Genomic DNA, 57,671 nt, shown 5'->3' with positions numbered 1-57,671 from the left:
GGCTAATTTGATGGCGGTGCATTGTTCATCTTCATCGATGTGCTTCATAACAATGAAGTATAACGGCGACAAGGAGACATTGTGCTGATGCATCGCAACGCGCATGGACTGTTTTAGACCATTGATAATGTCAATGAGTGCGTTCTGGATCTTATTTTCATTTGTTTGCATTCAAAGAACCTTGTGTCGAGATTAGCATTGTTTTTATCCATCATATCAAACTCTGTAACGAGGGAACTAACTTCCGGTCCCAATACTTAGTAGTAAAATGTAACGACTGCCGTCATGATGGATAGAGAGTTTTGTTAGGGACTGACCTTGGCAAGGCCCTGTGATACAGAGTCCTGATTCTGGTAAAAACTGGGCGCCATGGTGTTCGCATTCGATTAGGGTGCCGCTTTCGTCGAAGGTGAGGTGGGACGCTTCTGAAAGTGGCTTTGCCCTATGGGGACAAAGATTTTCGTAGGCGTGCAAACCGTTAGATAACCTCAGTATCATGACCCGCATTCCTTGGACATATAGCTCAATGCTTTGTTCCATTGAAAGTGCAGCAATGGATAGTGACTGTTCTTTGGATAGGGGAATCTTGTTTTCCATGGGGATCTTGATTGTAGAGTGTTAATTTAGTGTATCAACACTGAAAAGATAGGGGTATCTCCGGTCTTGTTGATTGCTCCAACTATTGCCCCAATTTATACTCCCTGCCATGACTAAGAAAACTGCACCTACCTCTAAAAAAACTCCCGTTCGACGCTCTAAATCAAGCAAGAAAGGCTCCTCTTCACCTAAAAGAAAGCAACAGCGCTCCTTTCTGCGTCGAGTGTTTAAATGGCTAATCTTACTTGGTCTGATTGGCAGTATCCCCTTTGCCATTTGGGTTTGGTGGCTGGACCGTCAGGTGGTGGCTTTATTTGAAGGCCAAAAGTGGCAAGTGCCGGCCGAAGTCTATAGTGCGCCCACGATTTTGCGAGATGGTGCACCCTGGCGCAAAGAGGATTTAGAGTCCTTGCTAGCGGCCGTGGGCTATCGTTTTGGTCGCAATAGTCAGAAGGTTGGTTGGGCAGCTCGCAGTGCAACGAAGGTCAGTGCCCATCTACGTCCTTACACGGATCATACTGGCTATCATTCAGAAGCGCGTCGCATCTTTGCATTTGAAGGCGGCAGACTTCAAATTACAGATTTAACCGGAAAGCGTCATGCCACAGCGGTATTGGAGCCACAGAAAATTGGCTATTTATACAATGGCAACACGGAAAGTCGCGATATCCTAACCTATGAGCAAATTCCGAAAAATTTGATTGAGATCTTAACGGCCACTGAGGATAGGGAGTTCTTTAATCATATTGGTATTTCTTTTACCGGTATTGCGCGGGCTGCGTTTGTTAACTTGTCCTCTGGGGCGCGTCGTCAAGGGGGATCCACTCTTACCCAGCAGTTGGTTAAAAATATGTATTTGTCGTCAGAACGGACCTACACCCGTAAACTGACGGAAGTCATCATGTCGTTATCTTTGGAATATCATTACAGCAAAGAAGAGATAATTACCGCTTATGTGAACGAGGTGTATTTGGCTCAGGAGGGGAGCAGTGCTCTCCATGGTTTTGCCGCGGCGAGTCAGTACTTTTTTTCACGCCCGCTTAATGAGCTAAATATTGATGAACTGGCGTTATTGGTGGGAATGGTGAAGGGGCCATCCCTTTACAACCCCCGTCGTAATCCTGAGCGTGCTAAGGAACGACGTAATGTGGTGCTTGATATTCTGGTGGACCAGAATCGACTGACTCGAGAGAATGCCAATGTCCTTCAGAAACAACCATTACGTCTGGCGACCAAAGGAAAACGCCGCTCCATTTTTGGTGACTACCTTGACTTAGTGTCGATGCAGCTTGAGCGGGATTTTGATCCCACTCGGTTAGCAACAGAAAACCTCAGAATCTACACGGGCCTTGATGTGCGAGCGCAAAAAGCGGCCATAGATGCCATGCATAGTCAGGTGGACGCTCTGGCTCGGGCAGATAAATCCCTTAAAGATTTACAGGGCGCCATGGTGGTGACCGACAGACGTACGGGACAAGTGCGGGCTATTGTTGGTTCTTCTGATGAATACTACAGCGGTTTTAACCGCACACTGGCTGCTGTTAGGCCAATAGGGTCCTTGGTGAAGCCTGCTATTTACTTAGCGGCTATTTCTTCAGGCCGTTATACCTGGTGGGACAGAGTACAAGACGAACCGCAGCAATTTAAGATCGGCAATCAAGTGTGGGCACCACAGAACTATAGTCGCACCACCCATGGGGAAGTGCCCTTGTATGTGGCTATGTCGAAGTCCTATAACCTGGCCACTATCGATCTTGCAAATCAGTTAGGCTTTGATCGTATAGGTGATACCCTGCGACAGCTCGGTGTGAAGCGTCCGTTTACCATGTATCCCTCTGTTGCCTTAGGTTCCCTTGAGCTATCTCCTTTTGAAGTGGCGCGCTTGTACCAGCCAGTCGCTTCTGTCGGAGCAAGCAGTGAGTTAGGTGTAGTGCTATCTGTGATGGACCAAGGTGGTAAGGTGTTGAAGCGTTTTGATCGTAAAACGGATGTGCCCTTTACCGAAGAAGCCTTGGGTGTCACCTTGGCTGGCATGACAAAAGTGCCAGAAATTGGTACGGCAAGGGCAGCCCAAGCGACCTTTCCAGCTATGCGCTTTGCAGCCAAAACCGGTACGACAAATGATCAGAGGGATAGCTGGTTCCTAGCTATTAGCGATGACTATTTATCGACCGTTTGGTTGGGTATGGATGACAACACTCCGATGAAGATAACGGGGAGCTCAGGCGCACAGAAAGTATGGATAGATTTTACTAAGCGTTTGCCCCAGGGCTCATTGTCTAGAGAGTTACCAGAGGGCGCTCGATATTTCCAAGTGAGCCAAGATGAATTTGAGTTAGCGGCGGAGCGCTGCGATGACAAGGTGGAATTGCCCTTTGTCTTGGGCACTGAGCCTCGTTCATCGACTTCATGCTTGTGGCCATTTTAACTAGTGGACAAAGTCACTCAAATGTTTGTAATTAGTTGTTATTTATGGCTTTATAAGTGTAAGTAAGCTTTAGTCGACTCAAATGGATGAGAGTTCTGGGCAATGTATGTTCCATCTAACATCCTAAAAAATGATTTATGATACGTCGAAAAGCAACCGCACCTAGAATTACGAAAAATCTCATTGGTTTAACAACTTTGTTGCTCATGTCTATGGGTGGCAAGGCCTTCGCTCAACCCTCTGAATGCATGTCGCTAACCGCCACAGGTAATCCTGAATACCCGCCATTCTTGTGGCAGAGTGAGTCAGGACATCATCTAGAGGGGGCGGTTTCTCATCTGCTACAACGACTTTCTGAAAAAATACATGTACCGATAAGCATGAAGTATGTGGGGCCTTGGTCTAGATCCCAGCAAGAAGTGCGCAGTGGTCGAGTCGATTTAATGGCGGGGGCCTTTTACACCTCCGAACGGGCGGATTACATGGAGTACTTTTCGCCAGCTATGCTGTTTACTAAGAGTGTGGTGTGGCAGGCTAATGATCATAAGTTTCCCTACCATCAGCGGGAGGATTTAGTGGGTCGTTGGGGCGTCACTGTGATCAACAACAGCTTTGGTCAAACATTTGATGAGTACGCCCGAGATAATCTTAATTTGTTAAAAGTCGCCAGTCTCGATCAAGCGTTTAATATGTTAATTGCTGGTCGGGCTGACTATGTTCTCTATGAGCGAGGTCCAGGAGCCGCTTATGCGGACCATCTAGGTCTTGCTGAAAAGGTTGTGGCAATGGAGCCTGCCATCAGTAGTGAAGGACTGTTTTTAGCTATTTCCAAACAGTCCCCATGTAACACGGAAGCCTTTAAAACCATTCTTGCAACCGCTTTATCCGAACTGGTGGAAGATGGCGCACCACAGCAAGCCATGTTAAATGGCATGATGGACTGGGCTAATACTAAGCGTTAGATGAGAGGAGAGACTCTGCAATTCTCTATGATTGCAGAGTCTATGATTTAAGCGTTGCTCAAGAGCTTCTTGTAAAGGGAGATCCACTCTCCTGTTACTCGCTTCCAACTATGATCTTGTCCCATAGCGTTATGCTGGAGTTCTCGCCAAGTGCCTAAATTGGCAAACGCTGCTAACGAGCGCTGTATGGCATCCGTTAAATCCTTAATGGACGCATTTTCAAATACGAATCCGTTGGCCTTATTGCCGACTTCAAAAATGGTGTCCGCTAGACCCCCCGTTTTACGAACTAAGGGCAGTGTTCCATATTTCAAAGCGTACAATTGAGTCAGACCACAGGGTTCGAAGCGGGACGGAATCAAAAGAATGTCAACGCCAGCCTGAAGTCTGTGGGAGTATGCTTCGTCATAACCAATACGAACTGCCACCTGCTGAGGATAGCGTTCTTGCAAAGCAAGGTATTGGGCTTCCAATGTTGCGTCTCCTGATCCTAATAGAATCAACATAGCACCTTGCTTCAAGGCTGTTTCCATGGCGATTGGAATCAGGTCGAGCCCCTTTTGTTCTGTTAAACGGCTGACCACGCCAAAGACAGGCACCTCGGGCTTTTCTGGTAAGTTGTTTTCTCGCTGTAGGGCTAATTTGTTCGCCAGCTTTTTGTCAATGCTGTCGATGCTGTATTGGGTATCAATGTGAGGGTCCACTTCTGGCGACCATTCATCATAATCCACACCATTGAGAATGCCGGTAAGCTTATGACTTATAGCGCTGAGAGTGCCGTCTAGTCCATCACCGTATTCTGGCGTTAGGATTTCCTTAGCATAGGTTGGACTCACTGTGGTGATGGCGTCGGCGAACACCAAGCCAGCCTTTAATGCCGAGAATTGACCGTAAAACTCCATACCGTGCATGTTGAGTAGATCGTTTGACAAGCGCACGTCTGGGAATCGTTCCAATGGAAAGCTTCCGTTGTAACGTAGATTATGTACGGTTGTAATAATCGGCGGATGTTGAGTTTTCCAAGCTTTAAGATAGGCTGCGGCAAAGCCGGTCTGCCAATCATTCAAATGCAGTAAGTCAGGCTTCCATCCTAGTAGCTGCCCATGCTGGGCAAGAAATGCGCAGACCCAAGAAAAAGCTGCGAATCGAATATGATTATCAGGATAGTCATAGCCATAACTGTCTAAATAGGGACCTGCGTCACGTTCGAATAAACTTTGGCATTGCACAAGATAAATAGGAACGTCAGAGTTAGGTAAGCTAGACTCTAATAGTATAAGGTCGCCCGTATTGAAAGGATTACCAAGGTTGGTTTCTCTTTTTATCGGTTTGACCTTGTCTAATATGCCTGAATAGGCAGGCATAATGAGTTTAATGTCAATGCCTTGTTTTTTCAGGGCGATAGGGAGAGAGCCTGCAACATCTGCAAGCCCGCCAGTTTTTATGAGAGGGTGAATCTCAGATGCGGCAAAGAGGACTTTCATAATTCCCTTTTCATGTTGATTTACTAATATGACCAGAGTATACCTAATAACACGCTAATGTAATGTTAGGCTTGGATAAAAATAAGGGTAAGATATGGATTTGAATACCGCTCGAATGAATACACTCTCGTTAATCCTGGCAGGAGGTCGAGGGTCCCGTCTAAAACAGCTCACTGATCACCGTTCCAAGCCTGCAGTGCCCATTGCTGGCAAATATAAAATTATCGACTTTCCTCTTTCAAATTGTATTAACTCAGGTATGAGAAAAATAGCGGTACTTACTCAATATCGCTCCCATACTTTGAACCAGCATGTACAAAGAGGTTGGAACTTTTTGCGTTCCGACTTTAATGAGTTTATTGAGCTTTGGCCTGCTCAGCAGCAAACCGGTGAAGACTGGTATCGCGGAACGGCCGATGCGGTTTATCAAAACCTAAAGATGATTAATGAGTTAAACAGCGAGTACATATTAATTCTTGCTGGGGATCATGTGTATCGTCAAGACTACAGTGTTATGTTGCAAGAACACATTGAGAATGGGGCTGATGTCACAGTTGCTTGTATTGAAGTGCCCGTTAAAGAAGCGGATCAATTCGGCATAATGCATGTTGATGAAGACGATAATATTATCGCTTTTGAAGAAAAGCCAAAAAATCCGCCCACCATGCCAGGCAATCCAAATGTTTCTTTAGCCAGTATGGGGATTTATATTTTTAGTACCAAGTTTCTCCGTGACAAACTAAATAATGACTCTAAAGATAATCAGTCCAGTCACGATTTTGGTAAAGATTTGATTCCTTTGTTTGTTGGTAGCTCACGAATTAAGGCCCATCACTTTAGTCGCAGTTGTATTCCCAACGACAGTTACCCTGGTAAACCTTATTGGCGGGATGTAGGTACTTTGACGGCCTATTGGGAATCGAACATGGATTTAACCAAGTTGGTGCCTGAGCTTGATTTATACGATGAGTCTTGGCCAATTCGAACGACTCATTATCAACGTCCAGCGGCAAAGTTTAACTACAATTATGAAGAGCGTATCGGGACTGCTCTTAACTCAGTGGTCTCTGCAGGATGTATTGTATCTGGCTCCACTGTCGAGCAATCTATTTTGTTTAATAACGTTCGTGTTAATTCTTATTCCCATGTAAAAAAGTCTGTGGTGCTACCTCGATGTGATATCGGACGTCATTGCCAGCTAACAAATGTGGTGGTGGATTCGGATACTCAAATTCCGCCAAATACCATTATTGGTGAAGACCCGGTAGCCGATGCGGAGCGTTTCTATCGTAATGAAGACGGTATCGTATTAGTGACCCAAGAGATGATCGATCGTCTCAAATAATCCTTTTTGGATGTTTGCTTATGTCTCATGAAGCCTCTCACAAAGAGGCTTTTTTGATGTCACTGGGCCGTGAACAGAGGCTCAACATAGTAACCTTTTTGCTCTAATAGTTTGATCACACTGTTAGGGCCACTTAAGTGTAGGGCGCCTACCACCACAAATGTGGTTAAAGGACGGGAGGGAGCTTGGCTTAGGTATAAGCCAATAATATCCGCCATATGGCGATTACGCTTGTCTAATAACGCTTCCATCATGGGCTTCAAAGCAGGAGTTGTAAGGACGTCCTCATAAACGAATTGATAAAGTTCGTCTGGCTTTGCGGTCCGCCAATATTCTACCATTTCGCCCATGTAATCTTGATCTTCATATTGATCTAGACTGGTTTCCAACATGGCAAGCTGGGCTTGAAATGGCGCATCTGCAATGGCGTTGATTTGTTGGCTAAGGGTCTCTAGCTCAAGGATTGGCAGGCCTTTTTCTTTTGCTAGCGTTAGAAAGTGAAGGTCTACTCCTAAATCTGCCTGGTAGTCTCCTTGTGCAAGCTGTGCTTGAGTGAGCTGTTCTACCAACATCCATGGGCGTAGTTTGAGCATCTGCTCATAACTAGAGCCATTGTGTTTGGCCAGCTCTTTGAGTTGCTTTAGATGTGCGTCTGATAAGAACCTTTCTAGGGTCACACCCTCAGGGAGCCACATTTTTTGGCGTACTATCTGGGCGGACCGATAAGGGTCTAAAGCTTGCGGGTCTAATTCAACTGCTAGCCGGTCGGACTCATTAAAGGCGGATTCATAGGCAGTCGGGAGAGGATAAAAATCTTCTGTTAGAGCGTGAATCGACCCAGCAAGATAGACGGTGGCTCGCTGATATTGCACTTTCCATAAGAAAGGTTGATAGGTGCTGGCTAAAACCGAGGCGGTTGCAAGCACCAAGTAAAGAGTCAGAGTGGACTTGAAAAGTCGGTAGAATAGACGCATTAAGAATCACATCATCAAAATTTGTGACGGGGTATTATCCACTTCGCTTGTGGATAACTGTTGTAGAGATGCCGTAATAACTCCCTCAAAGCCCTGTCATAGTGGGCTTGAGTCGGTTTAGTATATAAAATCTTCAGTCACCTCTAAGTCGCTGGTTTTATAACCAAGCTTAATAATATTTCAATAAGAGGATCTATTTATGTTTACGGGTATCGTTCAAGGTATGGCGGAAGTTGCGTCCTGTCAACCACAGGGCCGTAATCGACGTTTAAAAGTTGCATTTCCTCAGGGTGTGATGCACGACCAGCAACTGGGAGCCAGTGTTGCAATCAATGGGGTTTGTTTAACGGTTGCAGAGATGGATGCAGAAACCTTGGCTTTTGATGTCATTGATACCACCCTAAATCTAACTAATATCGGCCTACTGGAAGGCGGCTCCATCGTGAATTTCGAGCGTGCTGCCAAAATGGGTGACGAAGTCGGTGGTCACGTTATGTCTGGTCACATTATGACAACTGTGACAGTCAGCAAGCTTGAGCAAATTGGTGAGAGTTTTCATATTCGCTTTCAGGTGGCTAATGATGAGATTGATGCTCGCCGTTATTTGTTTGATAAAGGCTATGTGGGCTTGAATGGGGCAAGCTTAACGATTAGCGATATTGGTGATGATTGGATTGAAGTGTCACTGATTCCAGAGACCTTACGTTTGACGACATTTGGTCAATTGGAAGTGGGTTCAAAGGTAAATCTAGAGATTGATTCCCACACTCAGGCAACGGTTGATACGGTTGAGCGAGTTTTAAAACAGCGTGGCATTGTTTTACCGTAACGAAATGAACAAATGGTGTGATTCTGCTGAAATAAATGGAGTGTATCCATGATTTTCGGTAGAATGCGCGCCATATTTTGTCCTGAGAACCTGTTTATAAGTCATTTATTGAAAACTCAGTGGGTGTCATTCACTCCACGGGGCTTTGGCTGTGCCGAACTAGCTGACTTATCAACAGGTACTCTTATAGAAATCGCTTTTTAAGTGTGAGTGTAAAGTGTCAAATAATTTAAAGCACATCCGAAATTTCTCTATTATTGCCCACATCGACCACGGTAAGTCGACGTTGGCTGACCGCTTCATTCAGAAGTGTGAAGGACTAAGTGAGCGCGAAATGGCTGCTCAAGTTCTTGATTCTATGGATATCGAGCGTGAGCGCGGTATTACCATCAAAGCTCAAAGTGTGACCTTGGATTACCATGCACAGGATGGCAACACCTACCAGTTGAACTTTATCGATACTCCTGGGCACGTGGACTTTTCATACGAAGTATCCCGTTCTTTAGCGGCCTGTGAAGGGGCTTTGCTAGTAGTGGACGCAGCTCAGGGCGTTGAAGCTCAATCTGTGGCGAACTGTTACACCGCCATCGAGCAAGGCCTCGAAGTCATGCCTGTGTTGAATAAGATCGATCTACCTCAAGCTGAGCCTGAGCGGGTGTCCGCTGAGATCGAAGAGATCATCGGTATCGATGCTGTGGGCGCCGTAACCTGTTCTGCGAAAACAGGTGTTGGCGTAGACGATGTACTGGAGCGTTTGGTTGCCACCATTCCACCACCGGAGGGTGATACAGAAGCACCTCTGCAGGCGTTGATCATCGACTCTTGGTTTGATAACTACCTAGGGGTTGTGTCTCTTGTACGTATTAAACAAGGCACCCTGAAGAAGAAAGACAAGATCTTTATCAAGTCTACCAAGCAAAGCTACCCAGTGGATAACGTCGGTATCTTTACGCCAAAACGTAAAGAAACGGGCATTTTGAAAGCGGGCGAAGTGGGTTATGTGATCGCAGGCATCAAGGACATCCATGGTGCGCCAGTGGGTGATACGATCACTCATATTCACTCCCAAGACGTCGCCCAGTTATCAGGTTTCCAAAAAGTGAAACCCCAGGTGTACGCAGGTCTTTTCCCGGTTAGCTCTGATGACTATGAAGATTTCCGTGAAGCGTTAGATAAATTAACGTTAAACGATGCGTCCTTGTTCTTCGAGCCAGAATCCTCCGACGCATTAGGCTTTGGCTTCCGTTGTGGTTTCTTGGGCATGCTGCACATGGAAATCATTCAAGAGCGACTAGAGCGTGAATACGATTTGGACCTGATTACAACGGCACCAACCGTAGTATATGAGGTGGAACTAAACTCAGGTGAAGTTATCAATGTAGATAGCCCGTCTAAAATGCCTGATTTAGGGACTATTCGCGAGATGCGCGAACCGATTGTAGAAGCTAACATCTTGGTGCCTCAGGAGTACTTGGGTAACGTTATTTCTTTGTGTGTTGAAAAGCGTGGTATTCAAAAGGACATGCTGTACGTGGGTAACCAAGTGCAGTTACGTTACCATTTGCCGATGAACGAAGTGGTGCTGGACTTCTTTGACCGATTGAAATCCTGTAGCCGTGGGTTTGCGTCTTTAGATTATGCGTTTACGCATTTCGAACCCGCTCCGTTAGTGCGTTTGGACATCTTGATCAACGGTGATCGCGTGGATGCTTTGGCTCTGATCATGCACCGGGACAATGTTTTACATAAAGGCCGCGCCCTGTGTGAAAAGATGAAAGACTTGATCCCACGCCAAATGTTTGACGTGGCGATTCAGGGGGCTGTAGGCGCTAAAGTCATTGCTCGAACGACGGTAAAAGCATTGCGTAAGAACGTAACCGCGAAGTGTTATGGTGGTGACGTGAGCCGTAAGAAGAAGCTGCTCCAGAAGCAAAAAGAAGGTAAGAAGCGGATGAAGCAAGTGGGGAACGTTGAGGTTCCGCAATCTGCATTCTTGGCGGTGCTGAAAGTAGACAGTTAAGACGGAATCAACCAGAGCCGCATTTAGTGCGGCTCTTTTGCTTGGAGAAGTAGTATGGATTTTGAGTTGATTTTAGCCATTGCCTTTATTGTAACGGCGGCTGCTTGGATATACGACCGCATCGTGTATGCCCCTAAACGTAAAGCAGTAATGGCTGAAATGGCACCGGAAGCCTTATCTCAGTTAGATAAAAACACAAAGCAGCATCTTGCCGAGACACCGAAATGGTTGTCGGAGGTAAAATCTTACTTTGTGATCATCGCGGTAATTTTTGGTCTGCGTTCGTTTGTGATCGAACCTTTTCAGATTCCTTCTGGTTCAATGCTGCCAACGTTGAAGATCGGCGATTTTATTGTGGTGAACAAATTTGATTACGGGGTTCGACTGCCTGTACTCAATACGACATTGATCCCAACAACTGAGCCTAAGCGCGGCGATGTGGTGGTGTTTAAGTACCCTGAAGACCCAAGCTTAAACTATATTAAACGTATGATCGGCCTGCCTGGGGATGTGATCAGCTACCACAACAAGCGTTTGATGGTGAACGGTAAGCTGGTGGATGAAAGCTTATTAGCAGAATTGCCCGTGTCTCTAAATCCTAACCGAGAGCCTGTGCGTCTTTATGAAGAGCATCTAGAGGGCGTGGATCATCAGGTCTACAAGAGTTTTCGCCGTAATCCTTTAGAAGGGGATTGGGTGGTGCCTGAAGGTCATTATTTTGTCTTGGGTGATAACCGAGATAATAGCGCCGACAGCCGAGTATGGGGCTTTGTACCAGAAGAAAATCTAAAAGGCCGAGCATTTTATGTTTGGTTGCATTGGAATGAGTTTTTTAGCCTTCCAAGCTTTAAGAATAATGGTTTAATTGAATAGTTGTTATTGGAGACATTTTGAACTCTCTTTATGAAAAATTGAGTCGCCGAATAGGGTACTTTTTTGCAGATCTTGGTTTGCTAGAGCTGGCTCTGACCCACCGCAGTTATGGCGGCAAGAATAATGAGCGCCTAGAATTCCTAGGTGACTCGATTCTAAATTATGTGATTGCTGAGGATTTGTTTCATCGCTTTCCTAAAGCAAAGGAAGGCGAGTTAAGCCGCTTACGGGCTTCTTTGGTGAAGGGAGATACCTTGGCGGAATTGGCTCGAGAGTTCCAGCTAGGGGATTGCCTTAAACTGGGAGCGGGTGAGTTGAAAAGCGGCGGTTTTCGCCGAGACTCTATCCTTGCGGATGCAGTAGAAGGCATCATTGGCGCTATCTATTTAGATGCAGGTATGGATGTCTGCCGTCAGCACATTTTGGAATGGTACAAAGAGCGTCTTAACGCCACCTCTTTAAAGGTTGTGACAAAAGATGCGAAAACACGTCTGCAGGAATTCTTGCAAGCTCGCAAGCATGCTCTGCCACAGTACGATGTGGTGGATATTGTAGGTGAGCCTCATGACCAGACATTCTTTGTCCATTGCCAAATTGAGTTGTTTGAATCGCCTATAGAGGGCAAAGGCAGTAGTCGTCGTATCGCTGAGCAAAATGCTGCGTCCAAAGCATTGAAACAATTGGAAAAGAAATAAATGCACGAAGAAGAATTACAAGACATTACTCACTGCGGCTTTGTTGCCATTGTGGGGCGTCCAAACGTTGGTAAATCCACCCTGATGAACCATGTGTTAGGGCAAAAGCTTTCGATCACCTCGCGTAAACCGCAAACGACCCGTGATCAAATTCTTGGTGTGCAAACAAAAGGCCATATACAAACCATTTATGTGGATACCCCTGGGCTTCATAAAGGTCAGGATAAGGCGATTAACCGTTTTATGAACCGTACCGCATCTTCTGCGTTAAAAGACGTTGATTTGGTGCTGTTTGTGATTGATGCTGAACGCTGGACCGATGAAGATGATGTGGTGCTATCTAAGCTCCAATATGTTGATTGCCCAGTGATTTTAGTGGTCAATAAAATTGATAAGCTGGAAGAAAAAGACGAACTTCTGCCACGTATGATGATGCTGTCTGAAAAGATGGAGTTTGCGCAGATCGTGCCGATTTCTGCGTTACGTAACAATAATCTTGATCGTCTTGAGAATCTGGTAGAAAGCTACATTCCCGAAGGCACTCAGTATTACCCTGATGACCAAATTACCAATCGTAGCTCTCGTTTCTTGGCGGCTGAGATCGTTCGTGAAAAGATCACTCGCCAGTTAGGTCAAGAAGTCCCCTATGAAGTGGCGGTACAGATTGAAGAGTTTGTATTTGAAGGGGCAACCATCCATATTAGTGCTTTGATTCTGGTAGAGCGTGATGGCCAAAAGCGTATCATCATTGGTGACAAAGGCTCCAAGATTAAGCTAATTGGTAAAGAAGCTCGTATCGACATGGAAAACCTCTTCCAGCAAAAAGTCATGCTTAATCTATGGATCAAGGTACGTTCCGGTTGGTCTGATGATGAGCGTGCTTTGGCGAGTTTAGGCTACCAAGAAGACTAGCTTATCGTGCGAGTTCAGGGCTATGTGATTCATACGCGTCCATTTCAAGACAATAAAGTCTTACTGGATGTGCTGACGCAAGAGCAGGGCTTGATTCGAGCGGTTTGGCGTCGAAATACTAAAGAGGCTCGGGTAACCCCCGGGTCTTTTTTATTGCATGAGCTTGAGCTAAGTGGTCGAGGAGAATTAAAGACGGCCCGTTCAGTGGAGCCATTAGAGAGTGCGGCCAGTCTTCAGGGGAATGGTCTGTATAGCGCTTTTTATTTGCATGAGTTACTTGAACGTTTGGTGCCCACTAATCTGCCTGTTGAACCTTTGTTTATCCTTTATCAGTGGGTGATCGTCAATCTTAGGCAAGGTGTGCCTATCGCGCCTCTTTTGCGACGTTTTGAGGTGGGCTTGTTTGATGAGCTTGGAATGGGGATTAACCTGTCCTGTACCGCCCGAGGAGAGGTGCTTCGATCTACCCAGTTGTATCAGTTTCATGGCAAGTTCGGTCTACGTCCGTATCTGGGGGATCAGCCTAAAGTGCGGCCCATGATATATTTGGACGGTGCGACGGCCAAAGGATATACGGCAGGTCTTTGGTCAAATCGGAGTGTCTTGTCCATGGCTAAAGAACTTCATCGAGCTTGGCTTGATGCTGCTTTGGGGGGGAGGGAGTTGAAATCCCGAGACTTGTTGCCCGCAGCCGAGTTTGCGGGGGAAAGATTGTGGCAAGTGCCTGTGTTTAGATTTGAGGAATCCATAAAATGATTATTGGTGTAGGTACAGACATTGTGGAAATCCCCCGAATCACCGCTTCGATTGAGCGTTTGGGAGATAAGTTTGTTAACCGAATTCTGACGCCAGTAGAGCGAGAGCGTTACGATACCTTTGGTCATAAAGACAAGGCTGCTGCTTATGTGGCGAAACGATTTGCTGCAAAAGAAGCTGCCGTTAAAGCCATGGGAACAGGCATTGGGTCAGGGGTCAGTTTTCAACATTTCTCTGTGCTGAATCGGCCATCAGGCCAACCTTACCTTGAGGTGTCTTCAGAGTTAGATGAAATCCTTGGGCAGCCAGTAAACTGGCATCTCAGTTTGTCGGATGAGCAGAGTTATGCTCTGGCTTTTGTGACCCTTGAGGCCAAGTGATTAAAGGCAGTGCATTTTCTAATCTCGTAATCGCATTCAAAAAGTCTTCGTAGACTTCTTCCACTTCATCAAAGCCAAGCTCTTTTAAATGGGTTTCTAAGAAATTAGCGTGGCGGGTCATTTCTATTGTGCCTGAGTATTTGCTGGCACCGTGGATTCTATGGACAGTGGCGATCAGCTTTTCAAGATTTTCGGACTCATAGTGATGTTGCAGGGAGCGTTTATCTTCTACGAGTGACTCCATCAACATATCCAGTAACTCGGAAGCCGCTTCCACTCGGTTCCCCGTCATGGAGAGGGCTTTCTCCATATCAAAAATATCAGCCAAATGATCAATTACCTGGGTGCTATGGCGGCGCTCAGTAATGCACCACTCTCGAATGGTGGATACGAGAATCTCTTCATTGATGGGTTTACTCAAATAGGCATTCATGCCACTGGCTAACATGGACTGTTGCTCTTCGGCGAGGGCATGGGCTGTTAGGGCAATGATGGGCGTATCTTTGTAGGACTCTATTTCACGCAGTCTTTGACTGGTCTCCATGCCGTCCATTTGGGGCATTTGAATATCCATTAAGATCAAATCAAATTGAGTCTCTTGGGCCTTATCAAGGGCTTGTTGACCAGAATAGGCAAGGCTTAAGTTGATCTTATAAGGCTCTAGCCAGTGCCCCAATAATTGTAGGTTAATAGGGGTGTCATCCACTGCCAGTAGGTTTAAGCCTGCCAGATCATCAATGGTGTCATTCTCTTTGTCTTTAGTCACTGTCGTAGGGGTATTAGAGGCTTGTGACAGTATTTCCTGCTCTACTGATACCAGACTTGCGTTGGCAATGGCGTGATGCAGCTTACGATAGCTAAGGGGCTTGAGTAGTACCTGGCTCGCAATATGGTGTAAGCGTGATTGATCTGATACTTGGGCGGAGGGCTTGATCATAAGAACACAGGGGGTGTTAAAGCGTGATTGAAGGTACTCAATGAGTTGTGCTGCTTCATTGGCGATCACTGGTTTGTTTTCAATATGCAGTATGGCGCAATGGTAGTCCTCATGATTACTATGAAGAACGGCAATCATTTCTTCTATGGAGCTGGTGCTGTCGTAGGTCACATCAATATTGCTTAAAAAGTGAGTGATACCTTTTCTGTAATTGGCATTGGGCTCCAGAATAAGTACGTGCTTATGCAATGCTGGTAACGGTGCTTCAGCTTTATCCGATGGTTTAAACGTTAAGCTAAAATAGAAGTTTGAGCCACGGCCTTCCTCACTGCTGACTTGGATGGTGCCGTTCATCTGCTCAATCAGCTTTTTGGTAATTACTAACCCTAATCCTGTCCCTGAGAAGTTACGGGAGCGGCTTGGGTCTACCTGTGAAAAAGGTTTAAAGAGTTGGTTGAGTTTGCTACTGGGAATGCCGAGCCCAGTGTCGATAACTTGGAGGCTGATTTCGATGGCGTGTTCGGTTTTAGAGGTAAGGTTTACCACAACTTGGACGGAGCCGTTTTGGGTGAACTTAATGGCATTACCCACGAGATTGGTCAAAATTTGTCGAACGCGAATTGCGTCGCCTTTTACCCAAGCGGGTACGTCCGCCGAATAAGAAGGGATTAAATCAATGGCCTTGTCATCGTTTAGCAAGGTGGATGATAGGGTGTGAAAGACTTCATCAATCATTTCTTGTAAGTTGAAGTCACTCGGTTCAAGTACTAACTTACCGGCCTCTATTTTGGAAAAGTCTAAAATATCGCCAATGGTTGCAAGCAAGTTGTTAGTGGATTGAGCGATGGTGTCCACATAAGTCAATTGATGAAGGTTGAGTTGATCCTTTTGCAGTAATTTGGTGTATCCCAATATGGCGTTAAGAGGGGTACGTACCTCATGGGAGATGTTCGCGAGGAACTGGGATTTTAGGCGGTTGGACTCGGTGGCTTCTTTGTTGGCGATGTGCAACTGGGCGCTTTTCTCTTCTAGCTGAAGCGCATGTTCTCTGGCTTCTTTCGTGGTCTGTGAGATTTCTTCTTCCAATTCCGCTCGATAGTTATTCAGCCGCTCAGAAATGTATTCAAGGTCAGTTTTGGTTTGTAGTAGCTCGGTGGGGAGTTTTACTTCGCGGGCTTTGTCATAGTGGCCACTGGCAATATCACGAATAGTATTACTCATGTCTCCCCAAGGTTTTGCAATGCGTTGAATATATTTGTGGCACAAATAGGCCATAAGCAGCAGCAAAACGATGGTATAGAGCATGATGAATGCAATCTTACTAAGTATGGTTAGCCTAACGCCGTCTGTGGTGGCGTTGACTTGAACCCAGCCTAACAATTCTCGGTTATCATCTTTTGGAGAGCCTGCCGCTCCTTGGATGAATAGCTCGTCAGTTTGTTCCAAAATTTGAGCGCTATCGAAATTAGTTGTACTACTGGCGGTATAAAATACTGGTGCAATAGAAAGATAAATGGCTCGATCATCCAAGTAATAGCTTTCGGAAAGACCTCTGAGTTGTTTTTCCGGAGGGAGAATTCGACCGACGCTATCCATTAGCTCGCCTTTGGCGTCGTAATAGCTAACGCCAATCACATCACGTTGATGTAGTAGGTTTTGGATGTTGTTGTTCAGCAGGTTGCGATCATTAAAAAGCAGAGCATAGCCACTGGCGCTTGCTGATTGCTCTGCTAGATAAGTGTTGTTGCGCTCAAATTGGGTTATTTGAGTCGTGATTTCTGAGTAGGAAAGATACGCTGCTGACAATAGTGCAAGCGCAAAGATAGGCAGGAAAAGGGTCTTCCAGAGCGAGGTTTTGATCGACGACGAGGGGAAGCCCATTTAAATTCCTATTTCTTTCAATAACCCTAGTAACAGGCTATGTTACCTTTCTTTCTACGGCGATCACATTCACGCTCGTAGTTTTCACAGGCGAGAACCTTAGTACGGGAGGGGTTGCTAATGGTTTTGCATTCACGCCATTTGCTTCTAAGTTCCGCATCAGGGATGTCGGCTGAAGGACCACCAAACATGTCGCACCCTGATAAAGAGGCTACAACAAGTACAGAACAGAGTGTAGTAGGTAAGGTGCGCATAGTTGTCACTCCTAATGCAGCGATATAGAACTAAGTTTATAACGACTTTTTATTGTATTCCGTAATTGATCTGCATTCTAATATGTTCTGGTTACAAAGCGTAAATCATTATTTTCAAACGAATCTCTAATATTTGGGCAATATGAACGAATATCCAACAATTGAAGCTATTATTGGCAATACGCCAGTGGTTGCACTGCAAAGAATCAACCCTAATTCTAGTAATACTATCTTGCTAAAGCTAGAAGGGCAGAATCCTGCGGGATCAGTGAAAGACCGTCCCGCGCTAAATATGATTGCTCAAGCAGAGCGTCGTGGAGATATTCAGCCCGGTGATAGCCTTATCGAAGCCACCAGTGGAAACACGGGAATTGCCCTAGCAATGGCAGCGGCAATAAAGGGTTACACCATGCACTTGATCATGCCGGATAACATGAGTCAGGAGCGTAAATCCGCTATGAGCGCTTATGGAGCCGTTTTGCATCTAGTATCGAAAGAAGAAGGCATGGAACGTGCCCGAGATCTGGCGCTGGAAATGCAAGCACAAGGCAAGGGTAAAGTGTTGAACCAATTTGGTAACGACGATAACCCGGCCGCCCATTACAGCTCTACTGGCCCTGAAATTTGGCAGCAAACTCAAGGTACGGTGACCCATTTTGTGAGTTCTATGGGGACAACCGGCACCATCATGGGCATATCTAAATACCTTAAAGAGCAGAATTCTGAGGTGCAGATCGTTGGCTTGCAGCCTGCCGAGGGCAGTAGTATTCCTGGTATTCGACGTTGGCCTAAGGAATATCTTCCAACTATTTTTGATGAGTCTAGAGTGGATCAGGTGATGGACATCAATCAAGAAGAGGCAGAAATTACCATGCGTCGCTTGGCGAAAGAAGAGGGCATCTTCTGTGGCGTGTCTTCTGGTGGTGCGGTGAGTGCCGCATTGCGTCTGTCAGAGACCCTAGAGAATGCCGTCATTGTTGCCATCATTTGTGATCGTGGTGATCGTTATTTGTCTACAGGTGTGTTCAACGATTAAGGTTGATTCGCCTTACAGCCTAGGTCAATGGAGCGCAATAGGGTATGATTCGCCTATTTCCTTGCCATTAGAGAGATTGTTTTGAAAAGTCGCTCGCCTCGCCGCTCCAGAACCACTCCAGTCAAATCCATTGCAAACCCCATTCGCCTTTATGATATTGAAGATATGTCCTATGAGGGTGAAGGGGTGGCCCGTGAAAATGGCAAGGTAACCTTTGTTGCTAATGCGCTCCTTGGAGAGCAAGTGGAAGCTCGCGTGATAAAAGAAACGCGAAGTTTGAATCATGCGCAACTGACTCAGATTATCACCCCTAGCCCCGATCGGCAGACACCATTTTGTCAGCATTTTGAACAATGTGGAGGATGTCAGTTGCAACACCTTTCTACCTCCGGCCAACGAGATTTAAAAGTGGGTTGGTTGCGCAACCATCTCAGAAAAATAGACCTTCCGGCTGATATTTCTCGCCTTGAAAAAGACGAATTTGGCTACCGACGTCGTGCTCGTTTATCCGTTTTTGTAAAACAGGGCAAAGTGAGTCTCGGTTTTCGCTCCAAAGCATCCAAAGATATTGTCGATATTGAACAGTGTCCTGTGTTTGTAGCACCTCTTCAGGAAGCTTATCTAAGTTTTAGGGAATATTTCTTAAAGACAGACTTGGCAGGCAAAATGGGGCACGTTGAGCTGTTACAAGATGCGGGTGGTACCGTGGTGGTGTTACGTCAGTCCCGACATGTAAGTGAAGCGGAGAAAGCTGGTTTCAATGCATGGGCTGAGCAAAAAAATATCACCCTCTATTGGCAATCGGTGGAAGATAATCGATTGGTGGGAGAGCCTGAACGCCATTATGAAATAGACGGGGTTAAGGTGAACTTTCACCCCCAGGACTTCATCCAGGTAAATGAAAAGATTAATACTCAGATGGTGGCTCAAGCCCTTGATTGGCTTGAGTTGGCATCAGAGGACGTTGTACTTGACTTGTTTAGCGGCTCGGGCAATTTTTCTCTGCCGTTAGCCAAGCGTGTAAAACAAGTCATAGGAGTGGAAGGTCTGGAATCTATGGTGGAGAAAGGCCGACGAAACGCTGAACAAGCTGGACTCGAAAACATTGAGTTTATTGCTGCGGATTTGACCCAGCCCCCACCAAATAAAATTAAAAAAGCTAAAATCACTAAGGTATTGCTTGATCCACCAAGGGCTGGCGCGATTGAGTTCTTACCGACGCTTGTTCGATTAAAGCCGGACAGTATTTTGTACGTTTCTTGCAACCCATCAACACTCGCTAGGGATGTCGAGTATTTAGTTGATAATGGATTTCATGTGAAGAAGGTTTGTATGATGGACATGTTCCCTCAAACAACGCACATAGAGACAATGATGTTGTTGCAAAAATAAGCCGACACCAGAAAGGGTAGTTGTATGGTTACAGTGAGAAAGGATCACCCTGTACTAGCGGATGGTTCCGTTGACATCGATGCATGGATGTCGCAGTTTTCCGACAAAATTGATGAAGGCAGCCGTGTGCCCCTACGCATGGCATGTGAGTTGGCAAGGCAGGCAGAAGCCGCTTCCGGCAAGCCTTCCTATTGGGGGCCACAAGCCAGTACCTTTCGAGCAGGCCTCGAAATGGTGGAGATTCTGGCAGGCTTTCGCGCCGACCAAGATTCATTGATCGCCGCGGCCTTATACCGAGTTGTGCGTGAAGATCAGCTAGTATTATCTCGTGTGAGTGACATGTTTGGCCGCAAGGTGGCCTCCCTTATAGAAGGGGTCATTCGTATGGGTGAAGTCTCGAAAAACCTGTCTAAAGATGCCACAGCAGAAGTACTAGGCAGTAATGAAAATCAGCTTGAATCCCTCCGTAAAATGCTGGTGTCTATCATCGATGACATCCGTGTTGTATTAATCAAACTGGCTGAACGGGCTTGTGCCATCAAAGAGGCTAAGCACCAAGATAATGCGCGCAAAGAGGCTGTTGCCCTAGAAGTGCAAAGTGTTTATGCCCCACTGGCCCACCGTTTGGGGATTGGTCATATTAAGTGGGAGCTGGAAGATCTGTCCTTCCGCTACTTGTACCCCGCCGAATACAAACGCATTGCAAAACTATTGGATGAGAAGCGTCTAGATCGCCAACAATTCATAGAAGACGTGATTTCAATCTTGCGAGAGCGCATGGAAGCCATTGATATTCATGCGGATGTGATGGGGCGTGCGAAACATATTTACAGTATTTGGCGTAAAATGCGCCGCAAAAACATAGGCTTTGATGAAGTTTATGATGTGCGCGCCGTGCGTATTTTGGTGGATGAGCCCATGCAGTGCTATGGCGTGTTGGGGATAGTTCACAACCTTTGGAAGCCCATTCCCCAAGAATTCGATGATTACATCAGTAACCCAAAATCAAATGGTTACCAATCCCTACATACTGCGGTAGTGGGGCCACAAGGTCGTGCTCTAGAGATTCAAATACGAACCCACAAGATGCATGAAGACGCTGAGTTAGGCGTGTGTGCTCACTGGAAGTACAAGGGAACGGATTTAAGTTCTAACAGCTCCAGTTACGAAGAAAAGCTCCAGTGGCTGCGTACGATATTGGATTTCCATGAAGTCCAAGGGGATTTGGAATCCCTGAGCGAGCAAGTGCGTAATGATATTGAGCAAGACCGCATTTACGTCTTCACTCCAGATGGTCACGTTGTGGATTTGCCTGTGAATGCGACCCCAGTGGATTTTGCCTACCGAGTCCATACGGAAATTGGCCACCGCTGCCGTGGCGCCAAGGTAAACGGTAAAATAATCTCTTTGGTTACCCACCTCAAAACGGGTGATAAGGTAGAAATCCTAACGTCCAAAGAAGGTATGCCAAGCCGTGACTGGTTACACCCTACTTTAGGTTATGTGAACACCAACCGTGCTAGAGCTAAGATTCAGGGTTGGTTCCGTAAGGAAGACCGAGAGAAAAATCTGGATGCTGGTCGAAGTGTCCTTGAGAAGCAACTTAAACGTCTAGGCATTGAAGAAAACAAACTCGACTTCAAGGCCATTGCTGAGCGTTTCAACTTTTCAAATGCCGATGAAGTTTATGTCGCTCTGGGGGCTGGAGACATTCAGCTTGCTCGAGTTTTGCGATTAATAGATGAGTTGCATGGCTTAGATGGTAAACCGGCACCGCGTCCGATTCGAGTGAAGAAAAGCCGTCATAAATCATCTGATAATGATGTTCATATTCTCGGTGTGGGCAAGCTTCTTACTCAAATGGCCAAATGTTGTACGCCTATCCCAGGTGATGACATTGTTGGCTATATCACCCAAGGACGTGGGGTGTCTATCCACCGCCAAGACTGTATCAATATGGCGCAACATTCGCTGGATGAGCCAGAGCGGGTAGTGGACGTTAGCTGGGGCGAAGAGCTGGATAACCTCTACCCTGTGAATATTCAAGTGGACGCCTATGACCGTACAGGCCTTTTGAATGACATCACTGCTCTGTTAGCCAATGAAAAGGTTAATCTTTTGTCCATGAATACCCTATCGGCAAAAGAAGATCATACGGCCTCTATTCGTTTTACCATTGAAGTGGGGGAGATCAGCGTCTTGTCGAAATTGCTGCATCGTATTAACCAGCTACCCAATGTGTTGAACGTATTCCGGGAGCGAGATAAGTGAGGTATACCCTAGACGACTTGCTTGCCATGATGACCATGTTACGCAATCGCCAATATGGTTGCCCATGGGATATTGAGCAGCGTTTTGAAACCATCGCGCCTTACACAATAGAAGAGTCCTACGAAGTGCTCGATGCTATTGTGCGTGGGGATCGCGAGAGTTTGAAAGAAGAGCTTGGAGACCTGCTGTTTCAAGTGGTGTTTCACTCGGAAATGGCCAGTGAAGAAAATGCCTTTCATTTCTCTGATGTGGTACAGACCATAGTTGAGAAGATGCTGCGACGTCACCCCCATGTCTTTCCTGACGGCTCTTTTGATAGCTTTGGTACGCCCAGTACCCTTACTGAGTCTGAGATGGCTGAGCAATGGCGTTTAATCAAAGCAGAAGAAAAACGCCAAAAGGGTGTGCACAATGAGGGCTTACTGGATGCTGTTTCAGAGTCTACCCCTGTCTTGTTACAAGCGGTGAAACTGCAAAAACAAGCCAGTAAAGTGGGATTTGATTGGGACGATATTACTCCTGTTTTCGCTAAGATACGCGAAGAGCTTGATGAATTAGAGGAAGCTGTCAAAGAGCTGTCCAAAGAAGACGCGGAAGCCGAGCTTGGGGATGTCCTGTTTGCGGTAGCGAACCTAGGGCGTCACCTTTCTATTTCACCCGAGCAGGCGTTGATGCGAACAAACGTGAAATTTCGCCGTCGATTTGGTTATATAGAATCCGAACTAACAAAAAACAATAAACCTATCATGGACTGCTCCCTAGAAGAGCTAGACCAGTTGTGGGACAAGGCTAAAGCTCAAGGACTTTAAGCGGCTACTCGCATGGCTTGAGCAACAACAGACCGAAAGGAGACACTTTGTGACCGATCGTCAGGCTTCGTTACGAGAAAATGTGCGTTTACTAGGGGATTGCTTAGGGGAAACCATGAGCAATCATTTGGGGGATGACTTCCTAGAAACCGTTGAAAACATTCGATTGCTTTCCAAAGACGGCCGTCAAAGTGGTGATTCCAGTGCTTTAATTGGAGCGCTAGAGGCACTCGATGACAAAGATATCGTGCCAGTGGCGCGGGCATTTAACCAATTTCTAAACCTGTCCAATATTGCTGAACAATACCACCGTGTTCATCGCCGCCGAACCAATGAAAGCTTGGGCATTTATAAAAACCCGATTGGCAACCTTCTGACCCGCCTTAAAGAGCAGAATTTTACCGCTGAGCAAATGGTGGAGGCCCTACGTGGTCAAGCCATTGATCTTGTCTTAACTGCTCACCCGACGGAAGTGGTGCGTCGCTCATTGATTCGTAAATACGACAATATCTCCACTGAGCTCGAAGCCCTAGACAAAGACAATATTCTGCCTCTAGAAGAAACCAAACATGTCCGCCGCTTAAACGAAATCATTACCCAAGCATGGCACACAGATGAAATACGTGAGCAGCGCCCAACCCCTGTGGATGAAGCCAAATGGGGCTTTGCTGTGATTGAGCAGTCATTATGGGAAGCAGTGCCTCAATTCTTCCGTCAACTGGATGAGCAGTTCAGCGAATACACTGATGACGAACGCTTACCGTTGGATTTGGCACCGATTCGTTTCGCCACTTGGATGGGAGGGGACCGAGATGGTAACCCTAATGTGACTCACTCGGTGACCGAAGAAGTGGTGCTATTGGCTCGCTGGATGGCCGCTGACCTATATTTAAAAGATCTGGTGGAGCTGCGTTCCGAGTTCTCCATGACTCAATGTAATGCTGCCTTGCGCGAGCGTGTCGGCGATAGCGTACAACCGTATCGTGAAGTGCTGCGTCACCTAGAGCGTAAAATCACCAAAACTAAAGAGTGGGCTAAAGCCCGTCTTGATGGTAAGACCGTCAGTGATGAAGGTGTCATGCTGGATAACAAGGAGCTGATCGATGATTTGTCTCTGTGTTATCAGTCTTTGTTGGATTGCGGTATGAAAGTGATCGCCAACGGTTCCGTATTGGACCTTATTCGACGGGCGGCGACCTTTGGCATGACCTTGGTGCGTTTGGATGTGCGCCAAGATGCGTCTAAGCACATAGAAGCCCTATCGGCCATTACTCGTTTTTATGGGCTAGGTGATTACGCAGAGTGGGACGAAGCCTCACGCCAAGCTTTCTTATTGGCAGAGCTGAATTCTAAGCGCCCTTTGATCCCCAATGATTGGTCCCCTGAACCTATGGTGGAAGAGGTGCTGAACACCTTTAAAACCATTGCCAGCGGTTACCAAAACTCCTTTGGCTCCTATGTGATCTCCATGGCCAGTGCGCCTTCGGATGTGCTCGCTGTGGCCTTGTTGTTAAAAGAGTCCGGTGTGCGCTTTAACATGCGCATCGTGCCTTTGTTTGAGACTTTGGCGGATCTAGATAACGCTGAGCCTATCATTGAGCAGCTGTTCTCCCTGCCATGGTACAAAGCCTATATAAATGGCCAGCAAGAAGTCATGATTGGTTACTCGGACTCTGCTAAAGATGCCGGTCAAATTGCAGCCACTTGGGGGCAGTACCGCGCCCAAGAAGCCTTAACTAAGCTGTGTAAAAAACATGGTGTGCATCTGACGTTGTTCCATGGTCGCGGTGGTACCGTCGGCCGTGGTGGTGGCCCTGCCCATGTAGCTATCCTTTCTCAACCTCCAGGGTCTGTAAACGGTGCTATTCGTGTCACTGAGCAAGGGGAAATGATTCGCTTCAAATTCGGAATTCCAGATATCGCCGTTCGCTCTTTAGAGTTGTATTGCTCGGCGGTACTAGAAGCCTCATTAATCCCAGCGGACTCCCCCAAAGAGGAGTGGCGCGCTCTGATGGACGAAATGGCGGAAGAGGGCATGAACCAATATCGCTCTATTGTTCGTGGGCATGAGGATTTTGTTCCTTACTTTCGGACCATTACGCCAGAGCAAGAACTTGCCAAATTGCCATTAGGCTCTCGCCCTGCGCGACGCAAATCCGATGGCGGTGTTGAAAGCTTGCGTGCTATCCCTTGGATTTTTGCCTGGATGCAGATTCGTCTTATGTTGCCCGCATGGCTCGGGGCGGAGAGCGCTCTGCAGCAAAGTGTGGACTCGGGCAATTTAGAGAAACTACGAGAAATGCACAAAAACTGGCCTTTCTTTGGGGCTTATCTAGACATGCTGGACATGGTTCTCGCGAAAGCTGAGCCAGATATTGCGGAATACTATGAGAAGCGATTAGTGCCAGAGGAGCTTCATGGACTAGGGCGTTTATTGCGTCGTAAATTGTCTCAGGTTCGTGAATTAGTGAAAGAAGTTAAGCTTCAGGAAAGATTAATTCAAGATAATAAAACCATTCGCCAATCAATCGATGTGCGAAACCCGTATATAGATCCGTTGCATTATTTACAGGCGGAATTGTTATACCGTAGTCGTCGCGATGAAGATAATGCTGCGGTTAATAAAGCCCTAATGATCACCATGGCGGGTATTGCGAGTGGTATGCAAAATACGGGCTAGGTAGAAAAAATTTCAAAAATACGTAATATAGCGACCTTTAAAACCCCAATTAAGGTCAGATTGTTTGCATATTTAAGGCTGCCTTCTGTATTCTAGGCTGCCTTATTTTTTTGACCTACGAGCATAAACACGGTTATCGCATGTTTGCGGCAGTTAACCGCGTATAAAAATAGGAAGTGCTCGTGTTACCGATTTTTACGCAAACTTTTGGAGATTCATTATGCGAGTTATTTTGTTAGGAGCGCCAGGCGCAGGTAAAGGCACTCAAGCCCAATTCATTACTGAAGAATTTGGCATTCCGCAAATTTCAACTGGCGACATGTTACGTGCAGCAGTGAAAGCGGGCACGGAGCTAGGTTTAAAAGCGAAAGCTGTAATGGACGCAGGCCAATTAGTGTCTGATGACATTATTATCGGTCTGGTGAAGGAACGTCTAAAAGAAGCAGACTGTGAAAATGGTGCTTTGTTTGACGGCTTTCCTCGCACTTTGCCACAGGCTGATGCGCTGAAAGATGCAGGTGTTGCGATCGATTACGTGGTAGAAATCGATGTAGCCGATGAAGAGATTGTTAAACGTATGAGTGGCCGCCGTGTACATGAAGCGTCTGGCCGTACTTACCATGTGGTATACAACCCACCTAAAACAGAAGGCAAAGACGATGTTACTGGGGAAGATCTGATTCAGCGCCCAGATGACACAGAAGAGACAGTTCGTAAGCGTCTTGGTATTTACCACGAGCAAACGGCACCCTTGATTGGTTATTACCAAACTTGGCAAGAAAACGAACCCGCTACCGCTCCTAAATTTGTCAAAGTGAACGGTGTCGGCGATTTGAATGAAATCAAACAAGGTTTGATCGCAGCACTTAAGGCCTAATCGTTTAATGACTGCAATTTTAGCCCTCGATACATCAACGCCAGCATGTTCTGTGGCGTTGATTCAAAATGGTGCTGTGTTGGAAGATTTCCGCATGGCGCCTCGTCAACACAATGACTTGATTCTACCTATGGTAGATCAAATTCTTTCCCAAGCGGGGCTTAGCCTATCTCAACTAGACGCCATTGCTTTTGGTCGTGGCCCAGGTTCTTTTACTGGATTGCGTATCAGTGCGGGTGTCGTGCAAGGTCTGGCTTACGGAGCTGACTTGCCTGTTGTGCCTGTTTCCACGTTGGCAGCTATGGCTTTGGAAGCCTGTCAGACAACGGGGCATCCACGTTGGTTGTCGGCATTAGATGCTCGTATGGGAGAGATGTATCTTGGTGGATATGAAATCTCTAAGGAAGAAGACTGCTGGAAAGCAGATAATGTAATTCCTGAGAGGGTTATCTCACCAGATCGCCTTGAACCCCTTGCAGGAGCTTATCAAGGTGTTGGCTCTGGTTGGTTATATCAAGACGCCTTGAATGACATTTTAGCTCAGCCAGCAACTGAAATCTTAATCGATGTGGCGCCTCGTGCCGCGTGTATTGCGCAACTGGCAGAGCTTATGCGTATCCGTGGAGAAGGTGTAAGCGCAGAGATGGCGTTACCAGTTTATCTCCGTGATGAAATCACCTGGGAAAAGCAGCCAGCAAGAATAGGGAAACGTTAATTCAATGTTGTGGTATCACATTGTCTTTTTGGCATTAATTCAAGGTCTCACAGAGTTTTTGCCAATCTCAAGCTCGGCACATTTGATTTTGCCTGCTCAGATTTTTAGTTGGCCAGATCAAGGGTTGGCTTTTGATGTGGCGGTTCATGTGGGCACCTTGATCGCCGTGGTATCATACTTTGCTAAGGACATTTTAGCTGTTTCACGGGGATGGCTTGGATCTCTTGGGAAAGGGCAATCTAGTGAAGACAGCCGATTAGGGTGGTGGATCATTCTAGGTACGCTCCCGGCTGTGTTAATAGGATTGGCCTTTGAAAACTTTATTGAATCGAATCTTCGTTCCATAGAGGTCATTGCCTACACGACCATTGGTTTTGGTATTCTGTTGTGGGTGTCTGACCGGTTTTTTCCTGAACGCTTGGAGCAGAAAGACCTTTCCATTAAAAGCGTACTCTTTATTGGTGTTGCTCAAGCATTGGCATTGATACCTGGTACGTCTCGTTCAGGGATTACCATGACCGCTGCGCGTTTTATGGGGTTTAGTCGCTCCACAGCAGCGAGATTTTCATTTCTTTTGTCTATACCGCTGATTTTGGCTGCGGGCACTCTAAAGTTGTGTGAATTGCTTACGTCTGAAATCCCTGTGGATTGGACTGCCATCGTTGCCGGTGTTGTATTATCTGCGGTGAGTGCTTATCTTTGTATTTATCTGTTTTTAAAATGGTTAAATCAAATAGGCTTTTTACCATTTATGATCTATCGACTGGCGCTAGGTTTTGCGCTACTTTGGCTTGTCTACATGGGACAGTAATATGAGAATTGGTGGAAATTTTCCAGTTATTCCTCAAACGGGCTCAAACTCGCGTCATGCGCTTTCAACGAGCACTGCCTCTGATGGACGCCAGTCCTCCAATGCTATGGCCCTAAGTACTGTTGCAGAATTTGAATCTGCTTCTTCTGCAGAGTCAGAACGTTTTTTTAAAGTTGAAGGGCTTTCTTCCCAAGCTAAGGAAGCGCTCTCTGCTTATCAAGCGACAGAATCCCTATCTGCTTCTAATCCTCGAAATCTATTGATTGGTGTCGATGTCTACGCCTAATTCTTATTCTCTTGCGGTTGCTGTCATTAATAACGATCCTAATGCAGCCGCCCTTGCTAACGCCTTAGAGTTACCTCACTACAAATTAAAATCCGCTCTAAAATTTGCCACTGAGTTTGATTATTTATTGATTGAGCAGGACGGTGTTTTATCTATTGCAAAAACAGGTAAAGGCGCTCCAAAGCCCGTTGCTGTTGAGTTGGCATCCGGTGCTCTCGATCATCGTCGCAAATTTGGTGGGGGGAAAGGGCAGGATATCGCCAAAGCGGTGGGATTAAATAAGCGGGGAGATCTCAAGGTATATGATGGGACCGCAGGTCTCGGAAGAGATGGCTTTGTATTGGCGTCTTTAGGGTGTCATGTGACACTGCATGAGCGTGTCGGTTTTGTGCGCGCTATGTTGGAAAATGGCCTAGCACGTGCTCGTTTGGTGCTCGAGGTGGCAGAGGTCATGGAGCGTATTGAGCTTGCTCCGGGGACTATTTATGACTTGCCCGATGAAGAAGTGACGGATGTGGTGTATTTGGACCCTATGTTTCCACACAATGACAAGTCCTCTGCCGCAGTTAAAAAGGAAATGGCCTTTTTTAGAGATCTGGTGGGGGGGGATGAGGATGCAGATGCTTTGTTGCCAAAGGCATGGGAGCTGGCGCGCTATCGTGTTGTAGTGAAACGCCCCAAAGGTGCCCCATTTCTTAATGGACAAGAACCAACTTACCGATTAGATGGTAAGTCGGGACGTTTTGATATTTACGTTAAGCGTTCTCTGGAGAAAGAAGAGGGGTAGTGCCGCCTTTTAATAGTGTGGAGGGCGCTCATTCGTTTCATTAATGCCGCTATTTTGTTGGCGATTACTTTCTAATTGTTTTGCGATTAGTTTTAGCTGCTCTTTTAACAGTAGCAGGTCTTTTTGCTGAAGTGTTAAGGCTTGATTTAGATCGTCAATGGTTTCTTCTTGGAACTGAGATTTCATCTCTAATTCATCGATTCTATTTAGTAATTCTGAGGTATTCATATATAGTCGCTATATGGTAGTCTTCTAATGTGCTAAGTACTTGCGCTGCGCTATTTTAGTTTACTTATGAATCAACTTAATAGGTTCATGGCGCGAATCTTGCTCTAATTGATTGGGATTATACTGCTTATCAATGGCGCTTGATGTTTTATTTTCAAGTACTTTTAGTATGTATTTTCGTTCCATTAGCTATTTTGCTTGTTGATACAAAAGGTGATCAGTACCGGGTGGTTGTTTGCTCTGGATATTGTTTTGCCAAAGGAACTCATTACAAAAATATTGTTAACATAATCAAGGAACTCTAATGTTTTTTTCAGTACGTGCATTTATTGTCAGTCTTATACTTGCGCTCGTTGCGCCCCTCATTATCGCTCCTTTAGTGGGCGAAGCCATCGCCCAAAACTTCTTAGTGTACTTTGCTGTGACACTGGTCGCAGTATTCTTAGGTACCGTTTTCTCTCAGGATCTTTCCTCTGCAAAATCACAATCTGATGACTCGGAAGACGAGCAAGATGATCGTGAAGTTGGTACAGTTAAGTGGTTTAACTCTTCTAAAGGGTTTGGCTTTTTAACAATGGATAATGGTGATGATGTGTTTGTTCATTACCGTGCGATTCGTGGCCGTGGTCGTCGTTTTCTTATCGAAGGTCAGAAAGTTCGTTTTTATGTGACTGAAGGCGAGAAAGGAAAACAGGCGGAAAACGTATCGATTGTTAAAAGTAACTAAATACATTTAACGTCAATTAAGAGGTAATTATGGCTACTGTAACGCTTAAAGGTAATCCGTTTGAAACGGTAGGTGAGCTTCCTGCTGTCGGTTCTAAAGCACCTGCATTTGAGTTGGTTAAAACGGATCTATCAACGGTTTCATTGGCTGATTACGCTGGTAAGAAGCTAGTACTAAATATCTTTCCATCGGTTGATACACCAACTTGTGCAATGTCTGTTCGCAAGTTTAATCAAGCTTTGTCAGAGCTAGAGAACACTTCGGTATTGTGTGTTTCTGAGGACCTTCCATTTGCTGCTGCTCGTTTTTGTGGCGCTGAATGTTTGGATAATGTTGAAACCGGTTCAGCATTTCGTTCTGACTTTGGTGCGGCGTTTGGTGTGAGCTTTGCTACAGGCCCGCTAACCGGTCTGTTGTCTCGTTCTGTTGTTGTGATTAATGAGTCTGGTGAGGTGATTTACACTGAACAAGTGGCTGAAACAGCAGATGAGCCTGATTATGATGCGGCACTAGCGGCTCTTAAATAAATCATAACGACTGCTATGTTGGATATTAAAAAGCCGCTTTGTTAAGCGGCTTTTTTGTGTCTGGAAAAGAGTGTTTAGTCTTTTTGCACCGGAATTGTATTGGTGGTGCGCTCAACGGAATTGTCTTTGTTGAGGTAAACAAGCTTAGGTGTGAATGTTGAGGCTTCTGCTTCGTCCATTTGGCCGTAGGCGGCGATGATCACACGATCGCCCACTTGAACTTTGCGAGCCGCTGCGCCATTCATGGAAATGGTGCCAGATCCGGCTTCCGCCAAGATCACGTAAGTATGAAAACGCTCACCATTGTCGACGTTGTAAATGTCGATCTTTTCAAATTCTCTTAGGCCGGCTAGGGCTACGAGGTCGCTATCTATGGCACATGAGCCATCGTACCAAAGTTCTGCTTGGGTAACGGCTGCCATATGTAGTTTGCCTTTCAGCAATGTGATTTGCATAGTGTCTTCTCTCGTGTCTATCGTTTGGTGTTAGCGCCAGATGTATGGGCCTTCGCCATGGGTGTTGATGCGCCACCATTGGTCAGGGTCATCCTCCCCGCTTTCTTGCCATCCTTGATAATTACAGCGTACTTCACACCCTAGAGCGGCGTAGGCGTCTTTTGCGCATTCTACATCTGTTGCCCAAGGGGTATGTTCTGAGTCGAACCAGATGGATGTAAAGCGCTTGCCTGCTGCTTGTTCAATGATGGTTACTGGAATCAAGGTGCCATCATGGGTCAGAGTTAGGGTGGTATTGACACCACTGGAGCGAACCTCAGATGCTTCGAACCTATCGGATAGCCATTGGAGGATGGCGTCGGTTGGGCAAGACAGCACGTATATTTCTATGTCTGGCTGCATGAGGGTTAGTCCTTTTTATTTAACATGTGGTAAATGCGAAGTACGCTCATTGATAGGTATCCCACAAGTGACCATAGAACGCCTAGGGCGGCTAAGATTAAGCCGACCAAGGCGATGATTTCTTGTTGCAGGGATTCTATCAAGAGATTGTTTGCGACAAAAATCATAAGTACGCCAAAAGCAAACAATAAGCCCCCTTGGATGAGTTTCATCAGGGCAAGTTTTGGGTTCTTGCCGAGCTTCAAGGCGAGCTCATGTAGAAATGCTAGTAGCTTATTCACGCTGATTTATTTTGCCATTAAGTTTGTCAGTATGCGCTGATAAATCAGAGACAACTGGTTTAGGCTTTCTGCATCCACACATTCATTGATCTGATGAATGGTTGCGTTAATGGGGCCTAGTTCGACCACTTGAGTGCCCATTTTTGCGATAAAGCGCCCGTCAGAGGTGCCGCCTGATGTGGAGAGCTCTGGCGTGATGTCTACTGTTGTTTGTACCGCATCCACGATGGCGTCAACGAGTTCCCCTGGCTTGGTTAAGAAGGGGAGGCCGTTGTAGGTCCATTCAATGTCATAGTTCAGTTCATGCTTGTCTAAGATTTCAATGACTTTTGCTTTTAAGTCGTCAAAGGTTAATTCAGACGAGAAGCGGAAATTGAATTGGGCAGACAGCTTGCCAGGGACTACATTGGTTGCCCCAGTGCCGGATTGAATGTTTGACACTTGGAAGCTTGTGGGTGGAAAGAATTCGTTGCCTTGATCCCACACTGTCTTGGCAAGCTCGTCTAGGGCTGGAGCAGCTAGGTGAATCGGGTTGATGGCTAAATGAGGGTAAGCCACGTGACCTTGCTTGCCATAAACGGTTAGGTCGCCACTGAAGGAACCGCGACGGCCGTTTTTGATGATGTCACCTAAGGTCTTGGTGCTGGAGGGCTCGCCCACGATACACCAGTCTACTTTTTCTTCTCGAGCCATTAAGGCGTCGACCACACGGGTTGTACCGTCTACGAATGGACCTTCTTCATCACTGGTAATCAGGAAAGAGATCTGGCCGTTGTGGTCTGGGTGCTCTGTGACAAAGTTTTCAACAGCGGTGATCATTGCTGCCAGGCTACCTTTCATGTCAGCAGCGCCACGTCCATAGAGAGTGCCGTCGATAATTTCTGGCTTGAAAGGAGGAACTTTCCATTCACTTTCAGGGCCTGTAGGCACCACATCCGTATGGCCAGCGAAGCATAGATTTGGACCGCTATTACCGCGCTTTGCGTAAAAGTTTTTTACTTCACCAAACGGCATGGGTTCAATGGTAAAGCCCAGTTTTTCTAAACGCTCAATCATTAAGTCTTGGCAACCTGCGTCTTCAGGCGTCACAGAGGGACGAGATATAAGATCTAGGGCGAGTTCTAGGGTAGGAGTTAATTGAGACATTCTTTACCTTTGTTGTGTGTTTGGTTACCTTAGCTTTTGTTTATTTGGCAAAAGTTAGGTGAAGTAATGAAATTCAGTATCTTGGCGTTGGCGACTCTTTTGTTATCCGGTTGCGGCTGGCTGTCCCTGAATGATTCTGAGCATGAGGTTCAAGAAGCCTACTATGTCCCTGTTATTCGCAGTGATAGCCATTCTAATAGTCAGCAGGCGGTGCGCCCAGTGCAGATAACAGATCGTGAGCTCAGAGAAGGGGCTCGTTACGTGCCTAGGCAGCAATAATACTGCATATTAGCCTGCTATTACCCGAAAATAGCCGAATACTGTTCAGCTTTAAAGCCTAATGTTAATTTGCCTTGATGGTCTAAAAGCGGTCGTTTGATCATGGCGGGCTTATCCAGTAGCACGTCAATTACCGTTTCATTATTCATGGCATCTTGAGTGTCTTTATCAAGCTGGCGCCAGGTTGTGCCACGTTTGTTGACTACTTGCTCCCAACCTAATGCCTCTACCCAGCCTTCTAGCATAGCTTTGTCTAAGCCGTCTTTTCGGTAATCATGGAACACGTAGCTGATGTTCTGTTCTTCTAACCAACGAAACGCCTTTTTCATGGTGTCGCAGTTTTTGATGCCGTAGATGGTTGTCATTCAGGGATACCTTTTCGGACATAAGAGAATACCAAGGCTTATTGCCTTGGTATTCTTGTTGAGCGGAGATTATTAGTTGTGAGCGTGTAGGGCTTCGTTCAAGGCAATTGCAGTTTTGTTGGTCTTGCACTCGATTGCACCTGTTTCCGAGTTGCGGCGGAACAATAGATCGGACTGACCGGACAATTCACGTGCTTTAACCGTTGAAACGACTGCGTTGTTCTCGTCTAGAACTGCCACTTTAGAGCCAGCAGTGATGTATAGACCTGATTCCACAGTACAGCGATCGCCAAGGCCGATGCCGATACCTGCGTTGGCACCAATCAAACACTCTTCACCAACGGCGATAACGATGTTGCCACCGCCAGATAGGGTGCCCATAGTAGAACAACCGCCACCTAGGTCAGAGCCGTTACCTACAACAACCCCAGCAGAAATACGGCCTTCGACCATGCTAGTCCCCAAGGTACCTGCATTGAAGTTAACAAAGCCTTCGTGCATCACTGTCGTGCCTTCACCTAGGTGCGCTCCAAGACGAATGCGTGCCGCATCGCCGATGCGAACACCTGCAGGGACAACAAAGTTCGTCATTTTAGGGAATTTGTCTACGCTGAACACTTCGATTGTGCGGCCTTCCATGCGAGCCGTTAGTTGGCGATCTGCCAATTCACGCACATCGATTGGGCCTTCACTGGTCCATGCAGTGTTAACCAATAGGCCAAACATGCCGTCAAGCTTGGTTTGGTGTGGTTGAACCTGGCGATGGGAGATAAGTTGAAGCTTCAAGTAAACTTCAGCAGGGTTTGCTGGTGCTTCGTCTGTTTCTAGTACACACAGTACAACTGGTTGAGTAGAGGCTTTTAGGCGAGACGCACGTTCAGCCAGTTCAATGTGGCCGACTTTTAGAAGGGCTAGGTGCAGACGATTCAGATCGCTTTCATCTAGGATCAAGGTTGCGTTGCCGCCTTCATAATTGGTGCTTTCCATTACCGCATCGATCACGCTTTTCTCTGGAGAAACGCTTGGGGATGGGTAGAACACTTCTAGCCAAGTGCCTTCTTTGTTTTGAGTGCCGATGCCTAGGCCAATGGCAAATGTCGTGTTGCTCATTTGTTTTCGTGCTCCTACTAAAGGGGGTGATTAAAGAGTTTTATGTTTGGTAATAAAGCGCGCAATACGGCGAGCGGCTTCGACACATTCGGATTCTTCTGCGACGAGCGCCATGCGCACATGATTTTTGCCCGGGTTATGTTGATCGACTTCTCGACCAAGGTAACTGCCAGGGAGGACGAGTACAGACTCTTCTTGGTACAAAGCGGTACAGAATGTTTCGTCGTCAATGTCGAGTTTTGGCCATAGGTAGAATCCTGCCTCTGGTTTGGATACCGACATTACTGGAGATAAAATCTCCAAAACTTGATCAAATTTACGCTGGTAGATATCACGGTTTAATGCCACATGTTCTTCATCATTCCAGGCAGTGATGGAGGCTTCTTGGTGGTGAAGTGGCATAGCACAGCCGTGGTAAGTGCGGTATAGCAAAAACTTCTTGAGGAGCTCTGCGTCACCCGCTACGAAACCGGAACGAAGACCAGGTAGGTTAGAGCGCTTAGATAAGGATTGAAAAATTAAGCAGTTTTTGAATTCAGTGTTGCCCAGTTGAACACAGGCATCTAGTAGTCCTAGTGGCTTTTCGTTGAAATAAATTTCGGAATAGCATTCATCAGCAACGATAACAAAATTATGCAGTTGGGCTTTTTCTAATAGAAATTTATAGTCTTCTAAAGTGGTGATCGAGCCTGCTGGATTGTTCGGAGAGCAGACAAACAGTAGCTCACAACGCTCCCATACATCTTCAGAGACCGCACGGTAGTCTACCTGATATTGGTTTTGGTCATCGCAAGGTAGATAGTGCAGTTCTGCTCCAGCAAGTAGGCCAGCGCCTTCATAAATTTGATAGAAGGGGTTTGGGCTTACCACTAGGCTGTTTTTCTTTTCGCCCACCAGTGTTTGTGTAATAGCAAAAAGCGCTTCCCGTGTGCCTGTGACGGGCAGTACCTGGCTGTCGGCATTTAAGTTAGGTAGATTAAAACGTTTAATTGCCCAGTTTGCGATGGCTTCACGTAGGGCGGTTTCTCCCTTGGTGAGCGGGTATTTAGAGACGCCGTCTAGGGCATTCTTTAAGGTTTCTAAAACAATCTTAGGGGCTTCATGCTGAGGTTCACCAATGGTTAGCTTGATCAATGGTAGATCAGGATTTGGTGTGATGTCTTGAAGCAAATCCGCAAGTTTCTGAAACGGGTAAGGGTGCAAGGAGTTGATCAGGGGGTTCATGTGTTAATGTTCCGTAGCTTGAGAAAAACGGTCAATACTTTCTTTAAGGGTTTGACATAGGTGCGTCATACGAACGGGATCTGTGATGAGGTCACCGTTATCTTCAGTAATATAGAAGGTATCTTCTACCCGCTCTCCTAATGTGGCGATCTTAGCTTTGTGAAGCATAAGGCTGTGCTCCATAAAGAATTGACCAACAAGGGCGAGCAACCCAGGGCGGTCAGGAGCCGTGATTTCTAATGCCGACCAAACTTCTTCTGGTTGGCTGACAAAATGTACCGTTGATGGCGCGTTAAAGATCTTCAGATGGCGCGGTGTAAAGCGCTTGATCACGCTTTCGTATAGAGACGGGGAATCAAGTTGCTCAATCAAGGTTTCCTTGATGAGTTCAATTCGCTCTTTGTCTAAATACAGGTTGGTATCATTATTGTCCGTGTGTTCCATCACAACAAAGGTATCAAGACTATGATTGTCAGTTGTGGTGTTGATTTTGGCATCTAGGATAGTGAGCCCCATCTGCTCAAACAGCGCAGCGGTGACAGCAAACAAATGGCTGGTGATTGGCGTGTAAATAAATACTTTGCTGGCACCAGAGAAATTTCGTCCCCCAAGGGAGCTGATAGCCACCAAGGGTTTTTGGCTTGGACGATGTTTTAAGATGGCTTCTGTGTTCCAGGCGATCTCATCCCCGCTGGAGCGGATGAAGTATTCATCTTCGATCTTGTTCCAGATCTCTTCGGCTTCGATCATGTCCACATTGCGCTCTATTAATATCTCGAGGGCGCGTTGTTTGTGTTCATCGCTTTGCATCTCCGCATCGATTGGCGAATCTAGGCCACGACGCAGGGCGCGTTTGGTTTCTAAATAAAGTTGGCGCATTAGAGAAGCGCGCCAGCTATTCCACATAGTGGGGTTAGTGGCATTGATGTCTGCAACGGTCAATAAGAACAAATAATCTAGGTGTTCTTGGTCTTTCACTATGCTGGCAAATTCCCAAATCACTTCTGGGTCAGAAATGTCTTTGCGCTGAGCGGTAACAGACATCAGTAAGTGATGTTGCACTAACCAGACGATCAGGTCTGTATCACGTTTGCTTAAGCCGTGGCGTTCGCCAAATTCTCTGGCATCAACGCATCCAAGCTCTGAGTGATCCCCACCACGCCCTTTGGCAATATCGTGGTACAGCCCTGCCATGTAGAGTAACTCTACTTTGGGAACGTGTCGGATGGTTTGTGATGAAATGGGGAACTTAGCGCGGCTTTCTGGAAGCCATAGGCGACGCAAGTTTTCTACCAGCTGCAAGGTGTGCGCATCCACAGTGTAGATGTGGAATAAATCATGTTGCATCTGGCCGATGATGGCACCAAATTCAGGTAAGTAGCGCCCCAATAAACCTATGTGTTTCATAGAGCGCAGTACGCTGGTCATACGATAGCGGCTGGCAATGATGTCTAGGAATAAATTAGTGTTTTTAGGGGTGTTACGGTAAGCCTCATCAACTAGATCCAGATTGTCGCGTAGGGCGCGCATGGTGTTGGCGCGTATGCCTTTAATGTTCTCTCTTTCCCCCATGATTTTATAGAGCTCAAGCATGGCGGAAGGGGTTTCTTGGAATACGTCTGGAGAGCGGATCTCAAGTTGACCGTTGGTGATCTGGAAGCGCTGGTTGATGATCTCAATATCTGGTGCTTGCTCAGAAGATAAAAAAGACTCTTCAAAGTGCTGCAGCAGCAAATCGTTCAGTTGCTGAATGGCTGCTACGCTTTGGTAATAGCCTTGCATGAATTTCTCAACATTGCGTTTTAGGTCTTCTTCATCAAAACCAAACACCTTTGCAAGGGTGCGTTGATGATCGAATAGAAGTCGATCTTCCTTGCGACCTACAGTCATGTGCAGTGCCCAACGAATACGCCAAATGGATGCCACGGCACCTTTTAGCTGTATGTATTCGTCTTCCGATAGAAATTCTTTGTCGATTAAGGCGCTCAGGCGGTGGGTGTGCAGGTGGCGTTTTGCTACCCAGTCGATAACCTGCATGTCCCTTAAACCGCCAGGGCATTCTTTGATGTTAGGTTCTAGGTTGTAAGCGGTGTTTTGGTACTTTGCGTGGCGCTCTTCTTGCTCGGCAATTTTAGCTCGATAGAAGGAGTGGCCATCCCACATCTGGCTTACATCTATTTTGAGTTTCAGATTAGCGAGTAGTTCCGGATCTCCGGATAGGGTGCGTGACTCGATTAGATTGGTGATAACTGTCACGTCTTCTGCGGCAAGCTCAGCACATTGGGTAATTGAGCGAACGGCGTGCCCAACATCCAATTTTAGATCCCATAGAAAGGTGATGAAGTTTTCCATTTTGTCTGCGGCAGGCTCTGCACCGTCGCGGATTAATAGAAGTAAGTCGATATCGGATTTTGGGTGCAGCTCGCCACGGCCATAGCCGCCAACGGCGATCATGGCCACGTCTGGTTCTTCGTCAAGCCCAGCCCGCTTCCAGGTGGCGCACATCACTTCGTCGTATAATGAAGAAAGACCTTTGACCAATTTTTCTATTGGGTACAGGTCGTGAAATAAATCATCATAGGCTTGCGTCTTTTCGGCAATGAGTTCTCTGACTCGTTTGGCACCCGTTGTAGAGGATGCCATTTCCGATTTTTCGGCAGGGCTAAACAAAGGAGGGGCATCTGGAAAAGCAGGAAAGTCCATACAAAGGCCTCTTAATTTGGTTGAGCTTGAGTCTGAATTAGATGGTTTCTTCTGGTCGAAGTGTTAGAACTTCTACGCCATCGGCCGTGACCAAAAGAGTGTGCTCGTACTGAGCTGACATGCGGCCATCTTTCGTTTTGGCAATCCAGTTATCTGGTCCAGTGTGTTTAACCTGTTTTTTACCAGCATTAATCATTGGCTCTATGGTAAGGGTCATGCCTTCTTCTAAAATTACCCCAGTGCCTGGCTTGCCGTAATGGGCAACCTGTGGCTCTCCGTGGAAGGTTGTGCCAACCCCGTGGCCGCAGTATTCCTCTACTACAGAGTAGTGATGCTTGTGGGCGTAATCAGAAATGGCAGCGCCAATATCACCAAGGCGGGTGCCTGGTTTAACCATTTTAATGGCTAGGTAAAGGCTCTCTTGTGTCACTTTACATAGGCGCTCAACATGGGGGGCTGCAGGGCCAGCGAAAAACATCTTGCTAGTGTCGCCATAGTAACCATCTTTGATGATGGTGATGTCGATGTTTACTGCGTCACCTTTTTTAAGAGGCTTGTCGTTTGGAATGCCATGACAGATGACATCATTCACTGAGGTGCAGCAGGACTTAGGGAAGCCGTGGTAATTAAGAGGTGCCGGAATAGCGCCCTGAACCGAGACAATGTAATTGTGGGCGATGATGTCTAGTTGGTCGGTTGTGACGCCAGGTACAACGTATTCTTCAAGCATGGTTAGTACTTCGCCAGCCAGCTTACCAGCAGTGCGCATGCCTTCAATGTCGCTGATATCTGAAAAGCGAGTGGCTGCTGGGCGAGGCGTCCAAGCGGGTACTTCTACTCGGCCATTCGCGGTTAGCTCTTTAACTTTCTCTAGGATCTCGTTGCTCATAATAAAACGGTCTTAAAAATTTGATAATTTAAACATGGGCGCCATTCTACATGACTTGAGGATGTTATTCGCCATACGCAGTGAAAAAATCTTAACAATAGGTCTCTTAGGTAGTGAATATCTGCTTTTGCAAAATGCGCAAATGTGGTATAAAACGCCCGCTCGTTCTCATTTGAGAGTAACGGGCTTAATTAACACAATCTAACGACCTTGTTGCTTAATTAAAAATAGCCACTCTGGGGTGCCTGAAATTGCTTTAAATTTCAATAGGCTGAGGGGCTAGAGCTAGCAAGTTAACCTAACCCAAATTTGAAGGACATTAAAATGCCTACAGTTTCTATGCGCGACCTACTTCAAGTAGGTTCACACTTCGGTCACCAAACTCGTTACTGGAACCCAAAAATGAAGCCATTCATTTTTGGTGCTCGTAACAAGATCCATATCATCAACCTTGAGCACACTGTTCCGGCTCTTAACGAAGCGCTTGAGCTTGTTAAAAAAATGGCTGAGAACAAAAACAAGGTATTGTTTGTTGGTACTAAGCGTGCGGCATCTAAAACTATCGCTGAGCAAGCTGCTCGCGCTGGTATGCCATTCGTAAACCACCGTTGGTTAGGTGGTATGTTGACTAACTACAAAACGATCCGTGCTTCTATCAAGCGTCTTCGTGAGCTTGATGCTCAGCAAAACGACGGTACGTTTGAAAAGCTAACTAAGAAAGAAGCTTTGATGCGTGCACGTGAGCTTGAAAAGCTAGAGCGTTCTTTGGGCGGTATCAAGGATATGGGTGGTCTTCCAGACGTATTGTTTGTTGTAGACGTTGATCACGAGCGTATCGCTATTAAAGAAGCTAACAAGCTTGGTATCCCTGTTATCGGTATCGTTGATACAAACAGTGATCCAGATGGTATCGATTACGTTATCCCTGCAAACGACGACGCGATCCGCGCGGTTCAGTTGTACGTTTCTGCTTTTGCTGATGCTGCCCTAGAAGGTCGCGCTGCAGTAGCTGGTAACGCTGATGAGTTTGTTGAAGTAAACGACGCCACTGAAGCGTAATTTACGGCTCTAACGGGTCTGTTTATTAAAGGAGAGAGGTGTTCTCTCTCCTTTATTTAAATTTTGTTATCGTACATAGGGGAATTCACATGGCCGCAGTATCTGCAGCAATGGTAAAAGAACTACGTGATCGCACTGGCTTGGGCATGATGGAGTGTAAGAAAGCTCTAACTGCCGCTGGTGGCGACATTGAAGTAGCGATTGAAGAGCTACGTAAATCAAGCGGTATGAAAGCAGCTAAGAAAGCTGGTCGTACTGCTGCCGAAGGTACTATCATCATGAAAGTTTCTGATGATAACTCTTACGGCGTATTGGTTGAAATCAACTCTGAAACTGACTTCGCTGCACGCGACGAAGGTTTCTTAGCGTTCGCAAACAAAGTTGCTGACGCAGTATTTTCTACTAAAGAAACTGACATGGCTAAAGTGATCTCTGGCGAAATGCTAGAAGCTCGCGAAGCTTTGGTTCAGAAAATCGGTGAAAACATCACACCTCGTCGTGCTGTTCTAGTTGAAGGTGGTTTGGTTGCTGGTTACCTACACAGCAATGGTCAAATTGCTTCTCTTGTTCAACTTGAAGGCGGTAGCGACGAGTTGGCAAAAGACATCGCGATGCATGTTACTGCTGTAAACCCACGCGTTGTTCGTGGCGAAGACATGCCTGCTGATGTTCTTGCTAAAGAAGAAGAAATCATCCGTGCGCAGCCAGACATGGCTGGCAAGCCTGCTGAGATCGTTGACAAAATGATCGGTGGTCGTATCAAGAAATTCTTGGCTGAAAACAGCCTTAACGACCAGCCTTTCGTTAAAAACCCAGAAGTTAAAGTTGCTCAACTAGCGAAAGATGCTGGTGCAACAGTTACTTCATTCATCCGTATCGAAGTGGGTGAAGGTATCGAAGTTGAAGAAACTGACTTCGCTGCTGAGGTTGCTGCTCAACTTAAAGGCTAATCGGCTGAAGGTTTGAGTAAGATAAAGGGGCAGCTTGACTGCCCCTTTTTATGAATATCGCATTGAAAGGGCGTGTTTGCTATCTTCAATGCACACTTCTCACCATTGCCGGAGGTTGGTATGCCTAAAGAAAAGAATTCAAAGTACAAGCGCATCTTGTTGAAATTAAGTGGTGAAGCGCTACAGGGTGATGAAACGTTTGGTATCGATCCGAAAGTACTAAGTCGTATTGCCCTAGAGATTGGTCAGTTGCGCGGTATCGGTGTAGAAGTCGGCATAGTGATCGGTGGTGGTAACTTATTCCGCGGCCAGGCTTTGAGTGAAGCTGGCATGGATCGTGTTACAGGTGATCACATGGGTATGTTGGCGACGGTTATGAATGCCCTAGCGATGCGAGATGCCCTAGAGCGAGCAAACATTTCGACTCGTGTTATGTCTGCCATCACTATGACAGGGATTGTAGAGCCATACGACCGTCGACGTGCGATGCGTCATTTGAAAGACGGCGATGTGGTGATTTTCTCTGCCGGAACAGGTAATCCATTCTTTACAACAGACTCTGCTGCATGTTTACGCGGTATTGAGATTGATGCAGATGTTGTATTGAAAGCAACAAAAGTGGACGGCGTGTACTCTGCGGATCCAATGAAGGACCCAACAGCAGTGAAATATGATACATTGACGTTCGACGAGGTTTTGGAAAAACAGTTAGGCGTCATGGACTTAACTGCAATTTGTTTGACTCGTGATCACCAAATGCCAGTTCGTGTGTTTAACATGAACAAACCTGGCGCTCTGATTAACATTATGACGGGTGGTGACGAAGGCACCGTTATTAAGTGAGGAACTAATGATCAACGATATTTTGAAAGATGCTGAAGAGCGCATGGGTAAAGCGGTTGCTTCCGTTGAGGTGGCATTTAATAAAATCCGTACCGGCCGTGCTCATCCAAGTTTGCTAGACCCGATTAAGGTAAACTACTACGGTAGCGAAACACCTTTAAACCAAGTCGCAAACATTACGGTAGAAGATGCGCGTACTTTGGGTGTGTCTCCGTGGGAAGGCAACATGGTGCCAGAAATTGAAAAGGCTATCATGAAATCAGACTTGGGATTGAACCCATCTACGACGGGTAACCTAATCCGTATCCCGCTGCCTGCTTTGACCGAAGAAACACGCGGTAACTATTTTAAGCAAGCTAAATCCGAAGCGGAAAATGGCCGTATCGCCATCCGTAACATTCGTCGTGATGCGAATGGTACCCTTAAAGAGCTAGTGAAAGAGAAAGAGATTTCTGAAGACGACGAACGTCGTGGTCAGGATCAAGTGCAAAAAGTAACAGACAAGTACGTTGCGATGATCGAAGAGCGTCTTTCTGCGAAAGAAAAAGACTTGATGGAAATCTAAATGAGTAGGGCAGGCCGTTAGGCCTGCCTTATTTGTATGGCTAGGTAGCTCTATGTCTATTAATGAATTGATCCGAGAGGATCAATCTATTCCTGCTCACGTTGCCATCATTATGGATGGGAATAACCGCTGGGCAAAGAAAAAACACCTCCCAAGCATTGCAGGTCACACCGCTGGTGCCAGTGCTGTGCGCAAAACGGTCGAAGCTGCTGCCCGAAGTGGCGTGAAGGTGTTAACTCTGTTTGCGTTTTCGAGTGAGAATTGGCGTCGCCCGCAAGTTGAAGTCGATGGCTTAATGAATCTTTTTATGCGTTCTTTGAAAAAAGAATCCAAAAGGTTAGCAGAACACTCGATCAGGTTGGTGGTCATTGGTGACAAAACCGCCTTTAGTGACTCCTTGCAGGCGCAAATTGCTCTGGTGGAGAAGCAGACTGAACATAATGATGGCATGGTTTTGGCTGTTGCTGCGAATTATGGTGGCCGTTGGGACATTGCTCAAGCGGCAAAGAGGGTTGCGACAAAGGCTGTAAAGGGTGAGTTGTCCTTAGAAGACATCACGGAAGAGTCCCTAGGGGAATATACCTGTCTAGCAGGGCTTCCTGAGCTGGATTTAGTTATACGTACCTCTGGGGAGGAGCGTGTCAGTAATTTTCTGCTGTGGCAGCTGGCTTATGCAGAGTTCATCTTTCTTCCAGTGCTTTGGCCTGATTTTGATGGCGAACATTTCAACGAAGCGTTAGCGATATACGGACATCGCCAGCGTCGATATGGCGGACGATAGTTTCTATGCTGATCCCTAGAGTTTTAAGTGCCATCGTGATGGCTTTTTTGTTTGTGTATGCCGTCTTTGTGTTGGAGCCTAGTGGGTTTCAGATAGCTATGACGGCGGTTGTCCTAGTGGCTGGCTGGGAATGGGCGCGTTTGGCAGGTATTAGTCTGCAAATGGGTCGTATTGCCTTTGCAGGCCTGATTGGCGGGCTCTGTTACGCCATAGCTTTGTACGATGTGTATTCTGAAATATTGGTAATAACCCCTGTATTGTGGGTTTTGGCGCTCTACTGGGTGATTAACTATCCGCAGCAAAAAGGTTGGCAGTCTAGCGCGACTCGTATTGCTTTTGGTGTGCTGGTATTGCTGACAACTTGGTCTGCTATGGTTGTCTTGCGAGACTCGGAACAGTTTATTTCCTGGATGTTGCTGCTCATGGGGTTAATTTGGGGAGCGGACTCAGGCGCTTATTTCTCTGGTCGAGCTTTTGGTAAGAAAAAACTGGCACCAAGCGTGTCGCCAGGCAAATCCTGGGAAGGGGTTTATGGTGGCCTGATCTTAACTCAAATCGGAGTGGCTATTTTTGCTTGGCAGAGTGGTTTTGTAGTTGGTAGTTGGTTGTTACTTGCCATTATCGCTTTAGTGACTGTTATGACATCCGTGCTAGGGGATTTGACTGAGAGTTTATTTAAACGTCATGAGTCCTTAAAAGACTCCAGTCGATTGATTCCAGGTCATGGGGGCGTTATGGATAGAGTAGATAGCTTGACCTCCGCTGCGCCGCTATTTGTTCTGATGTTAAGTACGGTTGGCTGGATATAATGCAGAATATTTGTTTGCTCGGTGCCACCGGGTCTATTGGTACAAGCACCCTAGATGTCATTAAAAAGCATCCTGATCGCTTTAAGTTGCTCAGCGTCGCAGCCAATACCAGTGTTGATAGAATGGTAGAGATTTGCCGTGAGTTTCAGCCTGTAAGAGCAGTGATGGGAACAGAGCAAGCCAGAGACGCACTGGCGGCTCAATGTGCTGACCTTGAGATCCAATTCGATTGGGGTGTGGAAGCAATGGAAAGCATTGCTAGCGCCTCGGATTGTGATCAAGTGATGGCAAGTATTATGGGGTTTGCTGGCTTAAGTCCGACATTAGCCGCGATACGCTCTGGTAAGCGAGTACTGCTGGCCAATAAAGAAAGTCTGGTAACAGCTGGCCACTTATTTATGGAAGAAGTGAAGCGCCATAATGCTATTTTGATGCCCATCGACAGTGAGCATAATGCTATTTATCAAGCTTTGCCTCAAACCCAGCATGGGGCGGTGAAGCGTGATCTTGATAAGATTCTATTGACGGCATCGGGTGGTCCATTTCGAACATTTAGTTATGCAGATATGAAGTCTGTCACCCCTGAGCAGGCCTGTGCGCACCCTAATTGGTCTATGGGGCAAAAGATTTCTGTGGACTCTGCCAGTTTGATGAACAAAGGTCTTGAGCTGATAGAGGCCTGTTGGTTGTTTGATGTCACTCCTGCGGATGTTCAGGTGGTTGTTCATCCTGAAAGCATTATTCATTCCATGGTGTCTTACAAAGATGGCTCAGTGTTAGCACAGATGGGTAATCCGGATATGAAAATCCCTATTGCTTATGGTATGACTTGGCCAGAACGCATTGATACAGGGGTGCCACCTTTGGACATGTTTGCTGTGGCTCAGCTTAACTTTGAGGCGCCTGATTTGGAGCGTTTTCCGAATCTCCGATTGGCTTCTGAAGCTTGGTATGCTGGAGGTACGGCTATGGCGGTGTTAAATGCTGCAAATGAAGTAGCTGTTGCTTCATTTTTGAACAAAACTATTGGTTTTCTTGATATTGCTCGAATAAACGAAGAAGTTCTTGAACGCTCTGAGTTTCATGCTGTCAATGATCTGTCCACAGTGATTGAAGCGGACCAAAGGGCTCGAGCACTGGCTGCTCAATTGATTGCTTCGGAGAGTTTCTCGGTATGATCCAAAACGTTTTGGCCTTTATTGTGGCATTAGGGGTTCTGATTACCTTCCATGAGTTTGGTCATTATTTTGTTGCGCGCTTATGTGGCGTTAAAGTTCTTCGTTTTTCCGTCGGGTTTGGTAAGCCAATTTATACCTATAAGGGTAAGACTGGAACTGAGTTTACTCTGGCGATGATCCCGTTGGGTGGTTATGTTCGCATGTTGGATGGTAGGGAAGCGGATGTTCCAGATGCTCTTAAATCCCAAGCGTTCAATTACAAGAATGTCTGGCAGAGGATTGCGATCGTCGCCGCAGGGCCTTTGGCTAATTTTATCTTGGCCATTGCTATTTATGCGGTAGTGGCAGGGTTAGGTCTTCAGGCGCTGGCGCCGAAAGTGGCGCAGGTTACTCCTGGATCGCCTTTATCTCAGACCCGTATCCAGTCAGGGGATGAGCTAACACAATTGAACGGAGTGCCAACACAGTCATGGGAAGATGTAAATTTAGTGTTAGCGGACTTGATCGGTCAAACGGGTGTCTTTAGTGTTCGTTATCAGTCCGATGATACAAATGTGCAGCAAGAGGGCTCCTTTAACTTAAATCGTTGGTTGGCTGGGAGCGAACCTAGTAGTTTGATTGCTGAGTTTGGTGCAACACCATGGCGTCCTGATGTGGCTCCGGTAATTGCCAGTGTGGTTGAGTCGGGTGCGGCTGCTCAGGCTGGTATGCTTCCTGGGGATCGTGTCAAAAGTGTTAATGGTGTTGTGGTTAATACTTGGCAGGAGCTTGTAGTATGGGTGCAAAAGAGCCCTAATGCCCTCCTTGATGTGACGGTGGAGCGTGCAGGGCAAGAGGTCAATCTTGCTCTGGTGCCCAAGTCTCGAGAGGTGGGTGGTGTGACATCGGGGTTTGCAGGGATTGCGGTAGAGCCGCCAGTGTTGTCGCCTTCTGATTTGCGTGTCAGAGAGTTTGGTTTTTTTGGGGCTATTCAGTATGGCGTGTCTCAAACTTGGACCATGACATCCTTGACGGTTGGCTCAATTTGGAAAATGTTACAGGGATTGATTTCTCTGGATAACCTTTCTGGTCCCATTACCATTGCGAAAGTCGCGAGTGCTTCAGCGGATTCTGGCCTCCAGTCTTTTTTGAAGTTTCTGGCGTACCTTAGTGTTAGTCTTGGTGTTCTTAATCTACTTCCCATCCCTATGCTGGATGGTGGGCATTTGCTGTTTTTTGGTGTGGAAGCTGTGCGTCGTAAGCCGGTTTCCGAACGTATTCAAGGTATGGCCTACCGAATCGGTGCATCGCTTTTGTTTGCGATGATGGTCATCGCTTTATTTAATGATATTGCCCGCTTGTAGAGAGGTAAATGTGAAAGTCTTTGTTGCCGCGGTTTTGGCGTGTTGTAGTGTTCAGAGTTTTGCAAAGACAGTGGCTGATGTTCGTGTTGACGGTTTGTTGCAGATGTCTGCAACCCGTGCATTCGACACTATCGGTTTTAAGCAAGGCGAAGGGTACGACTCTTCGAAAGTCTATGACGCTGTGAATAGCTTGTTTGCTACAGGTTATTTTAGTGATATTGAAGTATTCGAAGATAATGGAGTGGTTATCTTTAAAGTGGTTGAGCGGCCGTCTATCGGGCAGTTGACCATTGAAGGTAACGATATGATTTCTAAGGAAGATTTGCAGCGCGGTTTGACTTTGTCTGGTTTAGAGGTGGGTGAAATTTATAAGCCAGAAACCTTGAATCAGATCGAGCAAGAGCTGCAGCGTCAGTATTATGCCTTGGGCCGATACAGTGCCAAAGTCAGTATTGAAGTAGAAGAATTACCCCGTAATCGTGTGGCAATTGGAATCAATATTGAAGAAGGTGTCACAGCTAAGATTGTTCATATCAATATCACAGGTAACCATGATTTTGATGATGAGGAGCTAACTAAAAACTTTGCTTCCGCTGAAACAGGGTATTTTAATCCGTTTAGCTCAGCTGACGAATATTCCAAGCAAAAGGTTCAGGGTGATTTAGAAACCCTTCGCAGTTTCTATTTAGATCGCGGCTATTTGGATTATCGTCTTGTTTCTAGTCAAGTAAGTGTTTCAGCTGATAAGCGTGACGTTTATGTTGTGGTGAACGTAGAAGAGGGTGAACCTTACTACATTAATAATATTAACCTCAGTGGCTCTTTGCCGATCACCGAAGATCGTGTTTGGCAACACATTGATCAAGAGCAGGGGGATGTATTCTCCCGTAAGCAAGTCACTCAAATTATGGACGCTATCTCCACTGAACTTGGGGATGAAGGTTACCTGTTTGCTAATGTAAATATCATTCCTGAGAAACTTGATGATCATCAGGTGAATATCACCTACCACATCACTCCCGGGCCTAAGGTATATGTTCGCCGTATTAACTTCAGCGGCAACTCTGAGACAAAAGACGAAGTCTTGCGTCGAGAAATGACTCAGTTTGAAGGGGCGTTAGCAACCCATACTAAGATTCAGTCCTCTAAACGAGCGATAGAGCGTTTAGGCTTTTTCTCTAAAGTGGATCTGCAAACTCGCTCAATTCCGGGCACGACGGATCAGGTCGATCTTGAGGTGACTGTAGAAGAGCAACCTTCTGGCAGCATCCAGGCAAGTATTGGTTATTCCCAGTCTGATGGTACGGTGCTAGGTTTTGGTGTGTCTAAGCGTAACTTCTTTGGTACGGGTAACAAGTTAGCCTTTAACATGACGCGTACCAATCAAACCCAAGATTACACTCTGTCCTATGACAACCCTTACTTCACTGTGGATGGTGTCAGTCGAGGTTATACGGCGTTCTATCAGGTCAGTGATCACGACGAAGATGATGTGGAAGACTACGATATTGACCGTATTGGTGCGTCCGTGTCTTTTGGTTATCCCATCTCTGATACTCAGCGCTTAAGTTTTGGGGCGACGGTGAAAACCACAAGTGTCAGCTTCGGCTCCAACCCATCTAATGAGACCAGTGCTTATGTGGATGAGTACGGTGATTCATTTGACGATATCTTGGCGAATATCGCTTGGACGGATAATGACATTGTGGGTGGTGTGCTACCGACTAATGGTTATACCACTCGATTAACCCTTGATATTGCCACACCTGCTGGTGAGCAAACTTACGCGAAACTGGGAGCGACATCACAGCGCTACTGGAACCTATCAGACGACAGTCTTTGGTTGTTCCACTTAAAAGGTCGTGCGGGTTATGGTTTTGGTTATGGGGATACCGATCGCCTGCCTTTCTTTGAAAACTATTACGCAGGTGGTGTTTACACTGTGCGGGGTTATAGTGCATCGTCATTAGGACCTAAGAACTCATATGACGATGACACTGACCCAGATGCTATCGGTGGTAATATTCTGCTAGCGGGTACGGCGGAGATTATCTTCCCAATGCCCATGGTGGAGGATCACAGTTCGGTGCGGACTTCTATCTTCCTCGACGCAGGTAATACCTTCACGGATTACTGTTATTCCGGCAATACATCCTGTCAGGAAGGGGTTGATTTTGGTGAAATTCGTTACAGTTTAGGTTTTAACTGGACTTGGATTACTCCGATCGCACCTCTGTCATTCAATATTGCTCGCGCATTGAACGCGAAAGATGGTGACTCAACGGATTTCTTCCAGTTCCAGTTGGGTACAACATTCTAATATAGATAAGGATTGGTTATGAAAAAGCTTTTAGGAATTTTGCTTGTGGCAATGTTTTGCATTCAGGCGCAGGCAGCGGAGATTGCAGTGCTGGATTTCAGGGCGGCAATTCTTCAAAGTAACGCTGGTCAAGAGGCGGCGAAAGCGCCTCGTCAGCAAGTTGATCAAATGAAGGCTCGTCTCGATAAAGAAAACGCCTCTCTGAAAGAAATGGCTGAATCATTGAAGCGAGATGAGTTGACCTTGGCGCCAGAGGATATAAAATCACGTCGCCAAGCGATCAATGAAAAACAAGCTCAGTTGCGTTCTATGGTGTCTGCAATGCAGCAACAAGCGCAGCAAATGGAGCAAAAGCTTATTCAAGACCTGACACCAAAAGGTGAGGCAGCTTTAAAAGAGATTATAGAAGAGCGCAAATTGGATGCAGTGCTCAATCGTCAAGCGGCGATATACACTAATGGATCGGTTGATATTACGGCAGAGTTGATCGAAAAATTAAATAAAGAGAACTAGTGAATGAGCTATACACTGTTAGAGATTGCGGAGCATGTTAATGGTGAGCTGCTAGGGGATCCTGATTACACCATTGATTCTTTAGGTGCTTTGGATCATGCCCGCCCTGAACAGTTGAGTTTCTTATCAAACCCCAAATACGCAGATTCATTATCAAACAGTGAAGCTGGTGCAGTCCTCATCAGGGATGAGGCTGACGCTAGCAAAGTGCGTAATGCCATCATCGTCAAAAACCCCTACTTAGCCTTTGCTCAGGTAACAAAGTTTTTTGTGCCTGATGTGGAAGGCTGGGATCAAAAAGTTCATCCCTCTGCAGTAATTCATACGTCAGCTAATCTAGGTGCAAATGTTTCTGTCGGACCTAATGTCACAATCGGGGCAAATGCTGAAATCGGAGCTGATGTACGTATAGAGGCTGGGGCTGTTATAGCGGAGTCTGTGGTTATTGGGGCTGGCTCAGTATTGGCTGCAAATGCGACGCTTTATTACGGTGTTGTGCTTGGGCAGCGATGCATTGTGCACAGTGGTGCTGTTATAGGATCAGATGGCTTTGGTTTTGCGCCTAACCAAGGCCGTTGGCAGAAGATTCATCAATTAGGATCGGTCGTAATTGGTGATGATGTAGAAATTGGTTCGAATACTACGATTGACCGTGGTGCAATCGATAACACTATTATTGGTAACGGTGTTAAAATTGATAACCTTGTGCAAATTGCTCATAACGTTGTAATCGGTGATAATAGCGCCATTGCAGGTTGTGTCGGTATTGCGGGAAGCACTATTATCGGAAAGTCTTGTACAATTGCTGGTGGGGTTGGCTTTGCTGGTCATCTCACTTTGGCTGATAACGTACATATAACGGCGATGAGCTTAGTAACGCGCTCTATTACAGAAGCGGGATCTTACTCTTCTGGTACTGCCTTAGACAGTACCCCTAAATGGCGTCGTTCTGCCGCGCGCTTGCGTCGTATCGACAATATGTCTGCACAAATCTCAAAATTGGAAAAACAAGTTTCTAAGCTTTTAACAAAAGGTTAATGCATAAATGATGGATGTGAATGAAATTCGCCGTTACCTCCCCCACCGCTATCCGTTTCTATTGGTGGATCGCGTTGTTGATATGACACTTGGGGAGTCAATCGTTGCGTATAAAAATGTGACGGTGAATGAGCCGTTCTTTAATGGGCATTTCCCTGATCATCCAGTTATGCCTGGTGTGTTGATTATTGAGGCCATGGCTCAAGCTGCGGGTATTCTTGGCTTTAAAACAATGGGTAAAACCCCAGAAGATGGTTCCATTTATTACTTTGTTGGTGCTGACAATACGCGATTTAAGCGTCCCGTTGTGCCTGGTGATCGTCTACAATTAGAAGCACGAATTTTGACTGAGCGTCGCGGCATTTGGAAATTTGAAGTGAAAGCCTCTGTCGAAGGGGAGCTTGTATGCTCTTCTACTATTTTATGTGCTGATAGGAAAGTTTAAGTGTTGATACATCCAACTGCGATAGTTGATCCAAAAGCAGAACTAGACAGTGATGTTGAAATAGGGCCTTTTTGTGTCATAGGCCCAAATGTGAAAATTGGTTCTGGCACAGTGGTTAAATCCCATGTCGTCATTAATGGTCATACCATGATTGGCGAAGATAATGAGATTTATCAGTTTGCTTCCGTTGGTGAAGCTAACCAAGACAAAAAATACAAAGGCGAGCCGACAGAGCTCATCATTGGCGACCGAAATGTCATTCGCGAAAATGCTACTTTGCATCGTGGCACTGTTCAGGATCAGGGTATTACGCGAATTGGTAACGGTAACTTGTTTATGGCAAGTACCCATGTGGGCCATGACTGTATAGTCGGAGATAATAATATCCTTGCGAACTACGCAGCCTTGGCTGGGCATGTTCATGTTGGTGATTCGGTTATCTTGGGTGGTTACACGGGGGTTCACCAATTTTGTCAGGTGAATTCATTTAGTATGTGTGGCATGGGGTCCATGGTGGCTAAGGATGTGCCGCGCTATACAATGGTGTCGGGCGACCCAGCTAAAGCTCACGGTATGAACTTTGAGGGCATGCGCCGTCGTGGTATGTCCCCTGAAGTCATTAAAGCATTACGTACTGCTTATAAAACCGTTTACTTGAAGTCGCTTCCTTTAGAGCAAGCATTAGAAGATCTAGAGTCCGGTGATTTATATCAGGTACAAGAAGTGGCAGACTTTGTCTTATCGATTCGCCGTTCTAGACGCGGAATAGTTCGCTGATTGGCGGTTCTAACAAAAAAACCCCGACATGCTCGGGGTTTTTTTATGAAGGTTTTGATACATGCAGAAGCGTTTTGTTATTGTCGCCGGTGAGGCATCTGGCGATATCCTAGGTGCCAACTTGATTAAGCATCTTAAACAGCGTTACCCAGATGCAATCTTTGAAGGGATTGGTGGGCCTTTGATGATAGAGCAAGGGCTAGATAGCTTTGTCCCAATGGAACGATTATCCGTCATGGGTTTGGTGGAGGTGCTTGGGCGCTTGCGAGAGCTGTTGGGAATTCGAAAATCCTTATTTAATCATTGTCTTGATAAACGTCCAGATGCCTTTATTGGTGTCGATTCCCCTGATTTTAATTTGCCCTTAGCGCGTAAGCTAAAAGAGCAGGGCTTAAAAGCCATCCATTATGTCAGCCCGTCTGTTTGGGCATGGCGTCAAAAGCGTATTTTTAAAATCAAAAAGTCGGTCGACCTAATGTTGACCTTATTTCCTTTCGAGCTACAGATTTATCAGGATCATAAAGTGCCCGCTGTTTGTGTGGGGCATACTTTGGCAGATGATGTGCCAATGGAATCTGATAAGCATCAAGCGCGTCAGCAGCTTGGGTTGGATCAGGAGGCTGAATGGATTGCCATTTTACCTGGTTCCCGAGGCGGTGAGGTGAGTCGACTGATGCCGACTTTTGCACAGGCCATGGTGCAAATAAAGCAATCTAAGCCCAATGCTAAGTTTTTGATTCCGGCGGCTAACATAGAACGTCGCCAGCAAATAGAGACTGTGCTTCAAGAATATGCCTCCGTTGATGCAGCGATTATAGATGGGCGATCCCGTGAGGTGATGGCAGCTGGTGATGCCATTTTAATGGCTTCTGGAACCGCTGCCTTGGAAGCTATGCTGGTGAAACGACCCATGGTGGTTGCTTATAAGTTTACTAAGCTGACCTACGCCATTATGAGTCGCATGTTGAAGGTGCCTTATGTGTCATTGCCAAACCTATTAGCTCAAAAGCGTTTAATCCCTGAGTTGCTGCAGGACGACGCAACGGGAGAACGTTTAGCATCAGCTTTGCTGACTGAGTTATCACGCTATGACCAAGATGCAGAACTCCATGACACCTACAAACGATTGCATGAGCTGTTGAAACGTGATGCTGGTGAAGCGGCAGCCCGAGCCATTGCTCAGGAGATAGGTGATGAGTAATCTCGAACCTTTTATCAGTCAGGTGTACTTTGGTCAGTTATTGGCGGGTGCCGACGAAGCTGGCCGTGGCCCCTTGGCAGGAGATGTTGTTGCTGCTGCGGTCATTTTAGATCCAGATCGGCCGATTGTCGGATTAAATGACTCCAAAAAACTGTCTGAAAAAAAGCGTGAAGCGCTATTTGAAGAAATTACCGAAAAGGCCCTTTCTTATAGCGTTGCGCGTGCTTCTGTAGATGAAATAGATACGTTGAATATTCTACATGCCAGCATGCTAGCTATGGAGCGGGCGATTTCTAGCTTGTCGGTGTCGGCTCAACATGCCTTGATTGATGGTAATCGGGTTCCTCCAAACTTGCCTTGTCCTGGGGAAGCTGTAGTAAAGGGGGATGCTCGACATATGGCTATTGCTGCTGCGTCAATTCTTGCTAAAGTAACCCGAGATCGGGAAATCGTGGCTCTTGATCAGGTGTACCCAGAGTATGGCTTTGCTAAACATAAAGGGTATCCAACGGCACAACATCTCGCTGCAATCGAAGAACATGGCGTATGCGACATACATCGTAAAAGTTTTGCTCCAGTTAAACGGATTCTAGAAGGTTAATCACATGTCCTCTTTTATACATCTACGCGTGCACACCGAATACTCTTTAGTAGATGGATTGGTGAAGGTTAAAGGGCTAATTTCTGAGGCCGAACAGCAAGGCATGCCAGCTGTGGCAATGTCAGATGAAAATAACCTATGTGGTTTTGTCCGCTTCTACTCCGGTGCCATGGGGAAAGGCCTTAAGCCTATCTGTGGTGCTGATATCATGTTGGAAGCCGCAGGGGAGATAGAGCAGCGCACACGGATGACCTTGTTAGCCATGTCTAACAAAGGCTATAAAAATATCATCGAAGTCATCTCAAAAGGTTATCAACTGGGGCAGGTGGAAGGTCGTCCAGTGATCAAGCGTGAATGGGTCGCTCAACACGCAGAAGACGTGATTGCATTATCTGGCGGCATGCATGGTGATGTGGGCTTTTTGCTGGCAAAGGGCAAAATCGAAGAAGCCAAAGCCTTTTTGCAGCGTTGGATGTCTATTTTTCCTGGACGCTATTACGCGGAAGTTGTGCGTACTCTGCGCTCGGGTGAAGAAAACTACATACATCAAATCGTCCCCATTGCAGCTGAGTACCATTGTCCTGTGGTGGCGACAAACGATGTACGTTTCTTGAAAAAAGAAGATTTTGAAGCCCACGAAGCACGTGTCTCTATCCACGATGGTATCACTTTGGGGGATCCTAGGCGGGTACGTAAGTATTCAGAAGAGCAGTATTTTAAATCCGCAGATGAAATGGTGGAGCTGTTTTCGGATCTGCCCGAGGCAGTGGAAAATACTGTTGAGATTGCTAAACGCTGTAATGTAGATGTTCTGTTGGGCAAATACTTTTTGCCAGATTTCCCTGTTCCAGAAGGGATGACCATGGAGGATTACTTCCGTGAGTTGTCTCATAAAGGCTTAGAGGATCGCTTCAAAATATTGGTTAAGAAAGGTGGTGAGCGAATTGAGGCCCGTCGGCAAGAGTACATCGACCGTCTTAACTTTGAACTCGACATCATTAACCAAATGGGATTCCCCGGTTACTTTCTTATCGTAATGGACTTTATTCAATGGTCTAAGGATAACGATATTCCTGTGGGCCCTGGCCGTGGTTCAGGTGCCGGTTCCCTTGTGGCCTATGCCTTGAAAATCACAGATTTGGATCCCCTTGAATACGACCTGCTGTTTGAGCGATTCCTAAACCCTGAGCGTGTCTCCATGCCTGACTTCGATATCGACTTCTGTATGGATAACCGAGATCGAGTGATTGACTATGTGGCTCAGACCTATGGTCGAGATGCCGTGTCTCAGATCATTACCTTTGGTCAGATGGCGGCAAAAGCGGTAGTGCGTGATGTGGCGCGAGTTCAGGGTAAGCCTTATAGCCTTGGCGATAAGCTTTCTAAGTTGATTCCGTTTGAAATCGGCATGACCCTTAAAAAGGCACTAGAAGTTGAACCTGCTTTGGTGGAATTCATCGAAGGGGATGAAGAAGCTGCTGAAGTCATGGAAATGGCGTTCAAACTAGAAGGAACGGTGCGTAACTTCGGTAAGCACGCCGGTGGCGTAGTAATTGCGCCAACAAAACTGACCGACTTTGCACCATTGTACTGTGAAGAAGACGGCTCTGGTCTCGTTACTCAATATGATAAGAACGACGTGGAAGAAGCCGGACTGGTAAAATTCGACTTCTTAGGTTTGAAAACGTTAACAGTGGTCGACTGGGCCTTGGGGATGATTAATGATCTCCATGCTAGACAAGGCAAGCCACCATTAGAAATTGAGCTAATCGATTTAGAAGATAAAGCCACCTACGACTTACTACAAAGAGCGGAAACCACAGCGGTATTCCAGCTGGAATCCCGCGGCATGAAAGAGCTGATTAAGAAGCTACTGCCGTCACGTTTTGAAGACATCATAGCATTGGTAGCTCTTTACCGACCGGGGCCACTCGGTTCCGGCATGGTGGATGACTTTATCAACCGTAAGCACGGACGTGCGGAGCTGGCTTACCCTCATCCCGACTACCAACATCAAGACCTTAAACCTGTTCTTGAACCTACTTACGGCATTATCTTGTACCAAGAGCAAGTAATGCAGATTGCTCAGGTTTTGGCGAAGTTCTCTCTCGGTGGTGCCGACTTGCTTCGTCGAGCCATGGGTAAGAAAAAAGCCGAAGTTATGGCAGAGCAGCGACTTATCTTTATGGAAGGCGCGGCAAAGAACAACGTGGACAAAGATCTGGGTGGTAACATCTTTGATTTGATGGAAAAGTTCGCGGGTTACGGTTTTAACAAATCTCACTCCGCAGCTTATGCCTTAGTGTCATACCAAACCGCGTGGTTAAAACAGCATTATCCAGCGCCTTTTATGGCGGCGGTATTGTCTGCGGATATGCAGAACACAGACAAGATCGTTATATTCGTAGAAGAGTGTCGGGCCATGGGCTTGGTGCTAGATCTGCCTAATGTGAATGAATCAGTTTATAAGTTTACTGTTAATTTAGACGGTGCCATCGTCTACGGATTGGGTGCTATCAAAGGTGTGGGCGAGGGCCCAATTGAAGCAATTGTCGAAGCTCGTAAAGAAGGGCCTTTTGAGCACATCTTTGATTTTTGCCAACGGGTGGGTCGTAAGGTAAACAAACGAGTGATGGAAGCCCTAGTGCGCTCGGGAGCCTTTGATACCATTGGGCCAAATCGTGCCACGTTGTTTGCTTCCATTGATGAAGCATTAAAACGTGCGGATCAAAGTGCCAAAAGTCATGATGCTGGGATGGGGGATTTATTTGGCATTGCTGTGGATGAGTCTACTGAAAATGCCTACGACGAAATCGGTGTGTTAGATGAGTGGCCTGGGCGACAGCGACTTGATGGTGAGAAAGACACACTCGGTTTGTATGTAACTGGGCATCCTATCGATGATTATGAAACCGAAATTCGCCGTTTTGCACGATCTAAGATTGTTGATCTTCAGCCTAAGCGAGACACTCAGATCATCGCTGGCTTGATCGTAGAAATGCGAGTTACTAAGAGTAAGCGCGGCGGTAATATTGCTTTTATTACCCTAGATGATAGATCTGCCCGTATTGAAGTAGCGGTCTTCACGGATGTATTCGAAAATGTGAAGCAATACCTAGTACCTGATCAAGTGGTCGTGGTAGAAGGGGAAGTGAGTTTTGATGAGTTTCGTGGCGGCCAGAAGGTGTCCGCACGAAATGTGCTAGATATTTCTATGGCTCGGGTACGCTATGTCGAAGCGTTGCGTATCGACTGGAGCGAACAAGAGGTGACACCAATACACATTGAACAGCTTACCCAGCATATTGCTCCCTTTAGAGGGGATGGCTGTGACGTTGTGATTGGGTTTGATACGGATAGGGCGTCTGGGGATGTGCGTCTTGGTCCCCAGTGGAAAATTCGACCCGATGACGATTTAATTTACGAACTACAGAAACAATACGGTAAACAAAATGTGCAGTTAGTGTATACTTAGCGCCATTTTATAGTCCTTTTACCGAAATCCTGAGGATTGAGGGCGGTGATAGGATGCTGGAAGCCAGAACTTTCTGTAGAATAACGAGCAAACAAATAGCAGTGTGTAAAAAATGAACCTAGATTATTTACCTTTTGAGCAGCCGATTGCTGAGCTCGAACAAAAAATTGAAGAATTACGACTCGTTGGTAATGACAATGATCTGAATATCAGTGAAGAGATCAGCCGACTAGAAGAGAAAAAGGTTACTCTAACTCAGAGCTTATTTAGTAACCTAGGTGCATGGGAAGTTTCTCAATTAGCGCGTCATCCTAAGCGCCCATACACTCTTGACTACATTAAGCATGCATTCAGTGATTTTGAAGAAATGCATGGTGATCGTCATTATGCAGACGACCGTGCCATTGTTGGTGGTGTTGCCCGTATTGATGGGCGCCCAGTGATGG

56 protein-coding genes (2 of these 56 only partly in view) are annotated in these 57,671 nt (G+C 46.3%); 40 read left to right on the top strand and 16 right to left on the bottom strand.

All coding sequences use genetic code 11. The features are described 5' to 3' along the window. Together ACZ5DR_RS00495 and ACZ5DR_RS00490 are read right to left on the bottom strand one after the other, a co-directional pair. A protein-coding gene (locus tag ACZ5DR_RS00495; protein ID WP_377364957.1) for a MarR family winged helix-turn-helix transcriptional regulator crosses the window boundary here: on the bottom strand, positions 1-171 show its 5' portion. Its footprint begins 282 nt before the window's first position; 171 of the gene's 453 nt are visible here — the first part of the coding sequence; the start codon lies at positions 169-171; its stop codon lies beyond the left edge, outside the window. A gap of 66 nt (positions 172-237) precedes the next feature. Continuing rightward, positions 238-597 carry a Rieske (2Fe-2S) protein gene (locus tag ACZ5DR_RS00490; protein ID WP_377364959.1) on the bottom strand — a complete coding sequence of 120 codons (360 nt, stop codon included), beginning with the start codon at positions 595-597 and terminating at the stop codon, positions 238-240. 109 nt (positions 598-706) lie between these two features. On the opposite strand from ACZ5DR_RS00490, the gene ACZ5DR_RS00485 reads away from it, so the two are divergent. Both ACZ5DR_RS00485 and ACZ5DR_RS00480 read left to right on the top strand, forming a co-directional pair. Beyond that, entirely contained in the window at positions 707-3,025 is a 2,319-nt protein-coding gene (locus ACZ5DR_RS00485; protein ID WP_377364961.1) for a transglycosylase domain-containing protein, read from the top strand. Positions 3,026-3,162: 137 nt separating this feature from the next. Continuing rightward, positions 3,163-3,987: a substrate-binding periplasmic protein gene (locus ACZ5DR_RS00480; protein WP_377364963.1), complete on the top strand. Its 825-nt coding sequence runs from the start codon at positions 3,163-3,165 to the stop codon at positions 3,985-3,987. Between the two features lie 47 nt (positions 3,988-4,034). On the opposite strand, the gene glgA is transcribed toward ACZ5DR_RS00480, so the two are convergent. Beyond that, on the bottom strand, positions 4,035-5,471 hold the full coding sequence (glgA, locus tag ACZ5DR_RS00475; protein WP_377364965.1) for a glycogen synthase GlgA: 1,437 nt from the start codon (positions 5,469-5,471) through the stop codon (positions 4,035-4,037). A gap of 94 nt (positions 5,472-5,565) precedes the next feature. On the opposite strand from glgA, the gene glgC reads away from it, so the two are divergent. Next, a complete protein-coding gene (gene glgC, locus ACZ5DR_RS00470; protein ID WP_377364967.1) occupies positions 5,566-6,816 on the top strand; it encodes a glucose-1-phosphate adenylyltransferase in 1,251 nt (416 codons plus the stop codon). A 59-nt stretch (positions 6,817-6,875) separates the two neighbouring features. Here the strand turns inward: glgC and ACZ5DR_RS00465 are convergent, their stop codons facing one another. Then, on the bottom strand, positions 6,876-7,790 hold the full coding sequence (locus tag ACZ5DR_RS00465) for a TraB/GumN family protein (protein ID WP_377364969.1): 915 nt from the start codon (positions 7,788-7,790) through the stop codon (positions 6,876-6,878). A gap of 199 nt (positions 7,791-7,989) precedes the next feature. Between ACZ5DR_RS00465 and ACZ5DR_RS00460 the strand changes: the two genes are divergently transcribed. The 7 genes from ACZ5DR_RS00460 (at position 7,990) to acpS (ending at position 14,255) form a co-directional block, all read left to right on the top strand. Beyond that, positions 7,990-8,619 (top strand): riboflavin synthase subunit alpha, encoded by a 630-nt coding sequence (locus ACZ5DR_RS00460; protein WP_377364971.1) that lies wholly within the window; start codon positions 7,990-7,992, stop codon positions 8,617-8,619. A gap of 217 nt (positions 8,620-8,836) precedes the next feature. Then, entirely contained in the window at positions 8,837-10,639 is a 1,803-nt protein-coding gene (gene lepA, locus ACZ5DR_RS00455; RefSeq protein ID WP_377364973.1) for a translation elongation factor 4, read from the top strand. A gap of 54 nt (positions 10,640-10,693) precedes the next feature. Continuing rightward, positions 10,694-11,512 carry a signal peptidase I gene (lepB, locus tag ACZ5DR_RS00450; RefSeq protein ID WP_377364975.1) on the top strand — a complete coding sequence of 273 codons (819 nt, stop codon included), beginning with the start codon at positions 10,694-10,696 and terminating at the stop codon, positions 11,510-11,512. A gap of 17 nt (positions 11,513-11,529) precedes the next feature. Beyond that, positions 11,530-12,207 carry a ribonuclease III gene (rnc, locus tag ACZ5DR_RS00445; protein ID WP_464543840.1) on the top strand — a complete coding sequence of 226 codons (678 nt, stop codon included), beginning with the start codon at positions 11,530-11,532 and terminating at the stop codon, positions 12,205-12,207. Beyond that, complete coding sequence (gene era / locus ACZ5DR_RS00440; protein ID WP_377364977.1) at positions 12,208-13,119, top strand: GTPase Era; 912 nt, start codon at positions 12,208-12,210, stop codon at positions 13,117-13,119. A gap of 6 nt (positions 13,120-13,125) precedes the next feature. Beyond that, on the top strand, positions 13,126-13,875 hold the full coding sequence (recO, locus tag ACZ5DR_RS00435; protein ID WP_377364979.1) for a DNA repair protein RecO: 750 nt from the start codon (positions 13,126-13,128) through the stop codon (positions 13,873-13,875). After that, positions 13,872-14,255, top strand: a complete 384-nt coding sequence (gene acpS, locus ACZ5DR_RS00430; protein ID WP_377364981.1) for a holo-ACP synthase — start codon at positions 13,872-13,874, stop codon at positions 14,253-14,255. The genes recO and acpS overlap by 4 nt, the downstream gene beginning before the upstream one ends. Here acpS and ACZ5DR_RS00425 read toward each other — a convergent pair. Continuing rightward, on the bottom strand, positions 14,197-17,073 hold the full coding sequence (locus tag ACZ5DR_RS00425) for a response regulator (RefSeq protein ID WP_377364983.1): 2,877 nt from the start codon (positions 17,071-17,073) through the stop codon (positions 14,197-14,199). The genes acpS and ACZ5DR_RS00425 overlap by 59 nt on opposite strands. Before the next feature lie 26 nt (positions 17,074-17,099). Continuing rightward, positions 17,100-17,327 (bottom strand): hypothetical protein, encoded by a 228-nt coding sequence (locus ACZ5DR_RS00420; protein ID WP_377364985.1) that lies wholly within the window; start codon positions 17,325-17,327, stop codon positions 17,100-17,102. A 142-nt stretch (positions 17,328-17,469) separates the two neighbouring features. Here ACZ5DR_RS00420 and cysM point away from each other — a divergent pair, with 142 nt between their 5' ends. The 10 genes from cysM to ACZ5DR_RS00370 all read left to right on the top strand — a co-directional run bounded on the left by cysM (position 17,470) and on the right by ACZ5DR_RS00370 (position 28,991). Then, positions 17,470-18,363, top strand: coding sequence for a cysteine synthase CysM (gene cysM / locus ACZ5DR_RS00415; protein ID WP_377364987.1), 894 nt, complete (start codon positions 17,470-17,472; stop codon positions 18,361-18,363). A gap of 81 nt (positions 18,364-18,444) precedes the next feature. Continuing rightward, positions 18,445-19,755, top strand: a complete 1,311-nt coding sequence (gene rlmD / locus ACZ5DR_RS00410) for a 23S rRNA (uracil(1939)-C(5))-methyltransferase RlmD (RefSeq protein ID WP_377364990.1) — start codon at positions 18,445-18,447, stop codon at positions 19,753-19,755. Positions 19,756-19,779: 24 nt separating this feature from the next. After that, positions 19,780-22,026, top strand: coding sequence for a GTP diphosphokinase (gene relA, locus ACZ5DR_RS00405; protein ID WP_377364992.1), 2,247 nt, complete (start codon positions 19,780-19,782; stop codon positions 22,024-22,026). Then, complete coding sequence (mazG, locus tag ACZ5DR_RS00400; RefSeq protein WP_377364994.1) at positions 22,023-22,835, top strand: nucleoside triphosphate pyrophosphohydrolase; 813 nt, start codon at positions 22,023-22,025, stop codon at positions 22,833-22,835. Before relA ends, mazG begins: the two co-directional genes overlap by 4 nt. A 49-nt stretch (positions 22,836-22,884) precedes the next feature. Continuing rightward, positions 22,885-25,515 carry a phosphoenolpyruvate carboxylase gene (gene ppc / locus ACZ5DR_RS00395; RefSeq protein WP_377364996.1) on the top strand — a complete coding sequence of 877 codons (2,631 nt, stop codon included), beginning with the start codon at positions 22,885-22,887 and terminating at the stop codon, positions 25,513-25,515. A 220-nt stretch (positions 25,516-25,735) separates the two neighbouring features. Continuing rightward, positions 25,736-26,392, top strand: coding sequence for an adenylate kinase (gene adk / locus ACZ5DR_RS00390; protein ID WP_377364998.1), 657 nt, complete (start codon positions 25,736-25,738; stop codon positions 26,390-26,392). A 7-nt stretch (positions 26,393-26,399) separates the two neighbouring features. Then, the gene (gene tsaB, locus ACZ5DR_RS00385) at positions 26,400-27,107 is read left to right on the top strand and encodes a tRNA (adenosine(37)-N6)-threonylcarbamoyltransferase complex dimerization subunit type 1 TsaB (RefSeq protein ID WP_377365000.1); all 708 of its coding nucleotides are present in this window, start codon (positions 26,400-26,402) and stop codon (positions 27,105-27,107) included. 4 nt (positions 27,108-27,111) lie between these two features. Next, a complete protein-coding gene (locus ACZ5DR_RS00380) occupies positions 27,112-27,918 on the top strand; it encodes an undecaprenyl-diphosphate phosphatase (RefSeq protein WP_377365002.1) in 807 nt (268 codons plus the stop codon). A 1-nt stretch (position 27,919) separates the two neighbouring features. Further along, entirely contained in the window at positions 27,920-28,204 is a 285-nt protein-coding gene (locus ACZ5DR_RS00375; RefSeq protein ID WP_377365004.1) for a hypothetical protein, read from the top strand. Continuing rightward, a complete protein-coding gene (locus ACZ5DR_RS00370; protein WP_377365006.1) occupies positions 28,191-28,991 on the top strand; it encodes a class I SAM-dependent methyltransferase in 801 nt (266 codons plus the stop codon). Before ACZ5DR_RS00375 ends, ACZ5DR_RS00370 begins: the two co-directional genes overlap by 14 nt. A gap of 9 nt (positions 28,992-29,000) precedes the next feature. On the opposite strand, the gene ACZ5DR_RS00365 is transcribed toward ACZ5DR_RS00370, so the two are convergent. Beyond that, positions 29,001-29,219, bottom strand: a complete 219-nt coding sequence (locus ACZ5DR_RS00365) for a SlyX family protein (protein ID WP_377365008.1) — start codon at positions 29,217-29,219, stop codon at positions 29,001-29,003. Positions 29,220-29,523: 304 nt separating this feature from the next. Between ACZ5DR_RS00365 and ACZ5DR_RS00360 the strand changes: the two genes are divergently transcribed. Then, complete coding sequence (locus tag ACZ5DR_RS00360) at positions 29,524-29,946, top strand: cold-shock protein (protein ID WP_464543839.1); 423 nt, start codon at positions 29,524-29,526, stop codon at positions 29,944-29,946. A gap of 29 nt (positions 29,947-29,975) precedes the next feature. Further along, positions 29,976-30,473: a thiol peroxidase gene (gene tpx / locus ACZ5DR_RS00355; RefSeq protein WP_377365010.1), complete on the top strand. Its 498-nt coding sequence runs from the start codon at positions 29,976-29,978 to the stop codon at positions 30,471-30,473. Between the two features lie 74 nt (positions 30,474-30,547). Here tpx and panD read toward each other — a convergent pair whose 3' ends face one another. From panD to dapE, 4 genes are read right to left on the bottom strand one after another with little or no spacing between them, the layout of a single operon-like run. After that, the gene (gene panD / locus ACZ5DR_RS00350; RefSeq protein WP_377365011.1) at positions 30,548-30,928 is read right to left on the bottom strand and encodes an aspartate 1-decarboxylase; all 381 of its coding nucleotides are present in this window, start codon (positions 30,926-30,928) and stop codon (positions 30,548-30,550) included. Positions 30,929-30,958: 30 nt separating this feature from the next. Next, positions 30,959-31,330 carry a hypothetical protein gene (locus ACZ5DR_RS00345; protein WP_377365013.1) on the bottom strand — a complete coding sequence of 124 codons (372 nt, stop codon included), beginning with the start codon at positions 31,328-31,330 and terminating at the stop codon, positions 30,959-30,961. Between the two features lie 5 nt (positions 31,331-31,335). Further along, complete coding sequence (locus ACZ5DR_RS00340) at positions 31,336-31,611, bottom strand: hypothetical protein (protein WP_377365015.1); 276 nt, start codon at positions 31,609-31,611, stop codon at positions 31,336-31,338. A 6-nt stretch (positions 31,612-31,617) separates the two neighbouring features. Continuing rightward, positions 31,618-32,757, bottom strand: a complete 1,140-nt coding sequence (gene dapE, locus ACZ5DR_RS00335) for a succinyl-diaminopimelate desuccinylase (RefSeq protein ID WP_377365017.1) — start codon at positions 32,755-32,757, stop codon at positions 31,618-31,620. A 66-nt stretch (positions 32,758-32,823) separates the two neighbouring features. Between dapE and ACZ5DR_RS00330 the strand changes: the two genes are divergently transcribed. Further along, the gene (locus ACZ5DR_RS00330; protein WP_377365019.1) at positions 32,824-33,036 is read left to right on the top strand and encodes a hypothetical protein; all 213 of its coding nucleotides are present in this window, start codon (positions 32,824-32,826) and stop codon (positions 33,034-33,036) included. Positions 33,037-33,056: 20 nt separating this feature from the next. On the opposite strand, the gene ACZ5DR_RS00325 is transcribed toward ACZ5DR_RS00330, so the two are convergent. The 5 genes from ACZ5DR_RS00325 to map form a co-directional block, all read right to left on the bottom strand. Beyond that, positions 33,057-33,401, bottom strand: coding sequence for an ArsC family reductase (locus tag ACZ5DR_RS00325; protein WP_377365021.1), 345 nt, complete (start codon positions 33,399-33,401; stop codon positions 33,057-33,059). Between the two features lie 72 nt (positions 33,402-33,473). Next, entirely contained in the window at positions 33,474-34,511 is a 1,038-nt protein-coding gene (dapD, locus tag ACZ5DR_RS00320) for a 2,3,4,5-tetrahydropyridine-2,6-dicarboxylate N-succinyltransferase (RefSeq protein ID WP_377365023.1), read from the bottom strand. A 30-nt stretch (positions 34,512-34,541) separates the two neighbouring features. Beyond that, complete coding sequence (gene dapC, locus ACZ5DR_RS00315; RefSeq protein WP_377365025.1) at positions 34,542-35,735, bottom strand: succinyldiaminopimelate transaminase; 1,194 nt, start codon at positions 35,733-35,735, stop codon at positions 34,542-34,544. A 3-nt stretch (positions 35,736-35,738) separates the two neighbouring features. Further along, positions 35,739-38,438: a [protein-PII] uridylyltransferase gene (gene glnD / locus ACZ5DR_RS00310; protein ID WP_377365027.1), complete on the bottom strand. Its 2,700-nt coding sequence runs from the start codon at positions 38,436-38,438 to the stop codon at positions 35,739-35,741. Between the two features lie 37 nt (positions 38,439-38,475). Further along, complete coding sequence (gene map / locus ACZ5DR_RS00305; protein WP_377365029.1) at positions 38,476-39,327, bottom strand: type I methionyl aminopeptidase; 852 nt, start codon at positions 39,325-39,327, stop codon at positions 38,476-38,478. A gap of 324 nt (positions 39,328-39,651) precedes the next feature. On the opposite strand from map, the gene rpsB reads away from it, so the two are divergent. From rpsB to accA, 17 genes are all read left to right on the top strand, one after another. Next, positions 39,652-40,386 (top strand): 30S ribosomal protein S2, encoded by a 735-nt coding sequence (gene rpsB / locus ACZ5DR_RS00300; RefSeq protein WP_377365031.1) that lies wholly within the window; start codon positions 39,652-39,654, stop codon positions 40,384-40,386. Positions 40,387-40,475: 89 nt separating this feature from the next. Then, complete coding sequence (gene tsf / locus ACZ5DR_RS00295) at positions 40,476-41,336, top strand: translation elongation factor Ts (RefSeq protein WP_377365033.1); 861 nt, start codon at positions 40,476-40,478, stop codon at positions 41,334-41,336. A 120-nt stretch (positions 41,337-41,456) separates the two neighbouring features. Then, the gene (gene pyrH, locus ACZ5DR_RS00290) at positions 41,457-42,179 is read left to right on the top strand and encodes a UMP kinase (RefSeq protein ID WP_377365035.1); all 723 of its coding nucleotides are present in this window, start codon (positions 41,457-41,459) and stop codon (positions 42,177-42,179) included. 7 nt (positions 42,180-42,186) lie between these two features. Beyond that, positions 42,187-42,744, top strand: coding sequence for a ribosome recycling factor (gene frr, locus ACZ5DR_RS00285; RefSeq protein WP_377365037.1), 558 nt, complete (start codon positions 42,187-42,189; stop codon positions 42,742-42,744). A gap of 52 nt (positions 42,745-42,796) precedes the next feature. Beyond that, entirely contained in the window at positions 42,797-43,525 is a 729-nt protein-coding gene (uppS, locus tag ACZ5DR_RS00280) for a polyprenyl diphosphate synthase (RefSeq protein WP_377365039.1), read from the top strand. A 5-nt stretch (positions 43,526-43,530) separates the two neighbouring features. Next, positions 43,531-44,334, top strand: a complete 804-nt coding sequence (locus tag ACZ5DR_RS00275; protein WP_377365041.1) for a phosphatidate cytidylyltransferase — start codon at positions 43,531-43,533, stop codon at positions 44,332-44,334. Continuing rightward, a complete protein-coding gene (gene ispC, locus ACZ5DR_RS00270) occupies positions 44,334-45,512 on the top strand; it encodes a 1-deoxy-D-xylulose-5-phosphate reductoisomerase (RefSeq protein ID WP_377365043.1) in 1,179 nt (392 codons plus the stop codon). Before ACZ5DR_RS00275 ends, ispC begins: the two co-directional genes overlap by 1 nt. Further along, positions 45,509-46,855: an RIP metalloprotease RseP gene (gene rseP, locus ACZ5DR_RS00265; protein WP_377365045.1), complete on the top strand. Its 1,347-nt coding sequence runs from the start codon at positions 45,509-45,511 to the stop codon at positions 46,853-46,855. Before ispC ends, rseP begins: the two co-directional genes overlap by 4 nt. Positions 46,856-46,865: 10 nt before the next feature. Then, positions 46,866-49,175: an outer membrane protein assembly factor BamA gene (gene bamA / locus ACZ5DR_RS00260; RefSeq protein WP_377365047.1), complete on the top strand. Its 2,310-nt coding sequence runs from the start codon at positions 46,866-46,868 to the stop codon at positions 49,173-49,175. Positions 49,176-49,193: 18 nt separating this feature from the next. Further along, positions 49,194-49,688 (top strand): OmpH/Skp family outer membrane protein, encoded by a 495-nt coding sequence (locus ACZ5DR_RS00255; protein ID WP_377365049.1) that lies wholly within the window; start codon positions 49,194-49,196, stop codon positions 49,686-49,688. Positions 49,689-49,691: 3 nt separating this feature from the next. Beyond that, positions 49,692-50,726, top strand: coding sequence for a UDP-3-O-(3-hydroxymyristoyl)glucosamine N-acyltransferase (gene lpxD / locus ACZ5DR_RS00250; RefSeq protein ID WP_377365051.1), 1,035 nt, complete (start codon positions 49,692-49,694; stop codon positions 50,724-50,726). 7 nt (positions 50,727-50,733) lie between these two features. Continuing rightward, positions 50,734-51,171, top strand: a complete 438-nt coding sequence (gene fabZ, locus ACZ5DR_RS00245; protein WP_377365053.1) for a 3-hydroxyacyl-ACP dehydratase FabZ — start codon at positions 50,734-50,736, stop codon at positions 51,169-51,171. Then, a complete protein-coding gene (gene lpxA, locus ACZ5DR_RS00240) occupies positions 51,172-51,948 on the top strand; it encodes an acyl-ACP--UDP-N-acetylglucosamine O-acyltransferase (RefSeq protein WP_452600439.1) in 777 nt (258 codons plus the stop codon). 61 nt (positions 51,949-52,009) lie between these two features. Then, entirely contained in the window at positions 52,010-53,149 is a 1,140-nt protein-coding gene (gene lpxB, locus ACZ5DR_RS00235; RefSeq protein ID WP_377365055.1) for a lipid-A-disaccharide synthase, read from the top strand. Next, entirely contained in the window at positions 53,142-53,750 is a 609-nt protein-coding gene (rnhB, locus tag ACZ5DR_RS00230) for a ribonuclease HII (RefSeq protein ID WP_377365057.1), read from the top strand. Before lpxB ends, rnhB begins: the two co-directional genes overlap by 8 nt. A 4-nt stretch (positions 53,751-53,754) precedes the next feature. Beyond that, positions 53,755-57,225, top strand: coding sequence for a DNA polymerase III subunit alpha (gene dnaE / locus ACZ5DR_RS00225; RefSeq protein WP_377365059.1), 3,471 nt, complete (start codon positions 53,755-53,757; stop codon positions 57,223-57,225). Positions 57,226-57,337: 112 nt separating this feature from the next. Then, positions 57,338-57,671 carry the 5' end (the start) of an acetyl-CoA carboxylase carboxyl transferase subunit alpha gene (accA, locus tag ACZ5DR_RS00220; protein WP_377365061.1) on the top strand. The gene runs 614 nt beyond the window's last position, so 334 of the gene's 948 nt are visible here — the first part of the coding sequence; it begins with the start codon at positions 57,338-57,340; its stop codon lies beyond the right edge, outside the window.

The organism is Marinomonas vaga, from assembly GCF_055388305.1.
This window is presented reverse-complemented; position numbering and strand designations above follow the sequence as displayed.

Excerpts from the sequence above, each read along its gene's own strand:
- ACZ5DR_RS00490 (WP_377364959.1), bottom strand. The coding sequence starts at position 597 with ATGGAAAACAAGATTCCCCTATCCAAAGAACAGTCACTATCCATTGCT.
- ACZ5DR_RS00485 (WP_377364961.1), top strand. The coding sequence starts at position 707 with ATGACTAAGAAAACTGCACCTACCTCTAAAAAAACTCCCGTTCGACGC.
- ACZ5DR_RS00480 (WP_377364963.1), top strand. The coding sequence starts at position 3,163 with ATGATACGTCGAAAAGCAACCGCACCTAGAATTACGAAAAATCTCATT.
- glgA (WP_377364965.1), bottom strand. The coding sequence starts at position 5,471 with ATGAAAGTCCTCTTTGCCGCATCTGAGATTCACCCTCTCATAAAAACT.
- glgC (WP_377364967.1), top strand. The coding sequence starts at position 5,566 with ATGGATTTGAATACCGCTCGAATGAATACACTCTCGTTAATCCTGGCA.
- ACZ5DR_RS00465 (WP_377364969.1), bottom strand. The coding sequence starts at position 7,790 with ATGCGTCTATTCTACCGACTTTTCAAGTCCACTCTGACTCTTTACTTG.
- ACZ5DR_RS00460 (WP_377364971.1), top strand. The coding sequence starts at position 7,990 with ATGTTTACGGGTATCGTTCAAGGTATGGCGGAAGTTGCGTCCTGTCAA.
- lepB (WP_377364975.1), top strand. The coding sequence starts at position 10,694 with ATGGATTTTGAGTTGATTTTAGCCATTGCCTTTATTGTAACGGCGGCT.
- era (WP_377364977.1), top strand. The coding sequence starts at position 12,208 with ATGCACGAAGAAGAATTACAAGACATTACTCACTGCGGCTTTGTTGCC.
- acpS (WP_377364981.1), top strand. The coding sequence starts at position 13,872 with ATGATTATTGGTGTAGGTACAGACATTGTGGAAATCCCCCGAATCACC.
- ACZ5DR_RS00425 (WP_377364983.1), bottom strand. The coding sequence starts at position 17,073 with ATGGGCTTCCCCTCGTCGTCGATCAAAACCTCGCTCTGGAAGACCCTT.
- ACZ5DR_RS00420 (WP_377364985.1), bottom strand. The coding sequence starts at position 17,327 with ATGCGCACCTTACCTACTACACTCTGTTCTGTACTTGTTGTAGCCTCT.
- cysM (WP_377364987.1), top strand. The coding sequence starts at position 17,470 with ATGAACGAATATCCAACAATTGAAGCTATTATTGGCAATACGCCAGTG.
- relA (WP_377364992.1), top strand. The coding sequence starts at position 19,780 with ATGGTTACAGTGAGAAAGGATCACCCTGTACTAGCGGATGGTTCCGTT.
- adk (WP_377364998.1), top strand. The coding sequence starts at position 25,736 with ATGCGAGTTATTTTGTTAGGAGCGCCAGGCGCAGGTAAAGGCACTCAA.
- tsaB (WP_377365000.1), top strand. The coding sequence starts at position 26,400 with ATGACTGCAATTTTAGCCCTCGATACATCAACGCCAGCATGTTCTGTG.
- ACZ5DR_RS00380 (WP_377365002.1), top strand. The coding sequence starts at position 27,112 with ATGTTGTGGTATCACATTGTCTTTTTGGCATTAATTCAAGGTCTCACA.
- ACZ5DR_RS00375 (WP_377365004.1), top strand. The coding sequence starts at position 27,920 with ATGAGAATTGGTGGAAATTTTCCAGTTATTCCTCAAACGGGCTCAAAC.
- ACZ5DR_RS00370 (WP_377365006.1), top strand. The coding sequence starts at position 28,191 with ATGTCTACGCCTAATTCTTATTCTCTTGCGGTTGCTGTCATTAATAAC.
- ACZ5DR_RS00365 (WP_377365008.1), bottom strand. The coding sequence starts at position 29,219 with ATGAATACCTCAGAATTACTAAATAGAATCGATGAATTAGAGATGAAA.
- ACZ5DR_RS00360 (WP_464543839.1), top strand. The coding sequence starts at position 29,524 with ATGTTTTTTTCAGTACGTGCATTTATTGTCAGTCTTATACTTGCGCTC.
- tpx (WP_377365010.1), top strand. The coding sequence starts at position 29,976 with ATGGCTACTGTAACGCTTAAAGGTAATCCGTTTGAAACGGTAGGTGAG.
- panD (WP_377365011.1), bottom strand. The coding sequence starts at position 30,928 with ATGCAAATCACATTGCTGAAAGGCAAACTACATATGGCAGCCGTTACC.
- ACZ5DR_RS00345 (WP_377365013.1), bottom strand. The coding sequence starts at position 31,330 with ATGCAGCCAGACATAGAAATATACGTGCTGTCTTGCCCAACCGACGCC.
- dapE (WP_377365017.1), bottom strand. The coding sequence starts at position 32,757 with ATGTCTCAATTAACTCCTACCCTAGAACTCGCCCTAGATCTTATATCT.
- ACZ5DR_RS00330 (WP_377365019.1), top strand. The coding sequence starts at position 32,824 with ATGAAATTCAGTATCTTGGCGTTGGCGACTCTTTTGTTATCCGGTTGC.
- ACZ5DR_RS00325 (WP_377365021.1), bottom strand. The coding sequence starts at position 33,401 with ATGACAACCATCTACGGCATCAAAAACTGCGACACCATGAAAAAGGCG.
- dapD (WP_377365023.1), bottom strand. The coding sequence starts at position 34,511 with ATGAGCAACACGACATTTGCCATTGGCCTAGGCATCGGCACTCAAAAC.
- dapC (WP_377365025.1), bottom strand. The coding sequence starts at position 35,735 with ATGAACCCCCTGATCAACTCCTTGCACCCTTACCCGTTTCAGAAACTT.
- glnD (WP_377365027.1), bottom strand. The coding sequence starts at position 38,438 with ATGGACTTTCCTGCTTTTCCAGATGCCCCTCCTTTGTTTAGCCCTGCC.
- map (WP_377365029.1), bottom strand. The coding sequence starts at position 39,327 with ATGAGCAACGAGATCCTAGAGAAAGTTAAAGAGCTAACCGCGAATGGC.
- rpsB (WP_377365031.1), top strand. The coding sequence starts at position 39,652 with ATGCCTACAGTTTCTATGCGCGACCTACTTCAAGTAGGTTCACACTTC.
- tsf (WP_377365033.1), top strand. The coding sequence starts at position 40,476 with ATGGCCGCAGTATCTGCAGCAATGGTAAAAGAACTACGTGATCGCACT.
- pyrH (WP_377365035.1), top strand. The coding sequence starts at position 41,457 with ATGCCTAAAGAAAAGAATTCAAAGTACAAGCGCATCTTGTTGAAATTA.
- frr (WP_377365037.1), top strand. The coding sequence starts at position 42,187 with ATGATCAACGATATTTTGAAAGATGCTGAAGAGCGCATGGGTAAAGCG.
- uppS (WP_377365039.1), top strand. The coding sequence starts at position 42,797 with ATGTCTATTAATGAATTGATCCGAGAGGATCAATCTATTCCTGCTCAC.
- ACZ5DR_RS00275 (WP_377365041.1), top strand. The coding sequence starts at position 43,531 with ATGCTGATCCCTAGAGTTTTAAGTGCCATCGTGATGGCTTTTTTGTTT.
- ispC (WP_377365043.1), top strand. The coding sequence starts at position 44,334 with ATGCAGAATATTTGTTTGCTCGGTGCCACCGGGTCTATTGGTACAAGC.
- rseP (WP_377365045.1), top strand. The coding sequence starts at position 45,509 with ATGATCCAAAACGTTTTGGCCTTTATTGTGGCATTAGGGGTTCTGATT.
- ACZ5DR_RS00255 (WP_377365049.1), top strand. The coding sequence starts at position 49,194 with ATGAAAAAGCTTTTAGGAATTTTGCTTGTGGCAATGTTTTGCATTCAG.
- lpxD (WP_377365051.1), top strand. The coding sequence starts at position 49,692 with ATGAGCTATACACTGTTAGAGATTGCGGAGCATGTTAATGGTGAGCTG.
- fabZ (WP_377365053.1), top strand. The coding sequence starts at position 50,734 with ATGATGGATGTGAATGAAATTCGCCGTTACCTCCCCCACCGCTATCCG.
- lpxB (WP_377365055.1), top strand. The coding sequence starts at position 52,010 with ATGCAGAAGCGTTTTGTTATTGTCGCCGGTGAGGCATCTGGCGATATC.
- rnhB (WP_377365057.1), top strand. The coding sequence starts at position 53,142 with ATGAGTAATCTCGAACCTTTTATCAGTCAGGTGTACTTTGGTCAGTTA.
- dnaE (WP_377365059.1), top strand. The coding sequence starts at position 53,755 with ATGTCCTCTTTTATACATCTACGCGTGCACACCGAATACTCTTTAGTA.